The 57671-nt window shown below is 57.2% G+C and carries 44 protein-coding genes and 7 pseudogenes (1 of these 51 running past the window's edge); 29 read left to right on the plus strand and 22 right to left on the minus strand.

Annotated features, from left to right (window positions below):
- Positions 1-711, plus strand: partial view of a class I SAM-dependent methyltransferase gene (locus tag AC0L2F_RS17645; RefSeq protein ID WP_473249218.1) — the 3' portion only. 30 nt of this gene lie to the left of the window's left edge; only the last 711 of its 741 coding nucleotides appear in the window; the start codon falls outside the window, past its left edge; it ends in the stop codon at positions 709-711.
- Between the two features lie 42 nt (positions 712-753).
- Positions 754-2211: a DUF535 family protein gene (locus AC0L2F_RS17650; protein ID WP_473249219.1), complete on the plus strand. Its 1458-nt coding sequence runs from the start codon at positions 754-756 to the stop codon at positions 2209-2211.
- A 511-nt stretch (positions 2212-2722) separates the two neighbouring features.
- Here AC0L2F_RS17650 and AC0L2F_RS17655 read toward each other — a convergent pair.
- From AC0L2F_RS17655 to rfbA, 3 genes are read right to left on the minus strand one after another with little or no spacing between them, the layout of a single operon-like run.
- Positions 2723-5827: an efflux RND transporter permease subunit gene (locus AC0L2F_RS17655; RefSeq protein ID WP_473249221.1), complete on the minus strand. Its 3105-nt coding sequence runs from the start codon at positions 5825-5827 to the stop codon at positions 2723-2725.
- 33 nt (positions 5828-5860) lie between these two features.
- Positions 5861-6925 carry a dTDP-glucose 4,6-dehydratase gene (rfbB, locus tag AC0L2F_RS17660; RefSeq protein ID WP_473249222.1) on the minus strand — a complete coding sequence of 355 codons (1065 nt, stop codon included), beginning with the start codon at positions 6923-6925 and terminating at the stop codon, positions 5861-5863.
- Positions 6926-6940: 15 nt separating this feature from the next.
- The gene (gene rfbA, locus AC0L2F_RS17665; RefSeq protein ID WP_473249223.1) at positions 6941-7825 is read right to left on the minus strand and encodes a glucose-1-phosphate thymidylyltransferase RfbA; all 885 of its coding nucleotides are present in this window, start codon (positions 7823-7825) and stop codon (positions 6941-6943) included.
- Between the two features lie 116 nt (positions 7826-7941).
- Between rfbA and rfbC the strand changes: the two genes are divergently transcribed.
- Together rfbC and rfbD are read left to right on the plus strand one after the other, a co-directional pair.
- Complete coding sequence (gene rfbC / locus AC0L2F_RS17670) at positions 7942-8496, plus strand: dTDP-4-dehydrorhamnose 3,5-epimerase (protein WP_473249224.1); 555 nt, start codon at positions 7942-7944, stop codon at positions 8494-8496.
- On the plus strand, positions 8496-9392 hold the full coding sequence (gene rfbD, locus AC0L2F_RS17675; RefSeq protein WP_473249225.1) for a dTDP-4-dehydrorhamnose reductase: 897 nt from the start codon (positions 8496-8498) through the stop codon (positions 9390-9392). Before rfbC ends, rfbD begins: the two co-directional genes overlap by 1 nt.
- A 13-nt stretch (positions 9393-9405) precedes the next feature.
- Here rfbD and AC0L2F_RS17680 read toward each other — a convergent pair whose 3' ends face one another.
- The gene (locus AC0L2F_RS17680) at positions 9406-10389 is read right to left on the minus strand and encodes a glycosyltransferase family 2 protein (RefSeq protein ID WP_473249227.1); all 984 of its coding nucleotides are present in this window, start codon (positions 10387-10389) and stop codon (positions 9406-9408) included.
- A gap of 229 nt (positions 10390-10618) precedes the next feature.
- Between AC0L2F_RS17680 and AC0L2F_RS17685 the strand changes: the two genes are divergently transcribed.
- Positions 10619-11902, plus strand: a complete 1284-nt coding sequence (locus AC0L2F_RS17685) for a glycosyltransferase family 4 protein (protein WP_473249228.1) — start codon at positions 10619-10621, stop codon at positions 11900-11902.
- A gap of 4 nt (positions 11903-11906) precedes the next feature.
- On the plus strand, positions 11907-13307 hold the full coding sequence (locus AC0L2F_RS17690) for a hypothetical protein (protein WP_473249229.1): 1401 nt from the start codon (positions 11907-11909) through the stop codon (positions 13305-13307).
- Between the two features lie 10 nt (positions 13308-13317).
- On the opposite strand, the gene AC0L2F_RS17695 is transcribed toward AC0L2F_RS17690, so the two are convergent.
- Complete coding sequence (locus tag AC0L2F_RS17695; RefSeq protein ID WP_473249281.1) at positions 13318-14313, minus strand: acyltransferase family protein; 996 nt, start codon at positions 14311-14313, stop codon at positions 13318-13320.
- Between the two features lie 72 nt (positions 14314-14385).
- Positions 14386-16395, minus strand: a complete 2010-nt coding sequence (locus tag AC0L2F_RS17700; RefSeq protein WP_473249231.1) for a hypothetical protein — start codon at positions 16393-16395, stop codon at positions 14386-14388.
- 252 nt (positions 16396-16647) lie between these two features.
- Between AC0L2F_RS17700 and AC0L2F_RS17705 the strand changes: the two genes are divergently transcribed.
- A complete protein-coding gene (locus tag AC0L2F_RS17705) occupies positions 16648-18036 on the plus strand; it encodes an oligosaccharide flippase family protein (RefSeq protein ID WP_473249232.1) in 1389 nt (462 codons plus the stop codon).
- A 25-nt stretch (positions 18037-18061) separates the two neighbouring features.
- Positions 18062-19150 carry an acyltransferase family protein gene (locus tag AC0L2F_RS17710; protein ID WP_473249233.1) on the plus strand — a complete coding sequence of 363 codons (1089 nt, stop codon included), beginning with the start codon at positions 18062-18064 and terminating at the stop codon, positions 19148-19150.
- Between the two features lie 14 nt (positions 19151-19164).
- Here the strand turns inward: AC0L2F_RS17710 and AC0L2F_RS17715 are convergent, their stop codons facing one another.
- From AC0L2F_RS17715 to AC0L2F_RS17735, 5 genes are all read right to left on the minus strand, one after another.
- Positions 19165-20346 (minus strand): glycosyltransferase family 4 protein, encoded by a 1182-nt coding sequence (locus AC0L2F_RS17715; RefSeq protein ID WP_473249234.1) that lies wholly within the window; start codon positions 20344-20346, stop codon positions 19165-19167.
- Between the two features lie 11 nt (positions 20347-20357).
- A complete protein-coding gene (locus AC0L2F_RS17720; RefSeq protein WP_473249235.1) occupies positions 20358-21338 on the minus strand; it encodes a hypothetical protein in 981 nt (326 codons plus the stop codon).
- Between the two features lie 555 nt (positions 21339-21893).
- Entirely contained in the window at positions 21894-22646 is a 753-nt protein-coding gene (locus AC0L2F_RS17725) for a class I SAM-dependent methyltransferase (protein WP_473249236.1), read from the minus strand.
- A 154-nt stretch (positions 22647-22800) separates the two neighbouring features.
- Positions 22801-23796 carry a glycosyltransferase family 2 protein gene (locus tag AC0L2F_RS17730; protein WP_473249237.1) on the minus strand — a complete coding sequence of 332 codons (996 nt, stop codon included), beginning with the start codon at positions 23794-23796 and terminating at the stop codon, positions 22801-22803.
- Complete coding sequence (locus tag AC0L2F_RS17735) at positions 23793-24320, minus strand: serine O-acetyltransferase (RefSeq protein WP_473249238.1); 528 nt, start codon at positions 24318-24320, stop codon at positions 23793-23795. Before AC0L2F_RS17735 ends, AC0L2F_RS17730 begins: the two co-directional genes overlap by 4 nt.
- A gap of 369 nt (positions 24321-24689) precedes the next feature.
- On the opposite strand from AC0L2F_RS17735, the gene AC0L2F_RS17740 reads away from it, so the two are divergent.
- Entirely contained in the window at positions 24690-25832 is a 1143-nt protein-coding gene (locus AC0L2F_RS17740; RefSeq protein ID WP_473249239.1) for a WecB/TagA/CpsF family glycosyltransferase, read from the plus strand.
- A 24-nt stretch (positions 25833-25856) separates the two neighbouring features.
- Entirely contained in the window at positions 25857-28286 is a 2430-nt protein-coding gene (locus tag AC0L2F_RS17745; protein ID WP_473249240.1) for a tetratricopeptide repeat protein, read from the plus strand.
- Here the strand turns inward: AC0L2F_RS17745 and AC0L2F_RS17750 are convergent.
- The 3 genes from AC0L2F_RS17750 to AC0L2F_RS17760 all read right to left on the minus strand — a co-directional run bounded on the left by AC0L2F_RS17750 (position 28283) and on the right by AC0L2F_RS17760 (position 31101).
- Positions 28283-29518, minus strand: a complete 1236-nt coding sequence (locus AC0L2F_RS17750) for a hypothetical protein (RefSeq protein WP_473249242.1) — start codon at positions 29516-29518, stop codon at positions 28283-28285. The two genes, AC0L2F_RS17745 and AC0L2F_RS17750, sit on opposite strands and share 4 nt — an antisense overlap.
- 35 nt (positions 29519-29553) lie before the next feature.
- Entirely contained in the window at positions 29554-30138 is a 585-nt protein-coding gene (locus AC0L2F_RS17755; protein WP_473249243.1) for a polysaccharide biosynthesis/export family protein, read from the minus strand.
- Between the two features lie 126 nt (positions 30139-30264).
- On the minus strand, positions 30265-31101 hold the full coding sequence (locus AC0L2F_RS17760; RefSeq protein WP_473249244.1) for an ExeA family protein: 837 nt from the start codon (positions 31099-31101) through the stop codon (positions 30265-30267).
- 276 nt (positions 31102-31377) lie between these two features.
- Here AC0L2F_RS17760 and AC0L2F_RS17765 point away from each other — a divergent pair, with 276 nt between their 5' ends.
- Complete coding sequence (locus AC0L2F_RS17765; RefSeq protein ID WP_473249245.1) at positions 31378-32733, plus strand: GumC domain-containing protein; 1356 nt, start codon at positions 31378-31380, stop codon at positions 32731-32733.
- Between the two features lie 12 nt (positions 32734-32745).
- Entirely contained in the window at positions 32746-33555 is an 810-nt protein-coding gene (locus tag AC0L2F_RS17770) for a CpsD/CapB family tyrosine-protein kinase (protein WP_473249246.1), read from the plus strand.
- A gap of 29 nt (positions 33556-33584) precedes the next feature.
- On the opposite strand, the gene AC0L2F_RS17775 is transcribed toward AC0L2F_RS17770, so the two are convergent.
- Positions 33585-34196, minus strand: coding sequence for a serine protease family protein (locus AC0L2F_RS17775; RefSeq protein WP_473249247.1), 612 nt, complete (start codon positions 34194-34196; stop codon positions 33585-33587).
- Positions 34197-34343: 147 nt separating this feature from the next.
- Positions 34344-35042, minus strand: coding sequence for an exosortase-associated protein EpsI, V-type (epsI, locus tag AC0L2F_RS17780; RefSeq protein ID WP_473249248.1), 699 nt, complete (start codon positions 35040-35042; stop codon positions 34344-34346).
- Positions 35043-35308: 266 nt separating this feature from the next.
- On the opposite strand from epsI, the gene AC0L2F_RS17785 reads away from it, so the two are divergent.
- The 4 genes from AC0L2F_RS17785 (at position 35309) to AC0L2F_RS17800 (ending at position 38268) form a co-directional block, all read left to right on the plus strand.
- On the plus strand, positions 35309-36187 hold the full coding sequence (locus AC0L2F_RS17785) for a SurA N-terminal domain-containing protein (protein ID WP_473249249.1): 879 nt from the start codon (positions 35309-35311) through the stop codon (positions 36185-36187).
- 51 nt (positions 36188-36238) lie between these two features.
- Positions 36239-36460 carry an XrtV sorting system accessory protein gene (locus tag AC0L2F_RS17790; RefSeq protein ID WP_473249251.1) on the plus strand — a complete coding sequence of 74 codons (222 nt, stop codon included), beginning with the start codon at positions 36239-36241 and terminating at the stop codon, positions 36458-36460.
- A gap of 75 nt (positions 36461-36535) precedes the next feature.
- Positions 36536-37438 carry an exosortase gene (xrt, locus tag AC0L2F_RS17795; protein ID WP_473249252.1) on the plus strand — a complete coding sequence of 301 codons (903 nt, stop codon included), beginning with the start codon at positions 36536-36538 and terminating at the stop codon, positions 37436-37438.
- A 146-nt stretch (positions 37439-37584) separates the two neighbouring features.
- Positions 37585-38268: a metallophosphoesterase gene (locus AC0L2F_RS17800; RefSeq protein ID WP_473249253.1), complete on the plus strand. Its 684-nt coding sequence runs from the start codon at positions 37585-37587 to the stop codon at positions 38266-38268.
- Between the two features lie 36 nt (positions 38269-38304).
- Here the strand turns inward: AC0L2F_RS17800 and AC0L2F_RS17805 are convergent, their stop codons facing one another.
- Positions 38305-39507 (minus strand): glycosyltransferase, encoded by a 1203-nt coding sequence (locus AC0L2F_RS17805; RefSeq protein ID WP_473249254.1) that lies wholly within the window; start codon positions 39505-39507, stop codon positions 38305-38307.
- 149 nt (positions 39508-39656) lie between these two features.
- On the opposite strand from AC0L2F_RS17805, the gene AC0L2F_RS17810 reads away from it, so the two are divergent.
- From AC0L2F_RS17810 to AC0L2F_RS17855, 10 genes and pseudogenes are all read left to right on the plus strand, one after another.
- The gene (locus AC0L2F_RS17810; protein ID WP_473249255.1) at positions 39657-40838 is read left to right on the plus strand and encodes a glycosyltransferase family 2 protein; all 1182 of its coding nucleotides are present in this window, start codon (positions 39657-39659) and stop codon (positions 40836-40838) included.
- A gap of 582 nt (positions 40839-41420) precedes the next feature.
- Positions 41421-41528 (plus strand): annotated as a pseudogene (locus tag AC0L2F_RS17815) (PEP-CTERM sorting domain-containing protein); the annotation flags it as partial.
- 924 nt (positions 41529-42452) lie between these two features.
- Positions 42453-43076 carry a hypothetical protein gene (locus tag AC0L2F_RS17820; RefSeq protein WP_473249256.1) on the plus strand — a complete coding sequence of 208 codons (624 nt, stop codon included), beginning with the start codon at positions 42453-42455 and terminating at the stop codon, positions 43074-43076.
- A gap of 130 nt (positions 43077-43206) precedes the next feature.
- Entirely contained in the window at positions 43207-43836 is a 630-nt protein-coding gene (locus AC0L2F_RS17825) for a PEPxxWA-CTERM sorting domain-containing protein (RefSeq protein WP_473249257.1), read from the plus strand.
- Between the two features lie 272 nt (positions 43837-44108).
- The gene (locus AC0L2F_RS17830) at positions 44109-44747 is read left to right on the plus strand and encodes an Npun_F0296 family exosortase-dependent surface protein (protein ID WP_473249258.1); all 639 of its coding nucleotides are present in this window, start codon (positions 44109-44111) and stop codon (positions 44745-44747) included.
- Between the two features lie 401 nt (positions 44748-45148).
- Positions 45149-45448 carry a hypothetical protein gene (locus AC0L2F_RS17835; protein ID WP_473249260.1) on the plus strand — a complete coding sequence of 100 codons (300 nt, stop codon included), beginning with the start codon at positions 45149-45151 and terminating at the stop codon, positions 45446-45448.
- Between the two features lie 990 nt (positions 45449-46438).
- Positions 46439-46528: pseudogene (locus AC0L2F_RS17840) on the plus strand (PEP-CTERM sorting domain-containing protein); the annotation flags it as partial.
- 488 nt (positions 46529-47016) lie between these two features.
- Positions 47017-47769: a PEPxxWA-CTERM sorting domain-containing protein gene (locus AC0L2F_RS17845; protein ID WP_473249261.1), complete on the plus strand. Its 753-nt coding sequence runs from the start codon at positions 47017-47019 to the stop codon at positions 47767-47769.
- Between the two features lie 1508 nt (positions 47770-49277).
- Positions 49278-49385 (plus strand): annotated as a pseudogene (locus tag AC0L2F_RS17850) (PEPxxWA-CTERM sorting domain-containing protein); the annotation flags it as partial.
- A 369-nt stretch (positions 49386-49754) separates the two neighbouring features.
- Positions 49755-50381 (plus strand): PEPxxWA-CTERM sorting domain-containing protein, encoded by a 627-nt coding sequence (locus AC0L2F_RS17855; RefSeq protein WP_473249262.1) that lies wholly within the window; start codon positions 49755-49757, stop codon positions 50379-50381.
- Between the two features lie 187 nt (positions 50382-50568).
- Here the strand turns inward: AC0L2F_RS17855 and AC0L2F_RS17860 are convergent, their stop codons facing one another.
- The 5 genes and pseudogenes from AC0L2F_RS17860 to AC0L2F_RS17880 form a co-directional block, all read right to left on the minus strand.
- On the minus strand, positions 50569-50775 hold the full coding sequence (locus tag AC0L2F_RS17860) for a hypothetical protein (protein WP_473249263.1): 207 nt from the start codon (positions 50773-50775) through the stop codon (positions 50569-50571).
- 141 nt (positions 50776-50916) lie between these two features.
- Positions 50917-51024: pseudogene (locus AC0L2F_RS17865) on the minus strand (PEPxxWA-CTERM sorting domain-containing protein); the annotation flags it as partial.
- Between the two features lie 684 nt (positions 51025-51708).
- Positions 51709-52413: a PEPxxWA-CTERM sorting domain-containing protein gene (locus AC0L2F_RS17870; RefSeq protein ID WP_473249264.1), complete on the minus strand. Its 705-nt coding sequence runs from the start codon at positions 52411-52413 to the stop codon at positions 51709-51711.
- Between the two features lie 2025 nt (positions 52414-54438).
- Positions 54439-54681, minus strand: coding sequence for a transposase domain-containing protein (locus AC0L2F_RS17875; protein ID WP_473249265.1), 243 nt, complete (start codon positions 54679-54681; stop codon positions 54439-54441).
- A gap of 111 nt (positions 54682-54792) precedes the next feature.
- Positions 54793-55446 (minus strand): annotated as a pseudogene (locus AC0L2F_RS17880) (IS66 family transposase).
- 60 nt (positions 55447-55506) lie between these two features.
- Between AC0L2F_RS17880 and tnpB the strand changes: the two are divergent.
- From tnpB to tnpC, 3 genes and pseudogenes are all read left to right on the plus strand, one after another.
- Positions 55507-55626, plus strand: coding sequence for an IS66 family insertion sequence element accessory protein TnpB (gene tnpB / locus AC0L2F_RS17885; RefSeq protein WP_473249266.1), 120 nt, complete (start codon positions 55507-55509; stop codon positions 55624-55626).
- Positions 55627-55857: 231 nt separating this feature from the next.
- Positions 55858-56046, plus strand: a pseudogene (locus AC0L2F_RS17890) (IS66 family transposase); the annotation flags it as partial.
- A 105-nt stretch (positions 56047-56151) separates the two neighbouring features.
- Positions 56152-56903, plus strand: a pseudogene (tnpC, locus tag AC0L2F_RS17895) (IS66 family transposase); the annotation flags it as partial.
- Between the last annotated feature and the right edge of the window lie 768 nt (positions 56904-57671).

Raw genomic sequence — 57671 nt, forward strand, 5'->3', positions numbered from 1 at the left:
TCACTCTATCTGTACCGCGCGAAGGTGGTGCATGGGGAGTTCGGCCTTCGGGAGTTAATCGGTCGCGTGCTCAGGCGACTGGGCTTCCAGGACCGGGCGATAGCTGCTTGGCGAAGGCAGAAGACGGAGGCAGACGCCGAATTTGACCAACACTTTGGTACAGATACAGGAGGAGTGCAAAACCTCGCGGACCAGGGGGGCATCGTTGGCGATAATGCAAAACATGGGCTTGCGCACATAGCAACCGAGCCAACGCAATTCAGTCAGATAATGCAGGCGCTTGATCTGCAGCTTTCAGAGTTCACTTTCGTCGATCTTGGATGTGGCAAAGGCAGAGCCCTCGTCCTTGCTGCACAATTTCCTTTTAAGACGATCATTGGAGTGGATTTCGTGCCGTCGTTCGTTGAAGCCGCGCGCAAAAACATCAGTGTTGCAGCTGCCCAAGGACTACGAGGGGACATCCAGGTTCTAGTAGGAGACGCAGCGCAGTTTGTTTTGCCTTCGGGGGCAGCGCTCGTGTACCTCTACAATCCATTCGATTCACACGTGGTCCGGAAAGTCGCCCTGCACCTGCGGGCTTCCTACGAAAGCGATCGCCGTCCAATTTTCATCGTCTACTCCAATCCCATTCACATACACGAGTTTACAAGCTGCGGCTGGCAGCCTGTAATTCAAGGCAGCGGGTGGGTAGCCCTCAATTATTTCGACTGATTCGCGCCCTTGCTTCATATTTTTCCTACTACCTGGCGACGCATGTTCTCTTATTTTGTGTCACGCACAGCTAATACGAAGATTGTGAGTAGCCTCGCGCTCGGCCTCGCAATTCTAAGGCACGCCCGTCTTCTGAAACCAATATTATTCGCGCGGCGAGCAAGTGCGCTCGCTCGCTATTTTCGCGCTCGCCCGGAGATCATCGAGATCCTTTACGGTCGTTTCATTTCGGCCAACTGGGATGCTGCAACAAAACTCAATACCGCGATAAGCCATGTCGAAACGGTCGAGGCAATTGGAGGGGCGCTAGGTGCAGAGGCGGACATTGTCACCGATCTGATCGAGCTGCCCGATTGTTGCGGTTACAGGATCAGTCTTGATCAGCCGCGATGGTTGCTTAGAGAGGGTCAGCTTGCCTTGAGTCTGTGGGAAGGCCCGGACCGAATCTTCAGTGTTAGCTTCTCGTTTCGGGCGGACGCAGCTGGACTAAATGCTTTCATCGGAGGAATTCAGGGGCGACGGCAGGTTGAGGGTGAGGAGGATGTTCTCGAGCGCTATAGGCGATTCACAAAATGTGCCCATGGTGTCCGCCCCAGAGATTTTATCCTTGAGGTCTTCAAGGTGTATTGCAAGGTCATCGGCGTCGACCACATCCTGGCTGTAGCGCAAGATAACCATCCCCTTTCCGGGATAAGCGACGGATTTTCGCTGGCGTATGATGAAATCTGGCAGGAGCGCGGCGGCCAGTATGATGGCCATGGATTTTACGTTTTGCCGATTGGTTTTTCGAAGAAGGCAGAAGATGAGATTCCCGCTAAGAAGAGGAGCCAATATCGAAAGCGTGCCGCGATGTTTGTCGATATTGAGGACCGGTTGTCCGAGCGCTTGGTGAAGGAACGCTTCGAGAGATTCCGCCCTGAAGCTGAGCGTCAGGAAGGCGACGTAACGAACTTGGATACACTGCTGCTGTTTCTGGCTTACGCAGGCGCAATATTCGTTTTAGCGTCCACGAACTTCATGGGGGGGACCTGGATTGGATTTGCGGTTGGCTTGGCTTTCGTCCACGCGACCTATTGGATATTGAAGGGGAATATTCCCAAGCGAGCGGGAGAGCGAATAAAGATACTGGCTCGGCTCAGACAGAGCCCTATAGCTGTTCGGGCTGGGTTAGCGATCGTCATCCTCGCCTTGGGATTTGCGGTCGATATCCAATTGGATGCGGACCGGGCGCTGGGAAGAATCTTCAAACTCTATTTCGTATTAGTGTTCGTAAGTTCTTTGTGTCTCGGGACGCGTGTGACATTATTTGTGGGTGCGGTTTGTCTTGTGGCTCTTAACTTTCTCCATCTACCGCCACGATACAGCTTTGCGATCACGAACTGGCAGGAGGCCCTTGATCTGCTGACGTTCGGCGCTATGGCAGCAGTAGTACTGGTGATACCTCGACTTTTGCTCGTTTCTATCGAACTGAGCGCGCTCAAGCGCCGGCGCATTAGATAGGGCTTTCAGCCACATTAGGCAGCTTAGCTAGCACTCCCACCGTTCGGGATGACCTTGGAGCTTGGATGTCTGTTGGTCTGGGCGTCCAGTTAGGGGAACTTGTATGCGTCGCTAGACGGGCCATATTGTTCCACTTCGATCCTGCCTTTGGACCGATCGCAGTATCAGCCGTTGCCTCCAATCAACCAGATATCTTTCAACGAGGCGGACTCGACAGGCGAGCAGGATAGCTATGCTGGTAATTTTACGTCGCTGACGAAGCTCGACGGGCTAGGCAACTTCGCCTTCGAAGGCACCGTTACCCGATTCAAAGTCTTCTCCTCGGCAGTTCCGGAGCCTTCCACTTGAGTGATGATGATTATTGGTTTCCCAGGCATTGGCTTCCTTGCCCTTCGTCGCCGGAGCCTATTGACGTCGGACGCTACCTGGCCGTTGCAGACCTCGTTCTGACAACAAGAAACTGCCTTCGGAGCTTAGCTCGTGGCGCGCCTTGTGCCCGAGTATTTGAGCATCATTCCGCTGGTACAACGGTCTTATTGAGCGCACGCGACCGCCGCAGTCGGTCGATCAAGAGATAGATCACCGGCGTGGTGTAGAGCGTCAGGATCTGCGAGACGAACAGCCCGCCGATGATGGTGATGCCAAGAGGTCGGCGGAGCTCCGTGCCGGGCCCGGTCGCGACCACCAGTGGAATGCCGGCGAACAGCGCCGCCATAGTTGTCATCAGGATCGGCCGGAAGCGCGCCTGGCAGGCCTCGAAGATCGCCTCCGCCGAAGACAGGCCGTGCTGGCGCTGGGCGTCGAGCGCGAAATCCACCATCATGATGCCGTTCTTCTTGACGATACCGATCAACAGGATGATGCCGACGAAGGCGATCACCGTCAGCGGCGTATTGGTGAGCTGCAGGGCGAGCAGCGCGCCCAACGCGGCGGAGGGCAGCGTCGAGATGATCGTGAGCGGATGGGCGAGGCTCTCATAGAGCACGCCGAGCACGATATACATCGCCACCAGCGCGCCGAGGATCAGGAGCGGCTGGCGGCCGCTGGTCTTGGCGAAATCGCCGGCATTGCCGTCAAAACTACCGCGAATGCCCTCCGGCATGTGCAGTTCCTCGACCGCGCGCTGGATGTTCTGCGTTGCGGCCTGGATCTGCACGTCTGGCAACAAATTGAACGACACCGTGGTCGAGGGGAACGACTGCGAATGATAGACCGCGAGCGCGGCGAGCCCGCGCGTCGCATGCACCACCGCCGACAGCGGCACCTGCGCGTCGCCCGCTCCGGCGACATAGATGCGTTCGAGGTTGGACGGGTCGACCTGGAATTTCGGGTCGATCTCCAGCACGATCATGTACTGGTTGCGCTGAGTGTAGATGGTCGAGATCTGTCGTTGCGAGAACGCGTTATTCAGCGCATTGTCGATGTCCTGAACCCGGACGCCGAGCATCGAGGCCTTTTGGCGATCGATGGAGAGCGTTAGCTGCAATCCGTTTGAATCGCGATCGCTGGAGATATCGGTGATACCTTCGACGCTCTCCATGCGTTTGGCCACGATGGGAGCCCATTGCTGCAACAAGCCAAGATCGGTGCTCGAGATTGTATATTGGTAGTTGGAGTCGCTTTGCCGCCCTCCGGCACGGACGTCCTGGGCGGCAAACATAAATAAGCGAATCCCGGCGACCGGATAGAGAGCGCGGCGCAATCTGTCGATCACGGTTTCAGTTGAGACAAACCCGCGCTGCTCTGGTGGCCTCAAGTTGATGAACATGGTGCCGCGGTTTGCGCCTTGCCCTCCAGGGCCTCCGCCGCTCCCCACAACCGAGCCAAGACCGGCCACGGCCGGATCAGCGAGAACAATGTCGGCAAGCTGTTGCTGCAAGCCCAGCATCGATAGGAACGAAGTGTCGGCGGAGGCGCGCGTCGCACCGATGACGAAGCCTGAATCGTCGGTCGGGAAGTAACCTTTCGGGATTTTGATGTAGAGCGCGACCGTCAGCGCAATGGTTGCGAAAAACACCAGAAGCGTCAGCAAGGGGAATTCGAGCGCGGCACCTAGGGTGCGAGCGTAGAACGTGACGATGCGCGACAGCGAGCCCTCGACGATGCGGTCGAATAATGTTGAATTGCCGGGAGTGGTCTGCCGGATGTAGTGGGCGCAGATCATCGGCGTGACTGTCAGCGATACCAGGGTTGAGACCAGAATCGCGCAGGTCAGCGTCAGTGAGAATTCGCGCAGCAGGCGGCCGACGACGCCGTCCATGAAGATTAGAGGAGTGAAGGCGGCGATCAGCGAAAGGCTGATGGAGAGCACGGTAAAGCCGATTTGTCGGGCGCCCTCCTGCGCTGCCTGGAACGGGTGCATACCGCGCTCGAGGTTGCGGTACATGTTCTCGATCATGACAATGGCGTCGTCGACTACGAAGCCAACGGAGATTGCGAGCGCCATCAGAGACAGATTGTCGATCGAGAAGCCTGCGACCCACATGCCGGCGCAGGTCCCAGCCAGCGCCAGCGGCACCGAAATGCCGGCCGCTATCGTTGGCGTGGGCCGGCGCAGGAACACGAACACGACGATCATGACAAGGAACGCTGTTGCCAGGAGCGTCCACTGCATGTCCCTCACGCTGGCGCGGATCGTCCCGGTGCGGTCGACCAGAGTGGAAATTGCGACGCCGGCTGGGATCCATTGCTTCAGCTCTGGAATCAGCGCTTTCACGCGGTCTACCGTGTCAATGACGTTGGCATCACCTTGTTTTCTGATCTCGATGAGGACGGCCGGCTGCTTGTTGAACCAGGCAACCGAACGAACGTTCTTCACGGAGTCTTCGATTTCGGCCACGTCGGAGAGACGTACGAAATTACCGTTCGAGCTCTTGATGACGATGTCGCGGAATTCCGTCGCCGTGCGCATCTGACGATTGAGCGACAAAGTCTCGCTTTGACGCTCGCCATTGAAGATCCCGACGGGCCCAAGCGGATTGGCATTGATGACCGCGGTTCGAACATCATCGGTCGAAATTCCGGCCGTCGATAGTGATACAGGGTTGAGCTGAATTCGCACCGCAGGTTGATCCGCTCCGCTGACCGTGACATTGCCGACACCTGGCACTTGCGCGATTTGCTGTAGCAGTACGGTGTCAGCGACGTCATAGAGAGCAGCTGTCGACAGTGTCTTGGATGTGAGAGCGAGGACGTAAATCGGGGCGCCGGAGGTATTAGCCTTTCCAAACCGCGGCAGCGAGGGAAGGTCGCTCGGCAGATCGGGTAACGAGGCGTTGATTGCGGCTTGTACGTCCCTGGCGCCGCGATCGAGGCTCCGGCCGATATCGAACTGCAGGAGGACGCTGGTCAAACCGAGCGTGCTCGTCGAAGTGATCTGGTTGACGCCGGCAATTTCGCCGAGCCGCCGCTCGAGTGGTGCAGCCACGGTGCTTGCCATGATCGAAGGATCTGCGCCCGGGCGAAACGCGTAAACAAAAATGGTGGGGAAGTCGACGTTCGGAACGGACGCCACCGGCAAGAACCGGTAAGCAACGATACCAAGGAGCAGCAGCCCGACAGAGAGCAGCGTCGTTCCAACGGGGCGTCGAATGAATGGTTGTGAGATCGACGGCATCGCCTCTACGTCGCTAGCTCACGGGACAACATTTCAGCCGGTGCCGAGGCGGGCCTTTTGGTAGCCTCGGTCCAGGATCGCCTGCCACCAGTGCCTATTCTCGCAATACCAGCGAACCGTCTTGGCGAGCCCTGTTTCGAAGTTTTCTTCCGCGCGCCATCCAAGGTCTTCCTCGACCTTCGACGCATCGATCGCATAACGGCGATCGTGGCCCGGCCGGTCCTTGACGAAGGAAATCAGTCGTCGCCGCGCACCATCGCCTGTGGGGACCTCCTCGTCGAGGAGATCACAGATGCTCTGTACCACGTGAAGATTGGACCGCTCATTGCGTCCGCCGACATTGTAGGTTTCACCAACGACCCCACGTTCGAGGACGAGAGTTAGCGCCTTCGCGTGATCCTCAACGAATAGCCAGTCGCGCACGTTCTGGCCGTCGCCGTAGACGGGCAGGGAATCTCCAGCCAGCCCCTTAATGATCATGTGAGGGATCAATTTCTCGGGAAAATGGTACGGGCCGTAATTGTTCGAACAATTCGTCACCAGCGTCGGCAGCTCGTAGGTCTCACGCCAGGCGCGTACCAAATGATCTGACGACGCCTTGCTGGCCGAATAAGGGGAGTTGGGCGCGTAGGCGGTCTTTTCCGTGAAGAGTCCTTCAGCACCGAGCGATCCGAACACTTCGTCAGTAGAGATGTGCAGGAAGCGAAACAGCGCGCGGCGCGCCGGCGTGAGCGATCTCCAGTGGCGCAGCGCCTCCTGAAGCAGCGTGAATGTACCGACGACGTTGGTCTGGATAAATACCGCCGGACCGTCGATCGAGCGATCGACGTGGCTTTCCGCGGCGAGGTTCATGACCGCGTCGGGCTGGTATTTTTCGAACAGTTTTCGCAGCGGCTCCGTCTCGCAGATGCATTGCTGTTCGAAGGCGTAGCGCGGATTCTCGGATGCGCCTGGCAGCGAAGCCAGATTGGCGGCGTAGGTCAGCTTGTCGATATTGACGACGCGAGCGCCGGTGTCGCGCAGAAGATGGCGGATGACCGCCGAACCGATGAAACCTGCACCGCCCGTGACGAAAATCGTAGCCCCGTCAAACCGCACCTGAAGATCCCTCGTTCAAAATGGTTCCTTGCCGAACGAGCGGGCGACGGCCTGCAAATATTCGCCATAGCTGCTCTTTGCGGTCTTCTCGGCCACTTTTTTGAAATCGTCCAATGAAATATAACCTTTGCGGAGCGCGATTTCTTCGGGGCACGCGATGCGCATGCCCTGCCGCTGCTCCAGGATCTGCACGAAATGGCTGGCTTCGACCAGGGAGGCGTGCGTGCCGGTGTCGAGCCAGGCAAAGCCGCGGCCGAGAACTTCGACGAAGAGATCGCCGCGTTTCAGATAGGCGTTGTTGACGTCGGTGATCTCGATTTCGCCGCGGGCCGACGGGCGAACCTTTGCGGCGATGTCGAGCACGTCGTTGTCGTAGAAATAGAGCCCCGTCACCGCCACGTTCGACTTCGGCTGCTTGGGCTTCTCTTCGATCGAGAGCGCCTTTCCCGTGCCATCGAATGCGATGACGCCGTATTGCTCTGGAGACTGGACGACATAGCCGAACACCGTCGCGCCGCTGCGGCGTACGGCGGCCTTGGCCAGCATTTCGGGCAGGCCGTGGCCGTAGAAGATATTGTCGCCGAGGATCAGCGCCACCGCATCGTCGCCGACGAAGTCGCGCCCGACGATGAATGCGTCGGCAAGGCCGCGCGGGGTGTCCTGCGTGGCATAGGACAGCTTCAGGCCGAAGCCGGCGCCGTCGCCGAGCAGCCGCTGGAACAGCGGCTTGTCGGGCGGAGTCGTGATGATGAGGATTTCACGGATGCCTGCCAGCATCAGAGTCGAGAGCGGATAATAGATCATCGGCTTGTCGAACACCGGCAATAGCTGCTTGGAGACCACCGTCGTGACCGGATAAAGCCGCGACCCGGTCCCGCCGGCTAGAATGATCCCTTTCATGGCCCCTCACAGATTTACCAAGCGGAAACTATCAAATAGTGTGCGACGCACAAGTCTGGTATTTTCAACACGGTAAATAGCGGTTTTGGGCAGCTCAGTTTAGGCGACTTGGTTATATGCAGGTATTTAAAACGGAGCTGGACGGGGTTCTGATTTTGGAACCAAGGCTGTTCGGCGACCAGCGTGGTTTCTTCCTCGAGGCCTACCAGTTCGCGCGCTATGCTGAACATGGCGTGACGCGACCTCTCGTGCAGGACAACCTGTCGCGGTCGAGCCGAGGCGTCGTTCGCGGGCTCCATCTGCAAAATCCGAACACGCAGGGCAAGCTCGTCAGCGCAATGCGGGGCAGGGTGCTGGACATCGCGGTCGACGTCCGCCGCGGCAGCCCGACCTTCGGCCGGCATGTCGCCGTCGAGTTGAACGAGGAGAACCGCCGCCAGCTCTGGGTGCCGCGCGGCTTCGCGCATGGCTTCTCGGTGCTGTCGGAGACGGCCGATTTCTTCTACAAATGCGACGATTACTACAGCCCGCAGCACGAGATCGTGGTGCGGTGGGATGACCCGGCGATCGGGATCGACTGGAAGGTCGACACGCCATCGCTGTCCGCCAAAGACGCCGCCGCCCCGCTGCTGGCGGATGTCGAGAACCTTCCGGTCTACGGGCAGGTCTGATGCAGATCCTGCTGACGGGCACGAGCGGGCAGGTTGGGGCGGCCTTGTTGCCGCTGCTGGAGCAGCAGGGCAGCGTGTTCGCGCCCAGGCGCGAGGCGTTCGATCTGTCGCGGCCTGACACGCTGGCCGGCGCGCTCGATGCCTATGGGCCCGACCTGATCGTCAATCCGGCCGCCTACACCGCCGTCGATCGCGCCGAGGACGAGCGCGACCTGGCCTTCCGGGTCAACGCCGAGGCGCCGGCCGCGATGGCGCAATGGGCGGCGCGCCATCGCGTGCCGATGGTCCACCTTTCGACCGACTACGTGTTCGACGGCTCGGGCACGGCACCCTGGCGCGAGGAAAGCGAAACAATTCCGCTCTCCGTCTATGGCGCGAGCAAGCTCGCCGGCGACCGGGCGATCATGGCGGCGGCGCCCGCGCATCTCATCGTGCGGACCTCGTGGGTCTATGCCGCGAAGGGCGCCAACTTCCTCAACACCATCATCCGCCTCGCCGGGGAGCGCGAGGAGCTCCGCATCGTCGCCGACCAGATCGGCGCGCCGACCTCGGCGCGGGTGATTGCAGACACGATCTCCAGGGTGCTGAGCGCCGCGCAAGGCGATCCCGCCCGCATGCTCGCGAGCGGTGGCGGCATCCTGAACGTCGCCTGCGGCGGCGAAACCAGCTGGCACGGCTTTGCAAGCGCGATCGTCAACCGGATGCGCGCGGGCGGCGCGGCGCTCAAATGCCAGCGGATCGTGCCGATCCCGACCGCGGAATACCCGACCAAGGCGCGGCGCCCGGCGAATTCGCGGCTCAGCCTGGCGCGTCTCGGCGAGGTCTTCGGCCTGGAGGTGACGCCCTGGACCGAAGCCCTCGCGCGCGAATGCGAGCAGCTGGCCGCGAAGGCCTGAGCCAGGCGCGCCATCAGGCTTTGACGCTCGGCGCCTGCACGGTCGGGACGTCGAACCCGCGCGCGAACACGCTGTGGCGAAAATGGTCCTGCAGCGCGTGCGGCGTAGTCTGGTCCTTGCCGCCGCTGACGAGCTGTCTGAGGCCGAACAGCGCCAGCCCCGCCAGCGTGCAGCCGTCGACGAGCGCGGCATAGAGGGCGCCGTGGTTCTTCAGGAAATAGCGCCGCCGGGCCTCGAGCATGTAGGCCGGCAGCCGCCGCGGAATCTTGTTGACGCCGGTCGACTGCCCGACCAGGTGGACGACGCGGCTTGCCGGCACGTACCAGGTCGGCCAGCCCTTCTTCCTGGCGTTGAAGCAGAAGTCGATATCGTCGAAATAGGTGAAATAGCCCTCGTCCAGCAGGCCGATGTCGGCGAACACCTGCCGCCGCACCATCATGCTCGCGCCCGCGACCCAGTCGGTGGCGACGGGCTCGTCCACGACGGGGGGCGCGACAGCAAAGCGGCTCAGCAGGCGGCTGACGGCGCCGAGCCGGAGCGCGGCCTCGAACTCGCTCAGGGGCGATTGGAAGCGGAAGGCCGAGCGCTGCGGCGTGCCGTCGGGATCCTCCAGGCGGCTGCCGGCGATTCCCACATGCGGATTCTGCGCCATGAAATCGACCAGCGCCCGGATCGCGTTCGGCCGCACCACGGTATCGGGGTTGAGCAGCAGCACGTAGGCCGGCGGCTCGGCCGCCGCCAGCGCCGGCCGGATCAGGACGTTGTTGCCGCCGCAGAAACCGAGATTGACCGGGCTTGCCAGCAGCGAGCACCAGGTGCCCCAGCTGTTCGCGGCGATCGCCTGCCGGATCGCCGGCGCCTGGTCCTCGCCGCTGCCGTTCTCGCAGACCGCGACGCTTGTGCCGGGAACGGAGGCGATCTCGTCGCGCAGCGAGCGCAGGCAGTCGATGGTCAGCCCGGCGACACGGAAGTTGACGATGACGATCAGGAGGGACATGGAAACCTCGTGCTCTCCCGAAAGCAGGGATGAGCGTTCCTCAGCGGCCGGCGCGAATGCACGGCAGGATTATCGTATCGCGCGCCTGCCAGCAACGGGAACGCGGGCACGTTCCAAACCTCCGCTCGCGGCGCCGTGCGCCTTCGAGCGCAGGTCGCTTTACCACGTCTCTTAAGCTTGCGATGGCGGCTGAGACGTGGGAAGGAGGGCGCATATTGAGGCGAATGATATGCGCGTTTTGATCCTTGCAGACGATTGCAATCCGCAATGGCCCTCCCTGCCGGTCGTCGGTTACAAGGCCGCGAAGGCACTTGCGGAAAAAGCCGATGTCGTCGTGGCGACGCATATCCGCAATCGCGAGAACATTGCGCAGGCCGGCTTCGGCAAGGCCGCGGTCGAATATGTCGACAACGAATACATCGCAAGACCGATTTACAAATTCGCGACGTGGCTGCGCGGAGGCAACGCCGTCGGCTGGACCACCAACGTGGCGCTGGCCTATCCGAGCTATCTTGCGTTCGAGCGGGAGGTCTGGAAGCGCTTCAAGCCGGAGATCGTGGGCAGGCGCTTCGACATCGTCCATCGGCTCACGCCGATGTCGCCGACCCTGCCGAGTCCGATCGCCAGCTGGTGCCGGAAGGCCGGCGTCCCCTTCGTGCTCGGTCCGCTTAACGGCGGGCTGAAATGGCCGGCCGAATATCGCGCCGAGCTTGCGCGCGAGCGCGAGTGGATGTCCTATCTGCGGGAAGCCTATCGCTATCTGCCGTATCGGAAATCGACCTATGCGGACAGCTCGGCGATCCTGGCGGCGTTCGCCCACACCGTGAACGACATCGGCGCGGAATCCGCCGGGCGAATGATTCACTTCCCCGAAGTCGGTATCGACCCCGACATCTTCTCGCAGGGCGTCTCCGCGCTGGGCTCGGCGCGCAAGACCTTTCTCTTCGTCGGGCGTCTCGTCCCATACAAACTGCCGCGGCTCGCCGTCGAGGCGTTCGGCATGAATCCGGCATTGCAGGAGCACCGGATGATCGTAGTCGGCGACGGCCCCGAGCGGCCGGCCCTCGAGGCCGTCATCCGCGAGAACGGATGGGCGGACCGCGTCGAGCTCGCCGGCTGGAAGACCCAGAGCGAGGTGGCGGCGCTGATGCGCAGTTCGGACGTGCTGGTGCAGCCGTCCATCCGCGAACTCGGAGCCGGCGTGGTGATCGAAGCAATGGCCTGCGGCCTCGCCTGTGTTGTCACGGATTACGGCGGGCCGGCCGACCTGATCGACGACAATCGCGGCATCAAGTTGCCGATGGCGCCGCCTGATGAACTGCGCAGGAGCTTCAGCGAAGCGCTGGGGCGGCTAGCCGGCGAACCGGAGCTGCTCGACAGGTTGAAGGCCGAGGCGCGCAAGCACGCGGAGCGCTATTACACGTGGGAGGCCAAAGCCGATGAACTGATCAGGGTCTACGATTGGATCAGGGGCGGCGGACCGAAGCCGCAATTCGCTTCAACGGGGATATAGATCGATGCAGGCTGGCGCGAACATATTTGCGTACATCGCCTTGTTCGCTTGGCCGGTGATCAGCATTCCCCTGTTCTTCGTGCTGCGGCTGCCTGTTGCGTTTGCAATAACCGTCTTGGGAGCCGATTTGCTGCTTCCGTCTGGCTTTGCGGTCAAGGTTGAAATGATCCCTCAGTTCGATAAAGGGACGATTGCCAGTCTATCGGCAATGGCGGGATGCTACTTGCGCGCTAAATATTTGCCGCGTCTCTCGCAATTTGTTCTGCTTAATCTACTCGTAGCAGGCTATTTGCTGGGCCCATTCATCACGTCCCTTTTGAATGGTGACGCTGTTCAATCCGGCAATCAAGTTATGCCAGGGGTGGGTCTCTATGATGCCGGCTCTGCCTTCCTCTCCCAGTTCATTCTTTTTTCTCCCTTGCTGCTTGCGCGGCAGGTTCTAAGGACTGATCAACAAATACTCGATGCCTTGAAAGTACTAGTGGTAGCGGGAGTGCTTTACTCGGTGCTCCTGTTGCTTGAAATTCGATTGAGCCCACAGCTGCACTATTGGGTTTATGGCTTCTATCCGAGCCAATTTGCTCAATCGATCCGGGGAGGAGGGTTCCGGCCAATGGCTTTCATGGGGCACGGCCTTCTCGCGTCGCTTTTCTTAATGAGCAGCTTTGTAGCAGCCGCGGTGTTTTGGCGCTTAAGAAGTCCTTTAACCGGGCTGTCGCCCGCGGGAATAAGCGTCTACCTCGCGTTGGTCCTAGTCGCCTGCAAAAGCCTTGGTTCCTTCTTATATGGATTGATCCTCGCCCCCCTCGTACGTTGGGGGAGCCCGCGAACGCAAGTTCGTGTTGCCGTGGTTCTTGCCCTGATGAGCCTGACCTATCCCGTGCTGCGCACGTACGATTTAGTCCCCCGAGAATCGATTTTGAGCGTCGTACGATCGATCAGTGATGATAGGGCATCATCGCTCGAATTTCGTCTTGTCAATGACGATCTTCTGCTTGCCAAGGCTTCGGAGCGATTCTGGTTTGGCTGGGGGCGCTACGGACGCAATCGAATTTACGACGAATACGGCTCCGAGGTCATCACTGATGGTAGATGGATCATCACGTTCGGACAGTTCGGTGCGTTTGGCTTCATATGCGAATTTGGTCTACTCGCACTTCCAATATTCTATGCGTTTCGAACTTTGGGCCATGGGCACAGCAAACAAACGGCACTCCTCCTCGGTGCACTGGCTTTGATACAGGCTGCGAGAATGATCGATCAGCTTCCAAACGCTTCAATAAATCCCTGGGCTTGGCTAATAGCAGGAGCCCTTTTGGGGAAAGTGGAGTTTTCGCGTGGCGTCAGACGTTCTGAAGCAAGGTCGATGCGCCGCTTGGGAGATGCCCCAACGACAGCGGTTTGATACTCAAGCCTTACCCGTCTGCCCTGGCAACCAGTATTTTTTTTGGGGCTTTTACAAAGTGGCTTTCAACAAGGTGCCAACTCAGCCAGCCGGCTATGAGCGAGATTGGCAGGGTCACACTGAAGAGAAAGATTGGAGATCGTATCTGGAACGCCGCGACGAGTGCGCCTGCGATAGGCCAACCGTACAGATACGTGCCGTATGAAATATCGGTTCTGCTATTTAGTCTTGCAAATTGATGGGAGCGGATGCCGAAGACGAAATAAAAAAGCAAGTAACTTCCGGCGAGTCCGAACGTCATCTCCTGGATACTGGGATACGAGAAGCTCCAGATCCAAACGCCGGCCGCTATCAATGCGATCCACCATCGATAAGGAATTACGTCCCGATAAAGATAGAAGCAACTCCCAACGCAGAACATCCCGGCCATACGAATGAACAGTTGAGGGAGTCCAACCAGTTTGGCGAGAGGGCCGATATAAGTTGGCCAACCCACAGCATGACCTACTAAGAGTCCTACTGTAAGTATCATGATTGCGAACCTGAAGCGATATGCCCCGATTAAGCCAAGTGAAGCCACCATTAGGTAGCATCGGAATTCGTAGGGGATCGACCAAGCCGATCCATTTAGCGCATGAAATGCGAAATCAGGATAGGCCTGAATTTCGGGGAAGTTTAAAAGAGAAATGTTTGCGGCGGCTCTCACATAACTTTTCCAGCCCCAGGAAAGTAGGGGTGAACCAACCAACGGACTGAGCGTAGTCACAATGACAGCGCAGGCTACAAAGCCGGGATAAATCCGTCGGACGCGCTTCAATAAGTAATCGAATAAGCCCTTCGATTGATGAAAGCTCTGCAATACGAGATAGCCACTGACTACGAAGAAGCCATCTACGGCAACTTCGCCGAAGGTCATGACTCCCCCAAAATGCATGAGCGCTTCCCGTGATCTATTCCCATCGATCATCTCGGATGAATGGGAAACGATCACGAGGCTCGCAAGCATAAGCCTCAGAATTCCAAAATTGTTGTCATGTTGAGCCAAATGTTTTGGCTGAGGCCTGTCTTCGAGATGCAATCAATTTATTCCAATGAAGCTTGTCGTTGCTGTCCAAACTGGATTTTTGTTGTCGATCTTACTTGAGTTAGCAACTGTTGGCCAATAGCGAATTCCAGCCCAAGTACCGAACTGGCTCGTGCAGCCGCCCTCGACGAATTTAGCAGGTCGAGTACCCCCTACCTCCAAAAATGCCGCATAAGCTGCCGCGTAGACTGCGCCAACTTCCGCAGAATGACCACTGTTAATCAAAAACTCAGTGAATTGGGGTTGTCCACCGTATCCGTTGAGATAGATGTCGCCCACGAAGTGGGAGCCACCCTCGTACTGCCGAAGCTCTAACCCATTAGCAGTCGCCATTGCCTTCAGGGCGGGCCAGTACGTCGACTTCAAGGCGGCTACGTTGCCCGTCGTTTTGAAACCCTCAGCACATGTCCCGTTGAGCAAGCTCGCTGCCAACTGTTGATTGAAATAGGTGTACTTCGTTGGATACGATTTCGGATCGGACGCGAACTTTGCGGCGCTTCGATCCATAATCTCGAAGATCAGGGCTGGTACTACGTAGTTGTTGCCCGACACGAACGTGGAGTATTTCGTTGCGTCTACATCCTGCAGCTCGAAGCTGTCGGTTGTCACATTCGTGATTGTAGCGAAGGTATTATCAAGTTCTTTCATTCCGCTCTGAATGAACACCTTTATGCGTTGGCCATTCTTATAGCCATGTCCTTTGCATTGAACGAATGCTGGATTCGTCTTTGAGATGCTTGTGATTGCTTTCGAGCTTTGAACGTCGCCAAAATAGCCAGTGCCATAGACGGCCTTGAAAAGATCGCTGATTCGAAGCGACGGTGAATTTTTCAAAACGCTATTGATGCCCGCTAACTGCTGGCTCAGTGGGCCGGTTGTCACCGTCTGCGTGTTGATGCAGCCCTGCCAGCGAGACGGGTCATTGTAGATTCCCCGAATGATTTTCATCAGCTGCGCGGCTCGATACCCGTACCACATATTGTAGCGCGCGGCATTTCCGGGCCAAATTGAATTTCCCTGATCGAGACAGAAAGCCGTCTGTAGGAACCCGAAGTTCCAACACTCATTACTGAACTCGTAGGTTACTTCCAATTTGGTGTTTGCCTTCATGTAGGTGGCGAACTCCTGGACGAACGTGTCAGTGCATTTTGCAGGCAAGCAGACGTGAATTTTGCGCCCCGTCTCGTTAGCGAGCTTGCAGAGAAGCCATGGGTGAATGCTGCCTTTTCCGCCCAGGCTCGATTTGAGCGGCTGACACCAAGCCAGATAGGCTTCGTCCGCCAGTTGCGTAAAATCCGTAATGTCAGAATTGTTGGTATACTGCCAATCCATCGTCCGAATCGTGTCGAAGCTCTTGAGAGTGGTCAGCCAATCGGGATTGAAGGTCTCTCCCGCTGCCACGTTCTTCGTGTACCGCTCTTGGTAGATCCGAATATTGCTCGGCGGGTTGTTCCGATCCTTCAACGTCAACGTCAGTTGTGTATTGCCCGGGCGGGAGCCCATTTGGAACGTGATCTTGTTTGCTCCGACCTGGGTCTGGGTTCCGCCTGTAGTTAAGAAGTCTATGTAGCCGGTGGCGCTTCCGTCCCACTCGACTACCCATTTCTCGCCCGAATAGTCGCAGCCAGCAGCAATCTGAATATTACTGGGCGGAGGTGCGAAAAATAGCCTCTTCAAGTTTATCAACTTAGCAGGCGCTGGGCGGACAATCTCGCCGGTGATCGGAGACAGAAAACCGCCGGTGTCCCATATTGTCTTTCCGCTGATCTCTCCAGCAGGCGTGGTAATGGCTGGAGTTGCCGCAGTTTTCCACCAGTTCAGGAATGGACTAAAGCCATTGTAGTAGGTTGGTCCACATAGCCCCAACGCAACCGGCTTCAGAGTGGGAGAAGCGCTCTTTGATGCCGCCATCAGCGGAGCCGGAGCAGCGTTGGCGGATGAAATGAAACCGGCTGCGGATAGCAACTGGATGGCGTGACGCCGTGTGATGAATGATGTGCTCATAGCTAGCTCCCAGTCTCTACCGTGCGGGCTTTACCTCATGGCCGATCGCTTTAATTTCGGGTAAATCAAACAGACCGTAGTGATCCGGCATTTGGGTACGGTTACAGGGAACCTACCGAATTTGAGCGTATTTCGCGAACGTATGTTCCCGGAATCATGGGGGGCGAGCTTTTGTTCAAGATATTGCCAAGTCCTTATTATCAGAAGATAAGGCAGGTATCGATACCTTAACAACTTCGAAAAGTTTGTCCCTTGGCCACATCCGCAAATCTTGGCGCACGAGTCCCGTTAACTAAACGTGTCATCGGCGCGAGCGCTTGGACCTTTGCTGGTTATGGATTGGGGCTGTTCATTCGCCTGGGTAGCAATCTTATCCTGACGCGTCTGCTCGTTCCTGAAATGTTTGGCGTCGTTGCGATAGCAACCGTTGTTCTAGTCGGTTTGTCGATGTTTTCAGACATTGGCCTCGGTCAAGTTATCGTCCGAAGTCAACGTGGGGAAGAATCCATCTTCGCTAACACCGTGTGGAGCACCCAAATTGCCAGGGGCGCCTTCTTATGTGTTGTGGGGCTACTAGTCAGCGGTGCCCTGACATTGGGAGGCGATCTGGGGTTATTCGCGTCAAAAAGCGTCTATGCCAACCAGAGTCTCCCAGGAGTCCTCGCGGTTCTCTCTTTGACGGCCCTTATCGACGGCTTGGCCTCGACAAAAGGCGCCCAATCTCGGCGCAGCGTCCAGCTTGCGAAAATAACTCAATTGGACATCGTGGCTCAGTTGTTCGGTTTGTCCTGCATGTTCTTATGGATCTATTTTGATCGTACCATCTGGGCTCTGGTTTTTGGGGCTATTGGGGGTAGCATTTCAAGAACCGTTTTGACGCACGTGTGGCTCGATGGTCACCGCAACAGGGTTGAATGGAATCGCCAAGCCTTCCGTGAGATCTTTGAGTTCGGGAAGTGGATTGTCCTGTCATCCATACTTGGCTTCTTGGTATCCAATACCGATCGGCTGCTCCTGGGAGCATTTGTAGATGCGCGAACGCTGGGAATTTATTCAATCGCGTTTACTCTATCAAGTGCCGTCGAACTGGTCATGTCCAAACTGATTAACGCCGTAGCCTTTCCTGCATTTAGCGAAATTGTCAGAGATCGACCCGAGCAAGTTCGCCAAGTCTATTACAAAGTTTTCAGCATTGTTGCCGGCGTTTGCTATTTTTCAGGCGGCGTACTCATTGGCTCGGGACAGGATCTAATCAATTTGCTGTACGATCAGCGCTACTCCGAAGCGGGATGGATGCTGCAAATACTGGCATTCGGTGCGATAGCTGTTCCGTACCAAGTGGCTGTGCAATGCTTTCTGGCGTTGGGAAAACCAAATCTTTTTACTCAGATATTGCTTTGTCGTTTGGTTACTCTGGTCGCTGCATTGGCAATAGGTTTCCAATTGGGGGGGCTTCCGGGTGCCTTGTGGGGCATTGTCGTGAGCCAAATCTTGCCCGTCTTTGCCGTTATCTACTGGCTCGTCCGGCTAAAGATGGTCGACCCGAGGCGGGAGATTCTGTTGGTCACGGTGATCCCGGTTGGTCTTCTCGTCGGGTACGGTCTAACATCAATTGCGCATTTCGCTCATTCTGGGTCGTGATATTCGGAATTAAATCAGTGATAGGATGATCGGTTTGAAAGGAAAGCTGGGCTGGGTCGAGTTTGGCCGTGGTTGGGCGGCATTTATGGTTTTTGTATCCCATGGGTTCTACATGGGAGTGCCGGCACACTACAAAGACGTCTTTCTTTGGGGCCGCTGGGGGGTCTGCTTCTTCTTTGTTCTTAGCGGCTTCATTATCGCACACGTCCACTGGAAGGATATCGGAGCGTCAAGTCGAGCAAGGGATTTTGTTTGGCGCCGGTTCGTTCGGATATTTCCTACATATTGGCTCGCGCTCGCAGTTTACATTTTTGTTCGAAATGTTCTTGGTAGCCCCGACTACAAGCTGCTTTTTACGCCGCTAGAACTTGCAGGGAACGTTGTGCTTTGGCCCACGCTTCCAGATCTATTGCTTCCAATGGCGTGGACTCTCAGGCACGAGCTCTTGTTCTATGGTCTGTTTGCGATCGCGATATTGGACAAGCGCATAGGATACATCGTCTTTTCAATTTGGTTCGCATGTTTGGTCTCGAACGTCGCGCATCAAACTCCGTGCGAGATGCTTACCGTCGCCGCAGAACGTTGTATGGCCGAAAACGCTGGCAATTCTGCGCCATCTCCAATCTCATTTCTTATAACCGCAAATGTGAACCTGTATTTTTTTGCTGGCATGGGCCTAGCCTTGGCCTTCCGCGCCAACTTGATCGGTCTTGTAGCTACGGCTTCTACCGCTCTATGGGCTATTTCTCTTTCTGCGAGCTGGACTATCGATTCAACCTACATGTTGGCGCTATCACAAGCGTGCAGTTTCACAGCGCTAGTTTCGCTCGCTATCTGGCTGTCTGTAATGTTTAGAGCGCCGTCTTTCGCCTATTGGATTGGAAATATCTCATACGTTTTCTATTTGCTACACATAACCACGATGCTGATGGCCCACGGGATTATGAAGCGCCTGGCATTGAACCTACCTTGGCAGGTCGAGCCGGTTTTCGCGGTAGTGCTTACTCTCGTAGCTTCTCATGTCGTAGCAACGTATTTTGAGAAGCCTGTCCGGAAATGGTTGGTTCAACTGAAGAATAAAAGTGAGCCTTCGCCGTCTGAGGAGTCCTCTTGAAAGAGGCAAGCCGATCAGGTCTCCTGATCACGCTCGCCGATAAGAGAAACTGCCTTCTCGGTCCAGGCTAGTAACGGATCAAAAAACTCCTCTCGGTATAGATTCCCTGCGTTCACCAGTTTAATCACCAACTCGGGGTTATCAATCAGAGCGCGAATGCAACTCTCGTAACTCTGTGCATTGTCCGGCTCAGCCTGCAAGACAGCATCAGGCACAAGCCTCAATGCGGGGCAGACGTCGGACGTGATGACAGGGCGTTTTGCCAGGACGGCTTCAATTACAACTTGATTTAGGCCTTCGGGGAATGATGTTCTGGTCGGCACAACGACGGCATTCGATAGCTCGAGGAGTTTCGTCAGCTCCGGTCGATCGAGGTGACCATGCGTCATCACCGATTGCTCAAGTCCCGATGAGCAAATCTCTGCTCTGAGGGAGTTGAGTGCGTCTCCCTCGCCACAGACGTCTAATCTCACTGAGTAGTTTCTAGCCAGAAGATTGCGCGTGGCGCTCAGAAGATCGAACACGCCTTTCTCGACCTCTACGCGGCCTGCGTATAAGAGTCGAAATGGGCGAACGGTTGGAGGTGGTCCGAAGCGTTCGAAGTCTGCACGCGAATACAGCGGATAGAAGATCGTAATTGGCACGGTGGCGGCGCCAAGTTCGCGAATCTGCGCTTCGATCGTTGGAGATGCGACAAGACAGCCCGCACAATGGTGATTGAAGAACCATCGGTTCAGTCGATCTATCAGCTTGCCCGCGGCGCCGCGGGACTCGCCTTGACGGTGTATGACCGTATGGATCGAGAGATAAACTTTCTTGCCCATCATCGACAATGGTGCGAGCAGATAGAAGCTCGTTACGCCGTCCATGATGATTACGTCAGACGCTCTACTTCTCCATACATCGAGCCAGAGATGTGCGGCGAGACGCCATTGGTTGAGGTGAAAACCGAGCCCGCTGGCTTGTTTCTGACGCGCACGCGCGTGTACCTCAAAATCTCCATCACTGTAGTTCTCTGGTCTGTCTGTCGGAAACGAGGCGACACCCTTTCGGCCTAGACGCTTACAAAGGTCAAAAAATTGCCCTGAATATGTCGCGGCAAGCTGACGTTCATCGGGAAGCCCTTTGCGCCAGCGAACAAAGGTTCCTAATACGTCACCGGCTACTGCAGCATAGTAGATTGGTTCATCGCGCATTTGAGCGACCTTCAGTAGTGGATTGCTTGTCTTGAAAACTGTTTAACTTGACGTTCTCTCACTGTCTTGAGGAGCCTGCGATGAATGCGAGTTAGAAGCGAATCATCAGATGAAATTGGCGCGTATTTTTGAATGAGCTCCACTCGATCGGCCGGGAGCTGGCTGATAAATTGATCGGCCCAACTCAAGGCCGGTCCATGAAGAGAATTGTGATAGTGAAGGACGCGAACTTCCTTCATGGGAAGCAAGTTCGCGTTCTTCTTGATAAGCGGATTAATGTTGAAGTTCATCGCAGGTTGAAGTTCGGCGTGTTTGAGTTTGAGTTTTTGGACGGCCAAAGATATCGAAACCTGATCTTGGTGATAGATTCCAGCCTGCTTTGAGCCGATCTTGTCTTTCAATAAGCGGGCGATAATATCGAAATGCTCGGCTCCCAACTTTGTTTTAGTCGCGTACGTGTAGATTCCACCTTGCCAGTAAGCCCGAATTGGCCGCCGTTCCGGAAAAGATAGGATGACCGGAAACTCGTCGAAGTTCAGGCCAAAAATCTCGCAGAGCTTCAGCCAATAGGCAGCGTTGTCATCTAATCCGTCTGAGCCCAGATAGCCCTCACCGGCCCGCGCTACGAATTGCGCCGAATTGGTCGGAATGACGTCTTGCAAATGCTGCAGCACCACCATGTCGCCGTCGAGCCAAGTGATGTTCGGCGTCGACACTTTTGATTCCAGTGCGGCCATCACCGCGCTCTTGTTGGCGTTATTCCACCACGCCAGCTTAGAATTGAACGGTTCGTCAATGAATTCGACATTCAGTCGTCGCAGCGTGGAGATTGTCGAGGGCTTCAATTTTGGTCCGCGTCGCGGCTTTACAGCTACAAATGGCGCATCTGCCCATTCTCCGCCGAATAACCGTAGGGACTCCGCGAGCAGCATAACTTGCGATTCCAGGCCTCCTGCCTCAACGCAGGTCACAAATGTCGTGCTCGGTGTCATTTGCAGTCGTCTCCATGGCAATTCCGAAGAGTTTTGTTGCTAATTGATATTGTCGGACGGCCTAGCATCCTGATTAGCGCGTAGCGGCCATCTTGTCGCGACCGCATTCGCTGGTACTTCTGAATGCGGCGTAATAGTAACAGGGCCGAGTATCTTGGCCCCCGCACCCACGTCGACGTGCCCTAGCAGAGTAGGCACCCCTCCGCCTCGACGTGTGCCAATCGTCACCTGCTGGAAGATCAAACAATTGACCCCAATCTTTGCGTGCGGGTGAATGACGATACCGTTCGGATGAGGGATCAGGAGCCCCCCACCGATGCTGCACTCGAGGGGAATGTCCGCGCCCGTGACGATGCTCCAGAAACGGTGACGCCAAACGCAAATACGTCTTCTGAGTCCTGAGATGGCGCCGCTCTTGTTTTGCAGACGTTGATAATCCCGAATCGTCTTCAGCAGCCGCCGACCGGGTTGCCAAAACGCCGTGAGCGCCTCGCGAGACCAATCCGGTTCAGTTGCGCTGATGTCTTGCATGGAAAATCTGCCGCCCGACCGTCTTCAACCCTTCTTCCTCGCCGCCGCGACCAACTCGTCACGCCAGCGTGGCCTTGCGGTGAGCGGAGACAACAGCTTGCGCGCGAGGCGGGCCTTCGGGGAATGGCCGATATGGCCGAGTTCATCGTGCTCCATCATGATGACCTCGAGCTCGGCCTGTTCGAGCTGCCAGCGCAGATGTTCGGCTGAATATTCGAGCTGATGGCCGAGGCCCTGTCCCGGCATCGGCAGCATGAAGCGGTCGAGGAATTCGACGCCGGCGATCATCCTGACGAGGTTGCGCATTCTGAACAGATTGGGTGTGGTCAGGAAGACCAGTCCGCCCGGCTTGAGGAAGTTCAAGGCCCGCTCGAACACCACGTAGGGAGGCAACGGCAGATGCTCGATCACCTCCAGCAGGACCAGCACGTCGAACTGCTCCTTTGCGTCGGGAAATTCGCTGCTGAGCAGATTGCATTCGATCAGCGGCACGCCCTGGCGATCCAGCGGCGCGGAAAATTGCCGCGAGATGTCGCCGACCGTGCAGTCGTCGCCGAACAGATGCTTGCTCAGGATCGCCAGCTGGCCGCCGCCTACTTCCAGAATGCGCGCCGGGGAGGGAAGCGGCAGCTGGACGAAGAACTGCAACGACTTCCAGTAGCGTTCGCGTTCACGTCGGTAATAATCGTCGGATTCGAAAAATCCCGCGCCGATCACGGCGGCGTCATAGAGCCGGTCAAATTCCCGGCGGTCGAGTTTTGCGCTTCGCGTGGACATTGAACTCTCACATCAAAAAGGTGAATAATTACAGTTTCTTGGTCGTTTTTTCATTCCGTGATCGCCGGTCGGCGGCCGGCGGCGATTTCGCTTGACACTACTGTGCATGGGGTTGTTTTCGCACTTTCACGATCGGGAGGTGGCGCCGCCCCCATCACTTGTACTCAATGATCTGGCTCCTCCCCTGGAACAGCCGGTCGGCCGCGAATCTGAGCTGGCCGAGGCCTTCGGCAAACCGGCCCAGCAGCTCGAGGCCGGCGAGCGCGATGCGGTCGCGCAAGGCGCCCCGCTGCCGCGGGATCCGGCGCAGCAGCTGGAGCGGGTAGATCAGCAGCAAGGCGAGGCCGGGCGCGCCGAAGGCGACCACCGCGAGCGCCGCGGCCAACGGCAGCCAGATGCCCCAGAGCCAGGCCCTGCGGCTCTCCCACACCCACAGCCGTTCGGGCGGGGCGCCGTGCGCGGACCGCCCAAGCGCAAAGGCGTAGCCGCTCCGCACGTTGCGCCGCCACCATTGGCCGAACCGCGTCATCGCGGCGTCATGCCGCGTCATCTCCGCGTCGATCCGCCAGATCGTCCAGCCGGCCGCGCGCAAGCGCACGCACAGCTCCGGTTCCTCGCCGGCGATGAAATCGTCGCGATAGCCGCTGACCTGCTCCAGAGCCGCCGACCGCATCATGACGTCGCCGCCGCAGGCCCGCGCCGGGCCGAGCGGCACGTTCCACTCGGCATCGCAGATGCGGTTGTAGATCGACCGCTCCGGATGCCGCTCCCGCCGGCGCCCGAACACTGCAGCCGCTTCCTCCTGCCGCTGCAGGAAGGCGACCGCCGCCGCGAGCCAGCCCTCGGCGAGCTCGCAATCGCCGTCTACGAACTGCACCAGCTGCAACCCGGGTGACAGCTCCTTCAGGCGCCGAAATCCTGCATTACGGGCGCGCGCGGCGGTGAAGCCGCCGGCATTGTCGAGCTCGACCACGTCGATTCCCTGGCTCCGCGCCCAAGCGACCGATCCGTCGCTCGAGCCGGAATCGACATAGACGATCGCGCGGGCTTTTTGGGCCGACGACAGGCAACACTTCAGCCGCTCGCCCTCATTGCGGCCGATCGCCACGACGCCGCAGGCATCCAGTGGGGGCGTGTCGCTTGCGGTCACAACGCGACGTCCCGCAACGTGTCTTGCCGGCGGGGCTTGATGATGGCGGGCACGCCGATGGCGATCGAGTTCGCCGGCACGTCGGAGAGGACCACCGCATTCGCCCCGATCACCACATTGTCACCAATTTTGATCGGTCCCAGCACCTTCGCGCCGGCGCCGATATCCACATTGTCCCCGATCTCCGGTCCACAAGGTTCATCCACCCGCCGCAATCCGACCACGACGCCGTTCCGGATTCTGCAGTTGTCGCCAAAACGGGCGTAGCCGCTCACGATGATCCCCCCGAAATGGTCGATCACAAAGTTGCGCCCGACCACTGTTTCGCAGGGGAGCTCTATCCCGGTCAGGATTTGAACGAGCTTGTAAAGGATCTTGTAAAGGAACGAGAACGGCTTTCGGAGCACGGCCGGCCTGATGCCATAGCGCCAGCGCCCGAACCGGTACACCAGCATGACCCAGAAGCCTTGGGCTCCGCAGTCGCGACCATGCGCCGCAAAATCGGCTCTCACGTTTTCGAACATATTTAAGCCAGCCGCAATAAATCGCCCCGACCGCTTGGTTCGGTCCCCTGCCAGCTTTGCAGCCTATCGCGGTAGTTCATTTGTGTGCAACATTAACGACTAACCGACGGCCCGAGCGGAGCCCCGAAGCTGCAGTAAGGTGAATCGGTTCCCGAAATTATGAGTGCCGTGCATTAATCACTGGGATTAAATCGGCTTCCAAATATCACTCGTCGTATGTTACGTGAATGCTGTTATCAGAAAAAATGGAATTTTGCGGCGGTTCGTTCCGCCACTCCATACGTCAATTCGCGAGATCCCGATTTGAGCACAATCCAGTCTGTCCGTCTCGGTCCGCTAGGTTCTGCTGCTCCGCCTTTGGAGCCGCAAATGGTGGACGAAGTCGACCAACAGCGAAACGTCACGCGAGAACTGTACGGACTACTCGGGCTGCCCATCGATGCCATCGACTTTCGAACGCTGATTCGGGCCATGGATGTAGCAATCGAGAAGCGCCAACCTTTGCTGATCTCGACGCCTAACGTCAACTTCCTCATCAAAAGCCACGAAAATGCGGCGTTTCGCGACAGTATACTGCTAAGCGATCTCTGTCTTCCCGACGGCATGCCCCTGATCTGGATCGCGAAGCTTCTGCGGGTACCGATCCAGGAAAGAGTGGCAGGGTCCGATCTCTTCGGCCGGTTGAAGTCTAGGACGGAAAAGAGGCTACGCGTTTTTCTGTTCGGTGGGGCGGGAGACGTGGCCAGCAGGGTCGGTGAGAAGCTTAATGCCGATCAATGTGGCCTCGAATGCGTCGGCGCGCTCAACCCGGGCTTCGGATCCGTCGAGGAGCTTAGCTCACCGGACATACTAGCCAAGATCAACGCAAGCGAAGCAGACGTTCTCGCGGTCTTTATGAGTGCCGAGAAAGCGCAGGCTTGGCTCCTGCGCAACCATCATGAGCTCACAGTTCCGGTCCGAGCTCAGTTCGGCGCGACTATCAATTTTGAAGCAGGTACGATCCGACGTGCACCGCCGTTCCTGAGAAGTACTGGGTTCGAGTGGCTCTGGCGAATCAAGGAAGAGCCCTACCTTTGGCGGCGCTATTGGGCCGACGGCAAGGCGCTCCTACAGATCCTTTGCACGTGCGTGTTACCGCTGGCGATCATTGCCAGGTCGGCTCGGCAACACTCTGTTTTCAGCATTCATGTGCATCCGCACGGCGTCGAAATGACACTCAACCTCTCTGGGCCAGCCACAGGCGCAAGTGTCGATTCTCTGGTATCGGTCGTGCGGCAGGCCGTAAGGGAGAACCAGTGCGTTAAGCTTAATCTCGCCGGTGTAGACCATATGGACGGTCGGTTCTTCGGTGCATTGATCAGCGTCCGCAATCAGCTTTCGCGGCAAGGATTGTCGTTGACCATGACAGGCGTTACTCCGCGCCTGCGACGAATTTTCCGGCTCAACAGGTTTGAATTTCTGCTAGCCAAAGATGATTCCCTCGCAGGGCGACCCAAGTCGGTCCATTCGTGAGCGCGCAAAAGTCTGGGTACCAAGATGAAAACTAGTCTTTGTTTGAAATTCAACTTTGACCATCAGATGGTCTGCAAACGACTGGCCTTTGTCTTGGCAACCGTCGTCCTTGCGGGCTGTGGATCACCAGAACAGCGCGCCCAAGAGTACTATGAGAGCGGCATGGCCCTGATCGCCAATAAAGATGACCTCGGTGCGAGGCTCGAGCTTCTCAAGGCCGTGAAATACAAAAGCGACAAGGTCGAAGTCTGGAAAGCCTTGGCCGGAATTGATGAGCGTACCAAAGCGAACTCGTTGTTTCTCGATCTGCGAAGGATTGTCGAACTCGATCCGAAAGATACCGACGCGAGAGTGAAACTCGCGAGGATCATGGTGGCCGGTGGTGGTGCAGAGCCGGCCATCAAGATTCTAGATGCTGCCAACGAAGGTGATAAGCCGAATGCCGGGCTACACGCGGTGAAGGCTTTGGCCTTGGTGAGGATGAACGATTCTGCCGGAGCCGTCCGTGAGGCCCAGCGCGCTTACGATATCGATCCCACCAACATTGATGCCGTAACCTTGCTCGCCTCCAAGAAGCTCGCTGACGGGGATAGCGGCGCCGCGATCAAGATGCTTGATGCCGTTCCCTCGCAGGCTCAGGACGCTGACCGATTGCGCGCCACACGCTTGCGGGTCGATATTCTCCTTAGGAAGGGTGATCTTGCGGAAGCGGAAAAGCTAGTGCGCCAGCTGGTAGCAGACCATCCGCAAGAAACGTCAGCTCGCCTTCAGCTCATCCAGATTCTTACCGCCGAGCGAAAATTCGATGATGCCGAGAAGGAATTGCGGGCACGCGTCGCCTCCAGTCCGACGGATAGCAAGCTGGAGCTTGACCTTGTTCGCTTCCTGAACACGTTCAAAGGCGCTGACGCGGCACGGGCTGAACTGGAGTCTCGGATTAAGGCCGGCGGCGACATATATGACTACAAGTTCGCGTTGGCTGAGCTCAATTTTATCGGGAACCGTCAAACCGATGCGATCTCCGATTTGCAGAAGCTGGTGTCAGAGACCGGTAACGCCGACCAGAAACTGAAGGCACAGGTCAGGCTTGCCGAGATGTTGACCGCTAAGGGCGACAAGGCCGCGGCAGAGCCGTTGATCTCGGAAATTCTCACGAAGGACCGCCGCAATTCCGGCGCGCTTCGCCTGCGCGCGGCTTACAGCCTCGACAAGGGACAGACGGACAGTGCCATTGCGGATCTGCGCGAAGCGCTTGCAGACCAGCCAAAATCTCCCGAATTGCTGATTGCTCTAGCGCTCGCGTATGAGCAAGGCGGCAAGCCTGAGCTAGCGGACCGTCAATACGCGGAAGCCCTGAAGAACTCGAACTCCAATATCGAGGTCGCCCTAAGATATGTTGCCTTCCTGCAGCGCCGGAACGATGCCGCACGAGCCGAGGACATCTTGACGGAGGTTATTGCTCGATACCCGGGTAACCTGCAGGCGCTTTCGTCGCTTGCACAGGTCAAGCTCAGTCGTCAGAATTGGGACGGTGCCCTCGCGGTTGCGCAAACCATTGCCGCCTTGAAAGATGGTCGTGTCGTCTCCGACCAGATCAAGGCCGCAGCATTTGCTGGCCAACAGCGAATCGGCGAGAGCATTGCCGCGCTTGAAGACGCCCACAAGGCCGCGCCAGATGCGATCCAGCCGGCGGTCGCGCTGGCATCTTCCTATATCAGAGCTGACCGTGCTGCCGATGCGGCGACCGTATTGCAGGAAATGAACAAGCGCTTTCCTGACAACGCAGAGCTTTGGGTCATTCTTGGCCAGACCAGACTGGCACAAAAGAAAGACCAAGAAGCGATCAGTAGTTTCCAAGAAGCGATCAAGCGGAAGCCAAAGGACGCGTCCGGCTATAGCGCTCTGTCGGATTACTACATCCGTGTCAAAAATTACGATGCCGCCGGCACCGTCTTGGAAACCGGCTTGAAGGAAAATCCTCAAAACATGGCTCTAAGGATGTCATCCGCGAGCCTTCAGATCATGAAGAATGACAACGCAGGAGCGATTTCCCAGTATGAGTCGATTCTGAAGGAGCAGCCGCAGGCGCGGTCCCTGATCGTGATCAACAATCTTGCCAGTCTGCTCCTCGATACCCGGTCCGATAAGGAAAGTCTGGACCGAGCTGCTGCTCTGGCGGAAACGTTGAAAGCGTCGAGCGTACCGCAGTTCCAGGATACGGTTGGCTGGGCACGCTTCAAGGTGGGTGACATCAAGTCGGCCATCGCAATCCTCGAGCCAGCCGCGGCGAAGTCGCCGAACCTGTCTGCGGTGCACTATCACCTTGGGATCGCCTACGCTGCGGACGGTCAGGCTCAGAAGGCAAAAGAGGAGCTGGAGATCGCCTCCAAGCTCGAGTCGGATGGGACTGAGCTCAAGAAGAACATTCAGGATGCGTTGAAGAAGCCCCTTTAGTTCCCGTGCGGGAGAACGAGGAAATTGTGGGTGGCAACGAACATCAGGCTGTGTGCATCGGCGGGGCCCGTCCCAGAAACCGTGGGAGTGCCGGTCAGCGGGTCAAAGATTGCAGTCCCGGTGCTCGCGAAGCGGTGCTGGTACCGATAGGTGAACTGCAACGACACGTCGCGTATCGGATTGTAGCCATAGGTTGCGGAAACTGAAACGTAATCGCTTGTTGTTCCTGCGATTTGCCGGTTACCGCTGGCCGAGAACGTCAAGTTCTCGCGGCTGTTGATGAGATAGTTTACGCTCGCGCTAATTGTATCTCGCTTGATTAGCGAACCCACAATGCTGGGTCCAACTGACTGGCTGGCAATGAGCGATAGTGTCGCGGTCTTCAAGAACTTGTAGGTCAGGATGGCATCGCCAATCCAATCCAGGGACGTGCTCCCAATCGCGGTGTTTGAGCTTACCCCGCCAATCGCAGATGTCGAAACACCACGGTCTGTTACCAGATAGGCGGCGCCGAGATTGCCCCTGAAAGACAGCAACGAGGATAGTGCCGTATCCACGCCGACCTGATTGCGGAAGATATTCACCTGGGTGCTGAACGCATTATCGTAAGCGAGCAACTCTGCTTCAGACGACAGGCTGGCACCGGTCGTGGAACTCAGTCCGTGCCGCCACGACCCCCGCGCGAGCGTGTCGGTGAATGCCGTGCCACCGCTCGAGGGCTCGTAGTATGTGCGCGTTGATGACGCGAATAAGCTAGCGGTGTCTCGCGCGTTGAACGAACGATCGATGCCGCCGGTCGCGGTGAATCGATCGAGAGAGCCACTGACCGGCGCGACGATGCCGAGGTCATTCAAGAGCGCGAGCGACGTGCTCTGCTGCCTCCAGACAGCCTCGACGTATTCCCGGTCGGACCTGTTCTTCCCGAATTGCTCGTAGTGTGCCTTCGCCCCATAGGAAAGACCCTCGGGTACTCCGTCGGCGCCTGGACCCCACCATTTCCTGTACGAGCCATCGCCATCAAGCACGAGCTTGGACGTGGGTGTCAGCCCCTCCGCCGTCCCCGTTATTGTAGAGTATGAACCGAGCGAACCGGCTGGAGATGATCTCAAGAACTGGTTGCTGTTGAGCTCCACCGTCTGGCTTTCGGAGGTTCGGAGCGACCAGTCCCATGCAAATGCGGTCGCCGGTGCAAGCCCAAGCGACATCGAGACCGCGATCGCAATCCTCTTCACAGTTGGGCCCGCCCCGGGTGCACTTTAGCTTTCGACTAGTCGAAGAACCCTCGTTCTGGCACCATGATGACGTCGCCGGCTCTCAGGGCAACGTTACCTTCGAGATCCTCGCCGGCCTCATAAGCCCTGTAATTGAACATGAAGATTGTCTCGTCGCCCCCCGGGGCGCGGCGGCGGACCTGTATCCGCTTCTTCGCAGCGTAGGGGCCAAGCCCCCCAGCAAGCGAGATGGCCTGCATCAGTCTGGTGGGCTGTCTGATAACGTAGGGACCTGGCCGCAAAACCTCGCCTGTGATGAAGATCTTGGGCTTGAGGTCCTCTTCGGGAATATCCTTGGGGGCGTTGGCCAATGCGACCGTCACGTCCAGGGCGTCATCTTTGTAGTTTGGCTTCAGCTTCGCTCTGAGCACGTTTTCGAGCGCAAGGGGGGTGAGGCCGCGGGCCCGGATATGGCCGGCCAGCGGAAAGGCGATCTCTCCGAGGGGGTCAACGACCACAGTCCGGTCGAGCTTCGGATCCTGCAGCACGGTAATGGAGAGGGTGTCCCCCGGCTTCAGCGTCTGGGAGAAGGCGGAAGTGGCAAAAATAGCCATAAACACTGCCAGTAAAATCGTCCGCATGCTTGTTTCCTCTTCGCGAAGGCTCGGATATGCGAAGTTAAAGTATTAACCCTAATCTTTGCTGAAGAACTCAAGCGAAGACCTGCCCGAGGGGGCAACATCAGGAAATTAATGGATTTCAGCCACTTAGGGAACCCGGGACAGCTGCTTCACGGGAAAAATGCTGTACTGTTGCTTGTCTGCAATGACGTCACGAACCAATTGATCACTAACGATCTTTTGGTCATTGGCGAACCCGTAAACCAGAGCGGTGTCGCACAGGACATTGATCATTCGGGGAATCCCGCCGCTGGCGTCCCCGATCAATGCGCAAGCCTCCTGGGTAAATAGCGGGCGAGGGGCGCCAACGGCCTGAAGGCGAAAGGCGATGTAGTTGGCAACCTCGCGGGCGTCCAGCGGTCGTAAGTGGAAATCGGACGAAATCCGCTGGGCGAACTGGTGCAGCTTCGGCAACAGGAGCAAATCTCGCAACTGGGGCTGCCCCACAAGTATAAGTTGTAACACCTGGAACTTGTCCGCGTTGATATTTGAAAGCATCCTCAGGTGCTCAAGGGCTTCCGGCTCGAGATTTTGCGCTTCGTCAATGATCAGGACCGTTCGCCGGCCAGTTGCAAATTGGCCATGGAGGAAGTCTTGCAAGTTCTTGAAAAGATGAGGATAGTTTCCGTCAAACGGTTGCCCCAACGCCATCAGGATCCACTGCAAAAGCTCCTCGCGTCCTTGCGGCGACGTCGAGATCAACCCCAGGGTCAGCGTTGGGCTGAGCTTCTTGAGCAGATGTCGAACAAGGGTCGTCTTGCCGGAGCCGATCTCGCCGGTGATGACAGTAAACCCGGCGTTGTTCATGATGCCAAATTCCAGCATCGTGAACGCCATCGAGTGCATCTTGCCCCAATAGATCAAATCCGGGTCGGGCAGAATCGAGAAGGGCTTCTCGCGCAGCTGGTAAAATGACTCGTACATTCTGCCGTTCTCTAGCCTACCTCGACCGCCTTATAGCTCAACCGTCGGAAAGCTCGCTATCGATTGCCAAGTCTTGAACGAAATTGCCTAAACAAACGACTCAAGATCGTCATTAAGGCTGACGATTTAAAAGCTGTCGCGACGCAATAATTCATGAGCCTCCATGCAATTTCGATGCTAAAATCATTTCAAAGTTTCATACCGCGCACGGACTGGGCCCACTGAAGAGACGTTTCCGCGCTTTGCAGGTCGTGAGCAACCGGGTTCCATAAGACCATGCTGCAGAAGATCGATTTCGAGGACAGTTTTGACGCTCCGGTGGAACAGGACCGGTCGCATCTGTTGAGACCGTCCTACTATTTGGACATCATCAAACGACGTTGGGTCGTTTTCCTGGTTCCGTTTGTCTTGATTGCGGCGGCAGGAACCGCGGCTGTGCTGATCTGGCCGCCGACCTACCTTTCCGAGGGCAAGATCCTCGTCCAGTCACAGCAGATCCCGACGGAACTCGTGCGACCAACGGTGACAAGCGCCGCGCAAGAGCGAATCCAGGTTATTCAACAGCGCACGATGACGCGCGATAATCTCATCGCGATCGCTGATAAATTCCAGCTGTTCCCCGAGAAGCGGACGCTAATGTCGGTCACCGAGTTGGTCGACCTGATGAAGAAATCCACCAAGATCGCGCCAGTCGATCCGATCCTGGATTTCAAGCGGCAGACGCGGGCGGCTTTGGAGAATCCGACGATCGTCTTTTCGGTTGGTTTTGAGTATGGGGATCCAGCCGTTGCGGCTCGTGTTGCCAACGAGCTGATGACGCGAATTTTGAATGAAGACCTTCGCGACCGAACCAGTCGCGCGACGGACACTTCGCGCTTTCTGTCTCGTGAGGTCCAGCGTTTGCAGACTGAGAATGCCGCGCTTGATGCAAAGATTGCTCAGCTTCGGATTGCTCAGGGCAAACCGGCAACGGGGTCCGGCCAGGACCAGCCGACCAGTACGCTTGCGCAAATGAAGGCGGAGCTAGTCCAGAAGAGCGCGCTTTATTCCGATAAGCATCCGATGATCCAAACGTTGAAGCGCCAGATCAAGGCGATGGAGAATGTGGCTCAAGCGCCGGTAGCGGCTGGAAACGACGCTGCAGCGGCTGCAAGCCTTGATGCGCTTATTGCTCAGCAGGAGGGTCTTCAGAAAAATCTGGAAGCGGCAACGGCCAAACTAATGGCTGCGAGGCTTGGCGAAAATCTTGAGAAGGACCAGCAGTCCGAAAAGCTCGAGGTGATCGAGCAGCCCACCGCCCCTCAAGACCCCATCAAGCCGCATCGCCCGAAGCTGCTAGCCCTCACCATTGCGTTCGCGTTGGCAGCCGGCGCCGGCCTCTCCTTTGTCCTGGAACTAACCGACAAGGCTGTCAGGCGCAGCAGCGATTTGTTCACCATCGTCGACAACCGTCTTATCGTCCCCATTCCCTATATCGCAACGAAGGCCGAGCTGCGCCGCACGAAACGTCGCAAGATTGCAGCAATCGTGCTGGCGGTCGGAGTTGTAGTCGGCCTCATTGGCGGCGCTTACGTCTTCCTGCCGCCGCTCGATCTCATGCTCGCCAAGGCGCGCGCAGGGCTCTTCCGGTAACAAGAGGTTCTCATGGACTCGATCAAGCAGGCCGTGGAGCTCGCGCGCTCCGGTGACAGTCTGGCACATCAGGAGTTCATCGGCGGATCGAAGCCGATTGCAACGGGGCAGGAGACTGCGTCCGCGCGTGAAGTGCGCCTCGATGTGGATCACCTCGAGGCCAATCGCATTGTGGCGTTCGCGACCGTGAGCGAAAGCGGTCGCTATTACGACATGCTGCGGACCCAGGTGCTTCAGGAGATGGACAAGAAGAACTGGCAGTTCCTGGCCATTACCTCGCCTACAGCTGGATGCGGAAAAACCGTGACCGCATGCAATCTGGCGATGAGTATTGCGAGGCTTCCTGAACGTTCAGCGGTCGTTGTCGATCTCGATCTACGAAAGCCAATGGTCGCAAACTACCTCGGATTGCCGCCGAGCGGCGGGGTGCTGAGTGTGCTGGACGGGCAGGTGCCGATTTCGTCCGCTGTCATCAAAGCGGGAGTGGGACCTAACAGCCTGTTCCTATTGCCTGGCTCGGTACCGACCTCCGGCTCGTCTGAGTGGATGTCCTCACAGACGATGACGACGTTGCTTCAGGCAATCAAGCGGGAGTTTCGGTCCCATACCGTGATCTTCGATCTGCCCCCAATGCTGCTCGGCGATGATGTAATTTCCATACTGCCTCGCATGGATGCGGTATTGCTCGTGACCGGCGTGGGAAGCTCATCCGTGGCTGACGTCAAAGAATGTCAGAAACACCTCGAACGTGTCCCCGTTGTGCGAGTGGTCGTGAACAAGGTGTCGGAGGATGTGGATACGTACTACGGGTCTTATTATTAGATGAATGGACTTAAAGGTCGAGGGTCGTCTCATTGTGCATCAAACGTTCCCGGGGGAACGAAGGCCGCAATCTCTGCCGCAGGTACGAAGTACTTCGCGACGTCGTAGTTTTCTTCTTTCTTGGTGACCTGGTTGATCCGCTTTTGGCTGATCTTGCGGCTCATAATGCCAAGCAGGCACTTCTCCTTCACGTCAAAAACGCCTGATCCCGAGTTGCCCGTCTTAGCCACGTCCACAATGGCTGTGCTGAAGCGCCGCGCTCCCGGCGGAATTCGGTCAGGGGCAATGATGTGAGAGCGAACGACGGCTTCAGGGATGACAGTGACGACCTCCTGGCCTGGTCGAGGCGGAGCGTCACACAGACGCAGGCGCCGTAGCCTCAACCGCATCGGCAGCAGGTTTTCTTCCACCGCCAACAAAGTGAGGTCCGTTCCCTCGAGCTTGCCCTCCTTGACGACTTGGGTGGGGTACTCATGATCGGCAATCGTGACTCTTGGCCGTGTGAACCAGGTTCGCCCTGCCACGTGAGCCGCCGTCAGGAATTTGCCCTTTCCGAGAAAAATGCCGTAGCCAGGTCCCCATGTCTGCATGGGGGTCTGGTGGATATTCACCGCGTAAGCAAGCAGAGTATCTTCCGGCATCTGTGCGGTAGCCGCTCCAGCCGTCGGGAGCTGCAACGTCAGGTACACCAAGAGCCCAACAAAAGAACCAGCTGCTCTGCGACCTGCGGAGCGAGAATGATCACCTGTGTTGTACCTGCCTACCGAGCGCATCGTGATCCAGGGCAATCAGGATTTTCCCAGGAAGAAGCCTCTTTCCTGGGCAGGCAGCGCAACCAGCAAATCCTTGATGAATTGATCCTGCAATTTGAACGAAGCTTCCTTGCTAAGGCCGATCGTCGAGATTCTGAACAAGGAGCCGTCGGGAAGGATGCCGCGTAAGCCGTATTTCAAGCGGCTGATCTGATTGTCGACGACCCCGTTTGAGATGTCATCGCCGATCTTCATCCAGTAGGTGATAGGCTCGAAGCGCGACTCGCGCTCTGCAATCAACCTGGTGACTTTCAGTGACCCGCCGGAATAGTCCAGGCTGGAGCTGTTCTTGTCGGACACGCGAAATCCGTTAGCCGTATAGCAGATCTCGGGGCGGTGCGCCTTGAGCTTATAATTTTGCACGGGGCCGTATGCGACCAGCAGCATGACGATGTGACCGGCACCATCCGTGTAGCCCCGTGCCACTTCCTGGCTGTAAACTTTCGCGGAGAGGGGATCCGGGGGCTGCACAAAGGCTTCGGGGTCCACCGGCTTGACCGGGCTGATCTCGGGGACAAGCTTCCAGTTAGCGAACTGTTTCGGAATGACCGTTTCCAGGCTTTGGGAAGCCGTGGTACGGGCCATCAATTGCCGTGGCGCAAACATCTCGGCAGCTATAGCGGTCCCCGCAATTGCAATTGCCGCGAGAACAACCCCAACTCGGTTGGACTTCATTGTGTAGCTCCTATTCAAACAATCGATAGCCGTCCACCGGCTCAAAATATAGGGGCGATAGCCCTGAATTACCTCACGAAATCGTCACAAGGGGTTCATTGTCCATAAATCCCGGAATTAATCTAAATATCTGAATTTCAGCCCGGCTCAACCTCGTGTCTCGACGGCTGCGCTCTAGCCACTTAATGATTGAGCTTACATTTCCTGTTCCGAGCAAGTCTCTCGCTCGGCGCGTATCATTACCAACTGCAAACACGGAGCGTCAGGTGAAAAGGCTTGCCAATTTGCGCACTTGGGGCCTGGCCCTGTTCCTGACCGCGTCCGGTCTTGCCTTGGCCTCATGCGGTCAACAAAGCGGGGAAAAGGCAGCTGCCACAAAAGGGCAGGTGGTTGCTCGAGTAGGCAACGAGGTCATTACGACGCAGGAGCTTGACAATGAGTTCAGGCTGGCCGGCATCACACCGGACAAACAGAAAGATCCAGAGGTTCTGAAGCGCGTCCTCGGTGAGATCGTTGTTCGCAAGTATTTGCTGCAGCAGGCCATGAACGCGAAACTGGACCGCGAGCCGGGAGTCCTGTTGGATTTATTGCGCGTGCGTGAGCAGGTTCTTGGCAACGCGGTGCTGAACCGCGCAGCATCAGCCAAAGCGCCGACCAAAGCCGATATCGACCGCTACGTCGCGAAAAACACATGGAAGTTCGCCGATCGCAAGCTGTTCAGCGTCGACGAAGTCGTCATTCCGCTCACGCCTGCCACCCAGAATTTTGTAAACGCCAACAAGGACGCCAAATCGCTGGACGAACTTCTTCAGCAACTGACAACAAGCGGAATTCCACATGGTCGCCAGCTCGGCGTCCTCTCGAGCAGCGACCTGCCTGAGGAGCTTGTCGGATTGATTCAAAAGCGGAAGGACGACGACATCTTCTTCACCAGGGTCGGTTCAAACGGGCTCTTCTTCAAGGTCAGGGCCGAAGAACCTCGTCCGATCGAAGGAGATGCCGCTGTCAATCTGGCGCGGCAGATGATCCGCTCGGACGCCCTCGCAGCAGAATTGGGCCTTGCGGCCTATTCGGCGAAACTCGAAGCCAAGTACGAGGGCGAGTACGCCGACCTCATGAAGCAGGGGGAGCCCAAGTCGCAATGACCGGCATTCAGGTTCATCCGCCCAGCCATTCTCTTTTCACCAGCGTGGAACATGGCAACACTATTTGACGTCGTCACCGTTACGAGCTTTGTCGGACTGGTCATCGCGTTCTTTCAGTTCTCCGACCGCGAGATCCGGACTCTGGTGTATTTTATGCTGTCCGGTATCGTGTTTGCCGTCGCCAATCAGGTCGGCAATGCCGGACAATATATCCTCGGCGGGGTCTTGATCCTGGCGGGAATTGGGTTTGCCGCTCTTGTCATCAAGAGATAGCCGATTGTTGGCGCACGCAAGGGATGCTAGTTTCTACGCCCATGTGGATTATATTTAATCACAGAGCTTGAATTGATGACCGATATCCATATTCGCAAGTCGCTTGGAACTGGTCTGTCCGCTTCCCTTCTCGGTCCTGTACTGATGGGGGTGGCCATCCTCGGCGCCTACATGCCCACCATTCGAGGCTTGATTAACGGCCCATGGCAGACGGAACAGGAGGGCCACGGTCCCCTTATCATCGCGGCGACGCTGTGGCTGATTTGGCAATCGCGCGACCGAGTGATGCGCGCCAAGGTCGCACCTGCACCGGTCATGGGTTGGGCCATCTTGGCCATCGGATTGGTGTTTTTGTACCTTTCGCGGTTGCAGCAAGGGCTGCTGACCGTCGAAATGGGGTCGATCTTGCCGGTGATCGTTGGATCGATCCTGATCTGCGCGGGTTGGCCTACGCTTCGGGCCTTGGCCTTTCCGCTCAGCTTTCTGGTCTTCGCGGTGCCGATGCCTGACTGGCTCGTCGACGCAATGACGGTCCCGTTGAAGGTCTTCATTTCCGATACGGTGACCCGAGTCCTTTACGCTGCGGGCTTCCCTGTCGCGCAGAACGGCGTCATGATTATGATCGGATCCTATCAGCTCCTGGTCAAGGATGCTTGCTCCGGCATGAACTCGATTTTCGCCTTGTCCGCAATCGGGGTGTTTTACGTCTACGCATTCAGATGGAAAGAAAAGCTCCGCAGCTTCATGCTCATATTGGGGATCATTCCTATTACGATCCTCGCCAACTTTTTCCGCGTGTTTGCGCTGGTGCTGATGGCCTACTATGGCGGCCCTGATCTCATCGAGGGCACCGTTCATGATCTGACAGGAATCAGCCTGTTTGTGGTGGCGCTTCTCCTCCTGTTCGCTTTCGACGGTGTTCTCGGAATTATCGGTAGCCTCGTCACGAGATCGCGGGGCAAAGTGGCTGCTACGTGACACGCCCGCCGGTGATCTTGAGCTCCGTTGTCCAAGACTAAGTGGGGTAGGGGCGCCGACAAAGGTTCTAGCCTAATGTCGGGCCCAATTGATGCGGTTCTCTCAGGAAATCCGCCGCGACACGGTGGCTCTCTTAAGGGCTGACCATGAGTCTTACCTATGCCATTCCTGACCTCCACGGCCGGCTCGATTTACTCGAGCGGGCGTTGTCGCGGATTCTCGAGCACGTCGGTCATCAGACGGCGCGTGTCATCACCCTGGGCGACTACGTTGATCGAGGACCGAACAGCCGCGAAGTGATCGAATTCCTGATGCGGTGGTCGTTTCCGAATTTGCAGCTAACGGCCTTGAAAGGGAATCACGAGGCGATGATGTGGGAGGCTTGCAACAATCTTGTCGAAGCTACGTGGTGGATCGAGAACGGGGGCAACGAGACATTGGCTTCCTACGGCGAATTCCTTCCCGGCATGCCGCTTCGGACTGTGGTTCCACCGCATCACCTGGCATGGATTGCTGAGCTTCCGACCCTGTTTGCCGACTCGAAGCGCGTATTTGTGCATGCAGGATTGGATTCACGGCTTCCTCTCAGCCAGCAAAGCGAACGGACGCTGCTATGGAAGCGCTATCCTAAGCGAGGGGCGTCGGGGTATGGCAGCCGGCATGTTGTCCACGGACATGACGCGGACGAACGGGCACCTTTAGTGTCAAGTGGCAAGACAAACTTGGATGCAATGGCCTGGAAGACGGGGCGTCTCGTCGTGGGAGTGTTTGCAGAAGAGCATCCTGGGGGAGCGGTCGAGTTTCTAGAGGTAGTCGAAAGTCGGCTCTGATTACGACCGCTTACGAAAGAGCTAGGCCTGTTTCAACTACGCTGCCTGAAACAGTTCGGCTAAACGCAGGGACTCACGATCGATGTCGTGAAGATCGATGACTTTTGTTCGAGCGCTCTCTCCCATGCTTTCGATCTCCTCATCGGAGCATTGGAGGCAAGCCTGCATGGCGGTCGCAAGGCTGTCCACGTCTCCCGCGGGAACAAGCCAGCCGTGCTTGCCCGGCTCGACCAATTCAGGAATACCCGCGACGAAAGTGCTGATCACGGGACGTCGCAGCGCCATGGCTTCCATGAGTACGACGGGAAGGCCCTCTGCGAAGCTTGGTAAGACCAGGGCCCTGGAGGCCAGGATGTATCCCCGGACCTGGTCGCTTGTGATCCAGCCCGTAATTCGCACGACCGCCTGCAACTGGAGTTGCTCGATGCTGTGCTCCAGCTCTGCTCTCATCTCGCCATCGCCAGCAAGCACTAGCTCGAATTTGACGCCGGCGTCTTGAAGCCGTCTTGCAGCCTGCAGCAGCAATAGCTGCCCTTTCTGCTCAGAGAGTCTTCCGACACAAACAAGTCGGGGTATCTCCGTCGGCTGCCTCGTTGTGTCATGCTCGTAGAAGCCGGGCTCAAGGCCGCACCTCACAACCCTTACTTTTTTCCATTGTTCATAGCCGACTTGACGGAAAAGTTGACTCCGTCCAAACAAGCTGATTGCAACAACAAAGCTGGCGGACCGGATCTTTTCTGCCAAGCCAATGAAACCGGCCTTGTCAAATTCCTCCGGGCCGTGGGCTGTGAAGCTCCAAGGTGGTCCACCCAAGGCGTGGGTCAACATCGCGACTTCAGCGGAGTTGGTGCCAAAATGCGCATGAAGATGCTGCGCTTTTTCGGCTCGCAACAAAAGATAAATCAGACATGCCTCAATCAGATAAACAAGGTGGACCGGAAGCGGTCGTTCCGCCCGTCGCCCAAGCTTCCATACCAACGCCAGGGCCTTAACCATGTGAACCGGTCGCGTTGCAAGCACACGAAAGAATGCGAGCAGAAGGCTCCTGCCGCCCCGATGAAGGATGAAATGTGTGCGCCGCGCTTCGATCTGATCTTCCGGGCTGAGAGGGTCCTCGTTGCCACCTCGGATTGAGATGCGCAAGATTTCGTGCCCTTGACGTTCGAGCGCGAGAATCTCTCTTCGGATAAAACTGTGGCTGACTGCCGGGTAGCGATTAACCAGATAGGCGATTTTCATTGGTTCGATCTTGAGGTGTCTTTGAACTGGGCAATGGAGGTTTGACTGTTGGGTCGTCCTGTTTGTAGCTTCGAAAGCGGTGACCAGACTGTTATTGCTGGAGGATTGTTGGCTCCAATGAGTATCCTCGGCCCTGCGGAAAGCAATGGATGTTGGTATTTCTTACAGCATTAAATGCACTGGCGTTAATTCCTACGCTGGTGCTCTTTGTTGAAGTGGTGGGAGCGGTCGTGGCGCGCCATGAGGAATATTTGCAAATCCCCCAAACGCCCGGCCCCGTGGTCATTGTCGTACCGGCTCACAACGAGAGTTGCAGCATCCTTCCCACCTTGATGGACCTCATCCCTCAATTAAGAGAGTGCGATCGTCTGCTCGTGGTGGCCGACAATTGCAACGACGATACGGCAGCAGTTTCGGCCGCACAAGGCGCGGAGGTGCTCCTGCGCAATGAGCCTGATCGACGCGGGAAGGGTTACGCACTGGCATGGGCCATCGCGCATTTAAGAGACGATCCGCCTGAATTCGTTCTCTTCGTGGATGCGGATTGTCGGCTGCAGCCGGACTTCGTCCCAAAGACGCTGGACCATTGTGCACAAACGGGCCAGCCTGTTCAGACGCTTTATCTCATGACGGGTGCGGACGGCTTTCAGGTCAACCAGCTTGTCGCAGAGTTAGCTTGGCGGCTGAAGAATTGGATAAGGCCACTGGGGCTCCATCATTTTGGCCGACCGGTACAACTGATGGGCGCCGGAATGATGTTCCCCTGGGGGGTGATTGAGTTAGCGCCGCTTGCCAGCGGCAACCTCGTCGAGGATTTGAAGTTGGGATTGGACCTCGCTTTAAGCGGCACACCAGCTCGCTTCCTGCCGACAGTCCGAGTAACCAGCGCGTTTGCAGCAACAGAGCGAGGTGCTGAAAGTCAGCGGAAACGTTGGATCGAGGGGCACTTGCGCATGATCGGGGGTTACGTCCCCCGGCTAGTGGCGGCGTCGATCGCGACGCGCAATTTGGACGCGCTGGTTCTCGCGTGTGATCTCCTCGTGCCCCCATTGTCGCTTCTCATACTGATAGCGTTGGGCATGGTGGCGCTGGGAGGCATCTATGCGTGGCTCGGAGGGGCGTTGCTTCCCACAGTGTTGGCCTTTTTGAACCTCTCGTTGCTTGCCGGCGCGCTGGCCTTCGCTTGGCTGAAATTCGGCCGGGATATTTTGCCGGCGTCGCAAATTCCTTTCGTGCTGGGGCAAGTCTTGCAAAGGTTCCGTCTCTTGGGACGTCTTGTGCGTCGGAGCTCTTCCGAGTGGGTACGCACTGATCGCAGTAGACCGGAATAGCCCCAGCGCTGTGCCATGCCAACCAAGGCCAATGTTAAACCAGATCTCGGCGGTTTTGAAATTAACCGACTCAGCTGAGGCCTACTCAGCCGAGTGACTCGAGTGTGGTCCCGTCCATCTCCAACTGCATGGAAATTGTGCAAGGCCGCAACGTTTGTGTGCACCGCAACATTTATGATTGACAGGGAGTTATCGGCCAGTGATACCAAGCTTGGTAAATTGCAAGGGGCGAATCAAATGTCATCTTTAAAGCTTCTTCTCGCGGCCATCGTGGGATTTGTCGTGTCTGTGGGGGCGGCACAAGCGTCAGTGATCATCAATATCTCGCCCGAGCCGGTTCATGCCGGAACGCCGGAAACTATTACAGCTACAATCAGCGGGACGTTTTTCGGAGGTGGTTGGTCGTTTACGGATGGTGTGCATTCCACCGGCGGTGCGTACTCTCTCAACGTACCGGTCACGAATCCCGTGATTCAAATCGGGACCTTCACATACGCGAATGGTGTCTATAACTATTCCTTCACATACAATGGCCTCACTACCGCGGGGCAATTTGACGGCGGCACGATCACCGGCGTCATCACCGCCGTTCCGGAGCCGGCCACCTGGGCCATGATGACACTTGGCTTCTTTGGTCTCGGTTTCATCGCTTACCGTCGTCGGACTGGCGCATCGCTTCGGCTTGCTTAATAACCGGTTGAGCTGCGCAAAATCGAGAAAGCCGCCGGATGGCGGCTTTTTTTCTGACTCATCTCGTCGGATGTCTTGGGGGAGGTGCTCGCAGAGCTGGCCAGTCGCCGCTCTTGTCGGCCCAGGTTGCACGTTCACTTTGGTGGAGAACACCGCGAGGCACTTATCGAACCAGCGTCTGCTTCGAATCCCGGCGAGAGTCGGTCGTGCCTCTGGAAACTGTCAACGCGGACAGCCTGACGCGGCAGTCAATTATCGCTCGCAAGATGCGGGATTGAATCCTGCCAGCCAGCTTCTGCAGAGTTCTTCCTTCCGGCTGTCGACTGAGTACTTGCCGCTGCTGCAGAAATGTCACGGTGTGGCAAGATATTCCTTAAGCAAGCGCTTGCTGCTTCAAGACTCAGAGCACTCGATGTAAGTGGGCATGCCGGCTCTGTAGAGGTTCCGAAAGAGATGTCGAACCAGATGCCCGATTCGATCACGCGAGTCTTGCTTGCGGCGCTTAATGCGGCCGACGATATGGTCGAGCGTAGCTCGAATTTGTCTGGGCCAACCGAAGTTGTTTGCGTAGCCCAAGCTTTGGCAGAGCTAACTAAACTCGAGATCCTGGATAGCGCCGACAGGCGTCAAAATCGTTTTGCGGCAACGATATCCCTAAGCATGGATAAGTTCAGGTCGGCATCCTGACGACACGGGGGATAGCCCATCTAAGCGAGAAGCCGAATTGTCGCTCTAAAAAAGAAATTTGGCGAGCGCGCAAGGAAGTGCGTTCCGCTATAATAAACGTGCCGAATCAGTAACGTTCGCGTCAGTAGCCCAACAGTTCAGACACGAGGCGCACGAGAGATCTCTCGTGTCGATTGCGCACGCATTGCATGCTCGCCGATTAAACGAAGCTCTTACATCTGGGATGGGGAAGCAACAATGAAGATTACCACGCTCTTTGGGGCTGCGATTGTAGGCGCTTCGCTGATCGTCATGCCGGTTAGGGCGAGCACCTATTTGACGGAAAACTTCACCTTTAGCACCTCGGGCTACAGCGTTGCGGGCAAATTTACTTACGATCAGTCGAATGGTCAGCTGCAGTCGATAGCGGGGAACGTTGTAACAGGTGCTGTAACGGAAGCGATTAACGGGCTCGTGCCGGCCGACTACACCCTGGGTACGAACTACTTTTATCCGGCGCCCGGCGATCCATACAGATACTTCTCCTACGACAATCTGTTCGTCGCGGGGGCATTCACGTTTGACGGCATTCTGTTTTCATTCGGCTCAGGTGGTAATTATGGCGGCCTATACTTTAATCCTGGAGCGTTCTTCGTAACGTGGCTGCCCGACGGCCCGAACACACCGGCTTCTGACGCCGGGCTCGAGTGTCCTCAAAACCTATATTGCCCAGGCGTCGCGGGGAGCCTAAATTTCTCAGCTGTAAGTCCTGTACCCGAGCTTTCAAGCTGGGCCATGATGCTGATTGGCTTCCTCGGGGTTGGCATCCTGGGGCAGGCCGTTCGTCGGTCGTCCCGAGCCTATTCAGAAGCGTCTAGCTAGGCTCCGGTGAGCGAGACATTGGATGAGCGCGAGTTGGATTGTTAAATTCAGCTCGCAATTAAATTACCTTTTGACAGCCTTTGTTTGCTTCTCTATTGATGGTCAATAATTTGATAATAGGAGACGCCACGTGAAGCGCCTTTTGCCCGGTTTGGTTGTGATTTCCGCGCTTGCCTGGTCGCAGGCTGCTCAGGCAGCGACCTTGGTTTTCCAAGACGACTTTAATGCCACCACCACGCAGTTGCTCAACCAGACGGTGTTTGCGAACTGGACAGTGACGTCCGGATCAGTTGACGTGATTGGCGACGGCGGACCTTACGCGTTCTTGCCGAGCGGCAACGGCAATTATGTCGACTTGAACGGTTCGACGGGCCAGCCAGGCCAGCTGACGACCAACATGATATTCGGATCCGGGACTTATCTGGTCAGCTTTCAGCTCGCGGGTAGCCAGGGTGGTGCCGGCAACGTCGATCCCGCTCAGCACACCACGCAAATCCTGTTCGCGCTTGGTGGGACATCGCAGTCGATCACACTCGATCCGACCGATGCTCTAACGACTTATTCCTTCTATTTCACGACAGCCGGCGGGAAGCTGAGTTTTACGGATCTTGCTGGCGGCAATCCGAATGTGGGCAATCTTCTTGACAATGTATCGGTCTCCGCCGTTCCTGAGCCGTCCACCTGGGCGATGATGATTTTCGGCTTTCTCGGGGTAGGCGCTCTGGCTTATCGGCGCCGATCGCAGCCTCTTGCGGTCTGAATTCCCAGCGGTTGACATTGGAAGGGCGCTCCGTTGGGCGCCCTTTTAGTTTCAGGCTAGTGGTCAAACTCGCGCCATAGTTCAACACCGAGATTTCGGCTTAATAACTAAGGGCCAGCCAGCATCTAGGATGCTGCTATAGTATTAAATCAATTAACCCATTATTTTTATGGTTCCGTTTAATTTTGCTTGACGCAGAGCTGCATTGCTCTTAGTGAATATTTGGTTACGTAAAACTACCTGAATTTCCGTTCTCCAGTGGAGGCTTTAAGATGACCAAATTGCTACCCGCGCTTGTATTCGCACTCGGCATGGCCGTGGCAGGCAGCGCAAACGCCAGCATCGTCGCTCTTGCTACCAGCACCCCGGCGGGTACTTCTAATTTTGATTCCCAGTCGGTTGGGAATGTGACGTCCAGCTTCGCGATTGGCGGTTGGACTTTCACCCCCGGCTCGAATTCTCAGATCAAGATCGGAAGTGATGGCAACGGCGCTCAGCCGCTTGGCACGCCCGGCAATTATCTGAGCGTACTGGGTGGTGGTTCAATCGACATCTCCTTCGCAGCGACGAAATCGATTGGTTTCTTTTGGGGCTCGGTCGACTCTTACAATTCGATCAAGTTTTTCAACTTAGCCGGCGACGTCGTAACCGGCACGGACTTGTTCCCCCAGCTGTCTCCGACTGGCTGCCAAGGCAGCACTGCTTGTAATTCGTACGTGACGTTTACCTCGGACACCGCCTTCTCGCACGTCGAGCTGAGCTCCAGCTCTAATTCGTTCGAGATCAACAGCATCTCAGCGGTTCCCGAGCCGACCACTTGGGCTATGATGATCCTCGGCTTCCTGGGCCTGGGCTTCCTCGGCTATCGCAAGAGCAGCAAGACGGGCGGCGCTTCGTTCCGTCTCGCGTAAATGCAAAGATACATCGACTAACGAAAGGCCGCCATTTGGGCGGCCTTTCTCGTGTCGGGTGGTGTTTCGGCTTTTAAAGCGGTGAGCGGGCGCCTGCGCCTAACAAGGATAAGCGCGATGGACATTATCGGCACTTGCATCAATTGCTTTCCGGTATCCAGCAGTTTCCTCCTCACGTGTGGATTGGCGACGGCTGCTCTCGGGCTGGCAATTTATCGGTCAATGGCGGGGCATGCGACCGTCGCTATCTGCGAAGCAACGGGAATAAGACAACGCGCGTCGTAGCTTTCGCGAAGCGGCCGTCGCCGGGTTTGGCTGGGGCGAAGTCCCACCTCCGACCTTCTTCGAGGGCCGCGTCGTTTTGGCTGATGGGTCGCGTACATCCTGAGAAGGTGTGATCCGTGGCCAATCCAAATCCGCGGCCGTCGTATTTGGTCGTCGGTCTCGCGATGATTCTCCTTCATTGGACCGGTTGTGCCGCGGCGGAAGCGACGCGCATCAAGCGGCCGGCGCCGAGCCCGGAAGAAGTCCAGAACATCGCTGTCGACATCGCCAAGAACGACAGCCTTCTTCGTGAGGGCGACATTATCGTGACCCCGCGGGGATTTCTGGTGTTCAAGGGTGTTGCCTCGGATGGCTACACCTATGAATTCGAGCCCGTGCCAAATCCTTTGAACCAGAATCGTGGTCGGAAGAACTAAGGCCGCAGGAGCAACTGCCTTAACGTTACTGATGCCATTTAAAAAAAAGCTGTCCGGTGTCCGCCAAATTAACGACATGGGGTCGCGAACAGGCTAAACAACGGGTTAAAGGGTCCCCGGTTGGGCGCTGTTGGAGAATTTGGAATGCTGTCTCGCTCGTTTTCGTTCGCTGCGTTTCTGGCCGCTGGTCTGGCGTCGTCGTCCGCGCTTGCGGGCGTTGTGTCGGTGACCAGCTACGACATGAATAACGGCAACGGGTCGACCCAGTATACGTTCGGCTACGACTACCTTGATTTTACTTACCAGGGTGCCAATGCGTCGACCAATGGATCGAACAATCCGGTCCCCAACAACTCTACGCCGCAAGTCGGAAAGTTGAGCGGAGGGACCGGCCTGCTGACTGACGGCGTTATCGCCACCGAAAATTATGCGATGGTGAGCGGAAGCATCGCGAACAGTGGAAAAGTCATAGGCACCCCCTACAACCAGGCTTACGCCGGCGGGACCACGCAGTATGTCGGCTGGAAGTATCAGGATCCAACGATCACCTTCCACCTTGCGGCCGGTCAAAGCGTCAGTTCGATCGCAATCTATGCTGCGGCTTACAACCCGCTCCTCGGGGACTCGAACGGTCTCGTAGCAGCCCCGGGCGGAGTCGATCTTTGGATCAATGGAAACCTGGTCTCTGGCGCCTCTCTTCAGACCACGTCGCTCAGCGGCAACGCTGCACAGCTCCTGCTCGCTGGATTTGGGACGGTCTCGTCCGACTCGATATTCCAATTGAGGTTCGATCGCGGAGAGTTGCAGCAAGACGGGATCGATTATTTCAACGACCACGTTTTGGGTGCTTACAACAACGCGTACAGCTGCACTGCCTTCTGTGATCCTATCAGCGGTTTCCTTCAGGAAGCCGCTGGTGGCGTGGCGACGGGTCCTATGACCAAAGGGGGGCTCGAACCCTGGATCATGCTGAGCGAGGTCCAGTTCCTGACCACGGCCGTCCCTGAGCCCTCCACCTGGATCATGATGATCGCGGGCTTTTTCGGGCTGGGGTTCATCTCGTATCGGCGCGGCAGCAACAACACCCGATTGGTTCTCCAGCGACGATCATCGGCGCCTGCCTCGATTGATTCCACCTTCCGGCGGCTTTCTCTTCAACAGCGCTTTCGGTCTTGCCGCATTTGAGTTTGCCCAGCTTGCCCACATAACGGGCCTCGCGTCACCGCTTTGTGTGCGGCAACGCCACCTGTCGGCGATTACTCTGTCCTGCCTTCTGAACAGCGTGGCCTGTACTCATCAGCTCGGACTGGCCAACAGGTCACGGACATCTGCCGAAGTTTTGCAAGACTCGAAAAGGCATGACTCTCACGATATACGCGGTCAGCGCGACAACGTCGGCGCAAGTCGCAGAGCGGGGTGAAGAACGGATTGTCACGACGATGCTTCGGTTCCTACGTGCACTATTGCACAAGCGCGAAATTTTTGACTCTGTCACCCGTGAGTGTAGTCTTCAGAGATAGCCGGTATCACTGAATTCCTTTTTTACTTGGATAGGTCAGGAGATTTCGATGCGCTTTGGATCTGCCTTTTCAATTGCGTCACTTACGGCATCCTTGGCTGCTTGTAGTATTGCCACGGTTGCCCAGGCAAACACCGTCGTGTTTTCGGACGGTTTCGAGACACAGGTGGTGAACCACTCCGGGCCGAGCGGAAGCTCGGGAGGTTATGACAACTACGGTACTGGGACCGCGATCGGGCAATGGACTGTCGTTGGGCCTCTGGGCAGGACGGACGCTGTTTCTGTCGTGACAACGAACTTTACGCAGAACGGAATTCATTTCCCCGCTCAGTCCGGCAATCAATGGGCAGACTTGGCAGGGCAAGATGCCAACGGCAACGAAGGCGTCAAAGTCACGGTTTCGGGACTGTTGGGGAAAACGTATCTCGTTTCCTTTTGGGTTGGAAACGTTATTGATCCTGAAGGGGTGTTCGGATCGACGACCACTGTTAATCTGCTCGTCGATAACGTGCAGAAGCTCTCTGCTGTCAACTCTGACAGCTCAGTCACGAACGGCAGCATCACGCAAGTCTGGAATAATTACGTCTACCAGGGTTTTGGCGTCTCTGATTCCGCTACTTTCACGTTCTTGAGTGGCGACCCAAGCAACGATTTCAGTTCTGCATTCGATAACGTCACTGTTACCACGGTGAGCGCGGTGCCAGAGCCTTCCACCTGGGCAATGATGATCCTTGGCTTCTGCGGTATTGGTTTCATGACTTACCGTCGCCGCAACAAGATCACCCCACTCGCCAGGGTCTGATAACCAGGGTCTGATAACCGGGCTTTCAGGCAATCAGGAAGACCGCCTCCGGGCGGTCTTTTTGTTTCTCATCCTGCGGCTTGCGATGCGATGCTGATGGGAAGACGGTGCATTTGACTGAGGTGATCCAGCCCGGCGCAGTCGCCCCCGTAGCTTCATCTGTACCCGGCGCGCTCAAGAAGGCCAGAAGCTGTAGGAGCGCCGTGGTGCTCGGGTTCGAGAGCTTTACCGCTCGAGGGGCTGCATGCTCGGAAGAACACAGACAAGCGCGTCTTGGCCGCCGCACGGCTACATCCCAAACGAAAACCCCAGCACCGGGTTGAGGCGGAGCTGGGGTCTAAGCTTACCAAAAGGCCTGTCCGGGATTGGGCCGGGCAGGACGAGATCCTAGGTCAAATAGGTTAACTTTAGGTTGTCGGAGCGCGGCTTTTCGGCTCCCCGCGACAAAGTAGTTCAGCGCGGACTCAATGAAGCCCCGCGGCAATAATCAACGGAACCCAGAATAAAGTTAGGGAACCTCGATTTTGCTTGAATGATTCAAAATCGGGGCAATAATGTTAATTATTATTAACAAAATATGTTTGGAGGATATTATGAGAAAGTTAGGGCTCGTAGCTCTCTCGACCGTTATCTCTATCGTCTCCGCGGAAGGTTCCTCTGTCCCCGTTCTAAGCCAAGATGGCCAAAACCTTGGTTTCAAACTCAACACTGTCGTGTCTGGACTGCCAGGGAGCAACGGCGCTTTCGGAGGGTATGATGTTCTAGGCTCTGCAATTAACAGCGATGGGAAAATCATTGTAAACGTTGCTAACGAAGGCAAGAACTACGTTTTCAACGACGTCAACAATCAGACCGCGGCAAATGCGATCTCCTCGACTTCGTTCACAGGCTTTGCGTCGGCGCTAGCGTACGCGAACGGATCGGTTTGGGCGTCCGCCAATGGCGGATACCTCGCGAAACTCAACAACGACGGATCAATCAACACTCTGTATAACGGGTCAAACAACAACCCCGCCATCTCAGCCAGCCAAGGGCTCTGGACCAACCCTGTAACCGGCAACTTGATCGCGGGTAATCCTCTGTATGAGATCAATGTAAAGGGAGCCGTGCCAGTGCAGGCTCTTCTTACAAGCAATTTTTTTGCTGACGGGCTGACCGTATCTCCCGATGGCCGATATGTTTACGGAAGCTACGGGGCCATCGTAGACCTGACAAATCCGAACGGACCTCAAGGGAATTTCGGATCAGTGAGTGGCGCGGACGGAATGGGAGTTATCAGCGCTCCCGGCAAGGCTGACCTGGACGGAGATATCATCGTCAACACAACGGACGGGCGAATTGTGTTGGTCGACCATGTCACATTCTTGCAGACCGTTCTTGCCACTGGTGGCGGATATGGGGATTACACGTCGCCAGATAGAAACGATGGTTCGCTTTTGATCAGCTCTTCTAACAATTTGCTTCGGCTGAGCTGCGGCGATGGCTGTGGTATCGGCGTTGTCGTGACACCGGGCGTGCCTGAGCCATCCACCTGGGCTATGATGGTGCTGGGCTTCGCTGGTGTGGGATTTTTGGCATTTCGCCGGAAGTCCAAGGCGGCGTTGATGGTTGGCTAGTCTGTACCATCGGAGATGAAAGTAGAGAGGCCGCCCTCGGGCGGCTTTTCTTTTGTGCGGCTTGCCTCTCACCTCTAGTGAGGTGCTCTCTGCGCCCATACCAGGGCGTAGCGGGCCCCCACCACTAGCACCCTGGGTTCGGCGAGGTTGTGAGCACGGCCTCGCTCATAAGTCGTGGCCACCATTAGGTACCTCACGCCGGAGCAAGCCCGTATTCGCCTCCCGTTTTCCGCCCGGCGCGGGGAGGCCGGATGCCTTCCCAATTAACCGAGAGCGCGTTTTCAGATTAGATGACTCGACGTTCTCGCCCGGAGCCGCTAAGAATAATCAGAGTTTAAATATTTAAATGAGGGAATTGGAGGGATTGTTATGCGTCACGGGACTTTCAGAACCGCGGTACTGGCTGGCGTAGCTCTCCTTTGGGGGACGTTCGGTGCCTCAGCGTCTCTGGTTAGCCAAAGCGTCACCTTCACCTTCAACGTTGTTGACGCTGATACGCTCCGGCTGACGGTTAATGGCGTCCTGGACGCCACCGGGAATTGGGCTCCCGTCAAATTCCTCGACGCATTCGACGTCAGAAATGTCGGTTCATTCTCCGCGGCCTCGGCCACATATCTCGGAAATTCGCAATTTGTTGGCGGCGTCGCGGGAAAGCAGGTGACTGGGGCGGGTGTTGGCTGCGCCAATGGCGGTGGGGCTTCCGCCTGCTTCAATTGGACTCCCAATCTCACACTGACCAATCACATGGTCTTCAATATCGATTTCACGCCCAGCGGCGCTGGCCTCGATTTCAGCAACCCACATCTCAAGGTCGCCTTCTTTACCAACAACACCGACACCAAGAAGACCGGCGATCTCTTATCGGCAAACTTCGCTCCTGACCAAATTGCATCGGTCCCCGAACCCTCGACCTGGGCCATGATGATCCTGGGCTTCGCTGGTCTGGGCTTCATGGCCTACCGACAGAAGAACAAGCCTTCGTTCCGCCGAGTCTGAACTCAGCCTCAAAGCGATATCCAAAGCCGCCTCAGTTGGGCGGCTCTTTCTTGAGCTCGACATGGACGGGGGCAGGGCCGGTGGTTCAAGGAAGGTTGGCACAGCATCCGTGAAGACAACCGCTTAACTCGATCCGCAGGATCGCGCGCGATCAGCAACCCGATCTCACAGCAGTCCTACCCGGCTCTCAGAAGGCGCGCGGTATCGAATGCCAGACGGCACTTAGATGAGAGGCGAGGTGCTGATCGACGAACAGGCCGAATGACGGCCACTGAATGAGAGCTGCCCCAAACAGGAGGATGGCGGTGGAGCCGGCCAACATCTCTTTGACTTCGCGGTGCATGCCAGAAAACGTAGCAGCATAGCGATCAATTGTCGACTTGCAGAGGAACACCCGTCCGCTCCTTATCAGTCAGGAGCGCGCCTCGACGCGCTTTGGTCCTGCTCTCCGCGGGAGCACTTCGTCAAAGGAATAGGCAGCGCAACAAAAAGACCGCCAGAAGGCGGTCTTCGTGCAAGTCCGAACAGGATTTGGTTATGCCGTAAAGCGTGCAGAGCTTTGATTGCGACGACGGTACGCCATGAAGCCAAGGCCGGCAAAGCCCAGGACCATCATGGCCCAGGTTGATGGCTCGGGAACGGCCGAATTGATCGCGAACGTTCCGTTCAGGTGATCGATGTCGGTCCGATAGCGTATGGTGGTGCCGAGCAGAACGTCATCAAGGGTCAGCGTGTACTGGTTACCACCGAAATTCAGGCTCTGAGGCTGAAAGTCGATGTAGACCAGGCCGCCGAGAACTGTGATGAGGCCGGTGACGCTTGCGGGGAAGTTCAGCCCCGTCGTCACAGGAGAGGTGAGCGAGACAGTCAGATTGAATGCATCCCCGAGAAACGCGTAAGGGTTAAAAAGCCCGGTGTTCTTCAGCGTGAAAGAGCCAAGATCGACCGTGGCGCCAGCGGCCACATTCGTGAAGGTCGTCCCCTGGAACGAAAGGGTATGATCCGTGGCGGTGCAGGACGAGCCGAAGCACCCCGTGGTCGAACCTGTGAATGTGGATGCGCTTGCACTCGTCGCGCTCAATCCAAGCGCAACAACCGCAGCAAATCCCAAATCCCGAAACAGTTTCATAGAGGCCTCCAGCCGGCAAACGATGGAAATTTTGGCGTAGTCACCAGACTATGCGAATAAATCAGGAACCGGGTTCGAGTCAATATATATCAATTAAATCTGCGAAATTTAAATGTTAATAACTAACCGAGTTGGCGCTGACCTGCCGAAAGACCGCCCTCATGGGCGGTCTTTCGGCTCGCGAGAGCTGGACGATACTCAAGCCGCAGTCACCGGAGCCCCACCTTGCTTCCGACGATGGGCAATGAAGCCGATGCCCGCGAAGCCCAGGATGAACATCGCCCAGGTCGAGGGCTCGGGGACTGCGCTCGTGAATGTCGCCGAGAATGTGAGGTCTGAAAAATTGTTGATCGCCGAATTCCATGCCGTCTGGGTCAGATTGGGTGTGGGAAGAGGCACGGTGTCGGAATAGATCGTGCTCCATACCAACGTGCCGAGATTGGAAACGGAGTTGGCGGTGCAGCCTCCGAAGTTCAAGCAGGATCCAACAGTCGCCAAGCCGCTATTGTTGGCAATTCCGTAGGTGCTGAGGAACGCCACATAGCTCTGGCCTAGCGTCACGTTGGCGCCCACCGGCGAGAAGTCGAGAATGCCGGCACTTCCGGCCACCACCGGGCTCTGCCAAAGCAAGGCGGTCGGCTTGGAGCCGTCCCAAGCGTAGACAGCAGCGTACAGCGAGGTAAGGCTCGAGCTATTGAGCGTGAACTTGAAGTCGGTGAGCGAGCCGGTCACTGGAGCGGTGAACGTCTCCCCAACGAATTGCGTTTGCTGGCCGCCGGTCAACGAGCCCGATAACGAGCCGAAGCTATAAGTGTTGGTCGGATTGCTGATCACATCAGCTGAAGCGGGTACTGCATGGGCCAGAACTGCTGCGACGGACAGCGCAGCTACTTTACGAAACATCAGAAACAACTCCCTTGCTTTGTGGTGCAGGGAGCAGTCGCACACCGGTTCCGACGTCCTGATGACAGCGACGCGACGGTGTCCGGGCAATTTGCCGCAGTTGCATCGGCTAGTTCTGGAACGCGCGCTTTACGCGGGGGCCGACATCTCGTCTTCAACTTTGGTAGCGTCCAGTTTCATCCTCGCGCGTTCTGCTGACCCGCACAGGGTTCAGGTTCACGTTGTGAACGGCCTACGAGATCCGTTCATGGAACTGGCTGACGCTTCCGACGTAATCGAATTGACGAAAACTGAAATCCGGCGGTAGGCTTCGACCAGTCCCGTGACAGACCGCGCTGGTTCTATTTTTTTCCGCCGCAAGCCGAATGACGCCGCTGGTTTATTCAGCTCCGTTGGGATCGCGGTCATCACGAGACCTTGATTGAACGAGCTCGCGCACAGGCGCGACCAAACTTCGCTCCGGTGGGGCATCTCGGCTTTGTTGGTATGTGTTTTGCTTTTCGTTGGTTTTGGAGATTGCCATGAAGGACGCATTGCACAAGGGGCGCAAACCTCGCGAGCTGAAGAAGGTCCAGGGGATGCCGAAGAGGCCTGCCGCCCCGGAGACTATCGCAAGCCGCTACCTGGAAGTATTGCGGCTAAGACAGCGTGTGCTCGAGGCTGATTCTTCGCGCGCTGTACGCCACTAGGGATAGTTAAATGCGCTCGCTTTACGTGACGTCGCTGGTAGTCGGGATGGTGGCTTGGCTTTGGGCCTTGACCACGGGTATCGCCTGGATGTTCGGGGCATAACGATCGTCCGCTGAGAGGCGATTGGATCGCCTGCCTTCGCACGGACGGAAGCCTTTTACGGCACGGGCTGCCCCGCTGCTTCGGCGTGATGGAGCACCTTCTAGCCGCTTCCGTTTGGACGTCCTGTAGCTCATGTTTTATGCAGGGAAGGCTGTGAAGGGCGGCGGGATGATGCAGGTCTCACCCGATTTCTGCCTTTTGATTACGACCGTCTTAACTTTTCTGCGCTTGCCTTGAGCATTCAAAGGGAGTGCCTGATGGCTAAGGAGAGGAAGTCGATCCGAGAACTCTCGGAGATGATCAGCGGAGTGGTCGGGGTGCCAGGGCTCAGCCTCACCATCCGGCCTGACCACGCTTACGGCTGGCAACCGGTAGTGTTGTCAGCGCCGGGCAATCCCATCGGCTTTCAGAGGAGGGTGGAGGAGATCGCCCATCGCATGCGAATGCAATACGATCTGGCTATCTAGTCTGCCATCGTCTACGCGATGGTTGCTCGACTTGTTTGTTGTGCCGTGGCGGGACCTGATCCGGGAATTCGTACCCTTCCCCGTTGAGAAGCCGCTGCATTTTGGTCAGCAGGGCGAGCCGCTTCTCGGCTTCGATGATTGATTTTTGATTATTATTTCCGAACAAAATCTGAGACGACTTCTTCATCCCCGGGTCCTCCAAAAAGAAGCAAAATGCCGATAGTCTCCGGGGCTGTCTGTAACCTAAATTACTAAGTCTCTCTTTTTGTGTTCATTCAAACTGGCCCGGCTGGAACTCTGCGCGCGGAGTTCCGGCGCGCCTCCACGGGATGGAGCTAGTGTTGATCGCCAAGCAGTTTCGCCCGGGGCGAGGCCGTAAGGCAGCCGACCTCATGATGTCGCCATAAAGCCAGTTCGCGCTGACGGCCACCTATCACCCGGTCTCCTGGCGCGGGGATACGCCTACTGCCCTTAGCAACATGTGCGGTGCTCGCTCGCGATAGCCCTCACAGCCTTGTGGCACCGCTTTGCAGATACGGTGACACGGGCCGGCAGTGGGTGAACAGAAGCAGCCCGTCACCATCAGCGTATCCATTCGGCGTAGGCCGCAGGATTAACGCCTGAGCAGTCCAAGGTTCTCTTTGTAGAACCTAATCAGCTCGATGAGGTTTTCGATTCCGAAGTCTGTGAACGCCTGGATGCCGTCTTCTCCGACGCCATAGACCCAGATGACGCCGTCCTCGGTCTCCATTTCGTTGGCGACGTCTTACAGCCAATCTTCGTCTTTTCGCCGACGTCTTTCGCGACCTGGATGATGGGGGTGACGTGATGGATCTTGACGTGCGTGATCATGCCCTCGAGCAGAGACTGATGATGTCGGCGTCCAATTCAAGGGCAGAAGTTCGTCCAGCCGATGAGGCGGATGGGCGGGGATGCGGGCGAGGCTATCGGTGAGCCAGGCCTGTGGGTCGATGACGTTCATTTTCGCCGGGACGATGGGGCTGTACATTGCTGCGGCGCGCCGCCCTCCGCGATCAGATCCGTAGAGCAGCCCGGACTTCCGTCAAGAGCGACGCCTCGCAAAGCCCCGTTCGGTGACATTGTTGGAGAGGCACACGCGTCAATCTTCCAGGAACAGCGTGAAGCTCGTCCATCGCTTCAGGATGTAGTTGAACGCCTTGGCCAGGTCATGGCCGCGGGACAATTGGGCGAGCTGTTCGCGCATATAGACCTGCAGTTCTTCGACCATGTGCCGGCTCAGCATCCGTCACACCTGAAGGCGCTCCTCGGCGCTCGTGCCGTCGAGGGACCGTTCGATCTCGAACAGCGATCCTTCGCACGACCTCGATCGCGACCGGAGAGAGTGGGATTTCCTTTTGCCGGTGGCCTTGCGCCGGGCATTCTCTTCGATGTCAGCCATGGCAAAGAATAGGCGCCTTCCATGCGACCAGCAGGCAGCTTCCCGGATTGGTCCGGGCTCGCGCCCGGCCAGACAGAGCTGATTGTACCCGTCATAGGCGTCGGCCTGCAGGATGCCGGCATACCGGGCAAAATGCCCCGCGGATGCTTGCGGTCGCGGGAGTAGTAGAACACCGCTGCTGGTGGGTTCGCGCCCGCAAATGGCCGGCTTCCCGGATGTAGATTCAACATCGTCCCGCTGGGGCCGTACGGGCGGCCGCGCCGAACAGCGCGGTGACGATGTCGCCTGGCTCGAACGGTGCGACCAACGTGCCCTCGGGCCCGCCGCGCAGCGCGCCAGATTGGTCTTGCGCACGCTCAGCGGCAGCTGGTGCAAATCCTCGCGGCCGAGCGCTAAGGCATTGAGGCTAGAGCCGTGTATGTGTTCCGCGCCAAGCGCGCCGACCGGGTGAAGCTGATCTATTGGGATGGCACGGGTGTGTGCCTGTTCGCCAAGCGGCTTGAGACGGGTTCGTTCTGCTGGCCCAACGTGTAGGACGGCGTCATTCGCCTGACCGCGGCGCAGCTGTCAGCCTTGCTCGAAGGATTGGACTGGAAGCGGGTCCACGCCGCGCGCGAGACACCGTCGCCGATCCATGCGAGTTGAACTGCGGCACAGTGAATCAGTATGCATGTCGCGGTCGCGGGATGCCGCGATGCATGGTGTAATCGCATCATGGCGACGACGGCCGACACGCTTTCGGACGATCTCGGCACGCTCAAGGCGATGCTGCTGGCCGAACGGGCGCGCGCCGCGCGGCTCGAGCAGATCATCAAGGAGTTGCAGCGTCATCGCTTCGGCCGCCGGGCCGAGACGCTGCGAGGACCAGTTGCTGCTCGGCCTGGAGGAGGTCGAGCGGTCGAGGCGAGCAGTGATGCCGCAACCGATGCAGCCAATGCTGCCGAGCGATCGAGCCGAGCCGCACGGCGCCGCAGGAACAGAGGAGCGCTGCCGGCGCATCTGCCGCGGGTCGAGATGCTGATCGACCTCGACGATCACGCCTGCCCGTGCTGTCAGCAGGCCTATGCCCGCGACGACCGGCCCTGGGGCGGCACGGACCCGCCCGCCGTGGCCTATGTCTACGCTCCCGATCGCAAGGCCGAACGGCCGATCGTCCACCTCGCGGGTTTTGCCGGCATCCTCCAGGTCGACGGCTATGCCGGCTATCGGGTCCTGGCCGAGCGCGGTGACGTAGAACTGGCGTTCTGCTGGTCCCATGTGCGCCGGCGCTTCTACGAACTCGCCGCGGCCGGTCCCGCACCGATCGCCAGCGAGGCGCTCGAACGTATCGCCCGGCTCTACGTCATCGAAGCCCAGATCCGCGGCCGCTCCGCCGACGAGCGTCGCGCCGTCCGCCAAGAGAAGAGCCGGCCGATCGCCGACGAGTTCGAACCCTGGCTGCGCGCCAGGCTCAGTCTGATTAGCCAGAAGACCAAACTCGCGGAGGCTATCCGATATGCGCTGTCGCGTTAGGACGGGCTGACGCGCTTCATTGCCGACGGCCGCATCGAGATCGATTCCAACGTCGTCGAGCGCGCTATCCGCCCAATCGCGCTCAACCGCAAGAACGCCCTGTTCGCTCGGACGGCGGCGGCGACCACTGGGCCGTCATCGCCTCACTGATCGAAACCTGCAAGCTCATCGGCGTCGAACCTCACGCCTATCTCGCCGACGTTATCACCCGCATCGTCAACGATCACCCGACCAGCCAGATCGACGAACTGCTACCCTGCGCCTATCTCGCTACCCAAAAACGCTGGCGCATGGCCTGAGAACATCGCTTACGAGTCAAAGGCTATAGCCGGCGTATCAAGCGGATGGATCTCGAACCCGAAAAAGAAGCACTCAAGCTGGCGCGGTGCCTTCTCGCATGGGAGTTCCTCACTGGTCCAACGGCAGAGATGATACAAGACCTCCGAGCAGAGCCTCACGAGCAACTCCGCACCTTGAAGAATAACCGCTAACGCCGCCTCAGTGGGGTGGATTGCTCGTATAGGCTCCGTCACTCGGCCAACCTTCTTCGCACCACGCTCAGTGGAGCGCCACCTGAGCGGGCGCGTTCGAACGACGTAGCCGAGCACGACATGCGTCGATCTCCGATGGACGGGGGACGGGAAGCTCATCCACCTTATCCAGCGCTTGGATCAATTCCGATAGCCAAGCAGCGCTGCTCGCGGGGGCGCTTGAGTGAGCCGCTCCCTTACTCTTCATGCCGGGAATGGACGCCGAAATAACGCCACCGTAAATCGCGTCCAGAAGCATATTCAACATCTCGCCATCCCTTATTTTGGTTGGGAACCACGCTAAATACGGATTGTTTCAGCATTGCTTCGCGGCTCTGCGGAATGGCTTCGTGGGCAGCTGCTGCGCACAGCCGCGGAGCAGGGCAGCTGGATGCCCCAAAGCCGCTTCCCATTAGCTCGTCACAGGGAATGGCAAGGGAACGCTCGTTAGGCAACACGCGCGGTCTGTCAGTTCGCGGCAGAGGTCAGCGAGCGGTTGCTGGTCAGATTTTCGGAAGCCCGGGGGCTCACGGAAGA

The organism is Bradyrhizobium sp. Ken64, from assembly GCF_055807555.1.

Coding starts and splice junctions, on each gene's coding strand:
- AC0L2F_RS17650 (WP_473249219.1), top strand. CDS start 754: ATGTTCTCTTATTTTGTGTCACGCACAGCTAATACGAAGATTGTGAGT.
- AC0L2F_RS17655 (WP_473249221.1), bottom strand. CDS start 5,827: ATGCCGTCGATCTCACAACCATTCATTCGACGCCCCGTTGGAACGACG.
- rfbA (WP_473249223.1), bottom strand. CDS start 7,825: ATGAAAGGGATCATTCTAGCCGGCGGGACCGGGTCGCGGCTTTATCCG.
- rfbC (WP_473249224.1), top strand. CDS start 7,942: ATGCAGGTATTTAAAACGGAGCTGGACGGGGTTCTGATTTTGGAACCA.
- rfbD (WP_473249225.1), top strand. CDS start 8,496: ATGCAGATCCTGCTGACGGGCACGAGCGGGCAGGTTGGGGCGGCCTTG.
- AC0L2F_RS17680 (WP_473249227.1), bottom strand. CDS start 10,389: ATGTCCCTCCTGATCGTCATCGTCAACTTCCGTGTCGCCGGGCTGACC.
- AC0L2F_RS17685 (WP_473249228.1), top strand. CDS start 10,619: ATGCGCGTTTTGATCCTTGCAGACGATTGCAATCCGCAATGGCCCTCC.
- AC0L2F_RS17690 (WP_473249229.1), top strand. CDS start 11,907: ATGCAGGCTGGCGCGAACATATTTGCGTACATCGCCTTGTTCGCTTGG.
- AC0L2F_RS17695 (WP_473249281.1), bottom strand. CDS start 14,313: ATGCTTGCGAGCCTCGTGATCGTTTCCCATTCATCCGAGATGATCGAT.
- AC0L2F_RS17700 (WP_473249231.1), bottom strand. CDS start 16,395: ATGAGCACATCATTCATCACACGGCGTCACGCCATCCAGTTGCTATCC.
- AC0L2F_RS17710 (WP_473249233.1), top strand. CDS start 18,062: ATGATCGGTTTGAAAGGAAAGCTGGGCTGGGTCGAGTTTGGCCGTGGT.
- AC0L2F_RS17715 (WP_473249234.1), bottom strand. CDS start 20,346: ATGCGCGATGAACCAATCTACTATGCTGCAGTAGCCGGTGACGTATTA.
- AC0L2F_RS17720 (WP_473249235.1), bottom strand. CDS start 21,338: ATGACACCGAGCACGACATTTGTGACCTGCGTTGAGGCAGGAGGCCTG.
- AC0L2F_RS17725 (WP_473249236.1), bottom strand. CDS start 22,646: ATGTCCACGCGAAGCGCAAAACTCGACCGCCGGGAATTTGACCGGCTC.
- AC0L2F_RS17735 (WP_473249238.1), bottom strand. CDS start 24,320: ATGTTCGAAAACGTGAGAGCCGATTTTGCGGCGCATGGTCGCGACTGC.
- AC0L2F_RS17740 (WP_473249239.1), top strand. CDS start 24,690: ATGGTGGACGAAGTCGACCAACAGCGAAACGTCACGCGAGAACTGTAC.
- AC0L2F_RS17745 (WP_473249240.1), top strand. CDS start 25,857: ATGAAAACTAGTCTTTGTTTGAAATTCAACTTTGACCATCAGATGGTC.
- AC0L2F_RS17755 (WP_473249243.1), bottom strand. CDS start 30,138: ATGCGGACGATTTTACTGGCAGTGTTTATGGCTATTTTTGCCACTTCC.
- AC0L2F_RS17760 (WP_473249244.1), bottom strand. CDS start 31,101: ATGTACGAGTCATTTTACCAGCTGCGCGAGAAGCCCTTCTCGATTCTG.
- AC0L2F_RS17765 (WP_473249245.1), top strand. CDS start 31,378: ATGCTGCAGAAGATCGATTTCGAGGACAGTTTTGACGCTCCGGTGGAA.
- AC0L2F_RS17770 (WP_473249246.1), top strand. CDS start 32,746: ATGGACTCGATCAAGCAGGCCGTGGAGCTCGCGCGCTCCGGTGACAGT.
- AC0L2F_RS17775 (WP_473249247.1), bottom strand. CDS start 34,196: ATGCCGGAAGATACTCTGCTTGCTTACGCGGTGAATATCCACCAGACC.
- epsI (WP_473249248.1), bottom strand. CDS start 35,042: ATGAAGTCCAACCGAGTTGGGGTTGTTCTCGCGGCAATTGCAATTGCG.
- AC0L2F_RS17790 (WP_473249251.1), top strand. CDS start 36,239: ATGGCAACACTATTTGACGTCGTCACCGTTACGAGCTTTGTCGGACTG.
- xrt (WP_473249252.1), top strand. CDS start 36,536: ATGACCGATATCCATATTCGCAAGTCGCTTGGAACTGGTCTGTCCGCT.
- AC0L2F_RS17800 (WP_473249253.1), top strand. CDS start 37,585: ATGAGTCTTACCTATGCCATTCCTGACCTCCACGGCCGGCTCGATTTA.
- AC0L2F_RS17805 (WP_473249254.1), bottom strand. CDS start 39,507: ATGAAAATCGCCTATCTGGTTAATCGCTACCCGGCAGTCAGCCACAGT.
- AC0L2F_RS17810 (WP_473249255.1), top strand. CDS start 39,657: ATGTTGGTATTTCTTACAGCATTAAATGCACTGGCGTTAATTCCTACG.
- AC0L2F_RS17820 (WP_473249256.1), top strand. CDS start 42,453: ATGAAGATTACCACGCTCTTTGGGGCTGCGATTGTAGGCGCTTCGCTG.
- AC0L2F_RS17830 (WP_473249258.1), top strand. CDS start 44,109: ATGACCAAATTGCTACCCGCGCTTGTATTCGCACTCGGCATGGCCGTG.
- AC0L2F_RS17845 (WP_473249261.1), top strand. CDS start 47,017: ATGCGCTTTGGATCTGCCTTTTCAATTGCGTCACTTACGGCATCCTTG.
- AC0L2F_RS17855 (WP_473249262.1), top strand. CDS start 49,755: ATGCGTCACGGGACTTTCAGAACCGCGGTACTGGCTGGCGTAGCTCTC.
- AC0L2F_RS17870 (WP_473249264.1), bottom strand. CDS start 52,413: ATGTTTCGTAAAGTAGCTGCGCTGTCCGTCGCAGCAGTTCTGGCCCAT.
- AC0L2F_RS17875 (WP_473249265.1), bottom strand. CDS start 54,681: ATGTACAGCCCCATCGTCCCGGCGAAAATGAACGTCATCGACCCACAG.